Source organism: Bacillus sp. MD-5, assembly GCF_002201875.1.
Taxonomy (GTDB): domain Bacteria; phylum Bacillota; class Bacilli; order Bacillales; family Bacillaceae; genus Bacillus; species Bacillus stercoris.
Genome location: NZ_CP021911.1, coordinates 2,915,001 through 2,972,671 on the forward strand (window position 1 = coordinate 2,915,001; position 57,671 = coordinate 2,972,671).

The 57,671-nt window shown below is 43.8% G+C and carries 55 protein-coding genes, 1 tRNA gene, 2 rRNA genes, 1 pseudogene and 2 riboswitches (2 of these 61 cut by a window edge); of the genes and pseudogenes, 18 read left to right on the plus strand and 41 right to left on the minus strand.

Going from position 1 to position 57,671, the window contains the following annotated elements; translation table 11 throughout:
* Together CDO84_RS14805 and CDO84_RS14810 are read right to left on the minus strand one after the other, a co-directional pair.
* A 23S ribosomal RNA gene (locus CDO84_RS14805) occupies positions 1–464 on the minus strand; it reaches 2,464 nt to the left of the window's first position.
* 170 nt (positions 465–634) lie between these two features.
* Positions 635–2,184: ribosomal RNA gene (locus tag CDO84_RS14810) — 16S ribosomal RNA — on the minus strand.
* The 16S and 23S rRNA genes sit together here, the layout of an rRNA operon.
* A gap of 400 nt (positions 2,185–2,584) precedes the next feature.
* A riboswitch (TPP riboswitch) is annotated at positions 2,585–2,686 on the plus strand.
* 99 nt (positions 2,687–2,785) lie between these two features.
* Here CDO84_RS14810 and thiT point away from each other — a divergent pair.
* Positions 2,786–3,364: an energy-coupled thiamine transporter ThiT gene (gene thiT, locus CDO84_RS14815; protein ID WP_040082022.1), complete on the plus strand. Its 579-nt coding sequence runs from the start codon at positions 2,786–2,788 to the stop codon at positions 3,362–3,364.
* A 40-nt stretch (positions 3,365–3,404) separates the two neighbouring features.
* On the opposite strand, the gene CDO84_RS14820 is transcribed toward thiT, so the two are convergent.
* The 3 genes from CDO84_RS14820 to CDO84_RS14830 are packed head-to-tail and all read right to left on the minus strand — an operon-like array spanning position 3,405 to position 6,018.
* Positions 3,405–3,926, minus strand: a complete 522-nt coding sequence (locus tag CDO84_RS14820; RefSeq protein WP_040082020.1) for a GNAT family N-acetyltransferase — start codon at positions 3,924–3,926, stop codon at positions 3,405–3,407.
* Between the two features lie 17 nt (positions 3,927–3,943).
* Positions 3,944–5,473: a flotillin lipid rafts scaffold protein FloT gene (gene floT, locus CDO84_RS14825; RefSeq protein WP_014665126.1), complete on the minus strand. Its 1,530-nt coding sequence runs from the start codon at positions 5,471–5,473 to the stop codon at positions 3,944–3,946.
* Positions 5,474–5,493: 20 nt separating this feature from the next.
* Positions 5,494–6,018 (minus strand): NfeD family protein, encoded by a 525-nt coding sequence (locus CDO84_RS14830; protein WP_040082019.1) that lies wholly within the window; start codon positions 6,016–6,018, stop codon positions 5,494–5,496.
* A gap of 168 nt (positions 6,019–6,186) precedes the next feature.
* On the opposite strand from CDO84_RS14830, the gene CDO84_RS14835 reads away from it, so the two are divergent.
* Entirely contained in the window at positions 6,187–6,675 is a 489-nt protein-coding gene (locus CDO84_RS14835; protein ID WP_040082017.1) for a DinB family protein, read from the plus strand.
* A gap of 5 nt (positions 6,676–6,680) precedes the next feature.
* Here CDO84_RS14835 and CDO84_RS14840 read toward each other — a convergent pair whose 3' ends face one another.
* The 3 genes from CDO84_RS14840 to betB all read right to left on the minus strand — a co-directional run bounded on the left by CDO84_RS14840 (position 6,681) and on the right by betB (position 10,044).
* Complete coding sequence (locus tag CDO84_RS14840; RefSeq protein WP_040082016.1) at positions 6,681–7,259, minus strand: MOSC domain-containing protein; 579 nt, start codon at positions 7,257–7,259, stop codon at positions 6,681–6,683.
* Positions 7,260–7,346: 87 nt separating this feature from the next.
* Positions 7,347–8,555 (minus strand): choline dehydrogenase, encoded by a 1,209-nt coding sequence (gene gbsB, locus CDO84_RS14845; protein ID WP_040082527.1) that lies wholly within the window; start codon positions 8,553–8,555, stop codon positions 7,347–7,349.
* 16 nt (positions 8,556–8,571) lie between these two features.
* Positions 8,572–10,044, minus strand: a complete 1,473-nt coding sequence (betB, locus tag CDO84_RS14850; RefSeq protein WP_040082015.1) for a betaine-aldehyde dehydrogenase — start codon at positions 10,042–10,044, stop codon at positions 8,572–8,574.
* Between the two features lie 199 nt (positions 10,045–10,243).
* Between betB and gbsR the strand changes: the two genes are divergently transcribed.
* The 4 genes from gbsR (at position 10,244) to ktrB (ending at position 13,910) form a co-directional block, all read left to right on the plus strand.
* Positions 10,244–10,786, plus strand: a complete 543-nt coding sequence (gene gbsR / locus CDO84_RS14855; RefSeq protein WP_040082013.1) for a transcriptional regulator GbsR — start codon at positions 10,244–10,246, stop codon at positions 10,784–10,786.
* A gap of 197 nt (positions 10,787–10,983) precedes the next feature.
* The gene (bslA, locus tag CDO84_RS14860) at positions 10,984–11,529 is read left to right on the plus strand and encodes a biofilm surface layer hydrophobin BslA (RefSeq protein ID WP_014665133.1); all 546 of its coding nucleotides are present in this window, start codon (positions 10,984–10,986) and stop codon (positions 11,527–11,529) included.
* A 146-nt stretch (positions 11,530–11,675) separates the two neighbouring features.
* A riboswitch (cyclic di-AMP (ydaO/yuaA leader) is annotated at positions 11,676–11,824 on the plus strand.
* 73 nt (positions 11,825–11,897) lie between these two features.
* Entirely contained in the window at positions 11,898–12,566 is a 669-nt protein-coding gene (gene ktrA, locus CDO84_RS14865; protein ID WP_014665134.1) for a potassium uptake protein KtrA, read from the plus strand.
* Between the two features lie 6 nt (positions 12,567–12,572).
* Positions 12,573–13,910 carry a Ktr system potassium transporter KtrB gene (gene ktrB, locus CDO84_RS14870; protein ID WP_040082011.1) on the plus strand — a complete coding sequence of 446 codons (1,338 nt, stop codon included), beginning with the start codon at positions 12,573–12,575 and terminating at the stop codon, positions 13,908–13,910.
* A 35-nt stretch (positions 13,911–13,945) separates the two neighbouring features.
* Here ktrB and CDO84_RS14875 read toward each other — a convergent pair whose 3' ends face one another.
* The 3 genes from CDO84_RS14875 to CDO84_RS14885 all read right to left on the minus strand — a co-directional run bounded on the left by CDO84_RS14875 (position 13,946) and on the right by CDO84_RS14885 (position 16,859).
* The gene (locus tag CDO84_RS14875) at positions 13,946–14,209 is read right to left on the minus strand and encodes a YiaA/YiaB family inner membrane protein (RefSeq protein ID WP_003222348.1); all 264 of its coding nucleotides are present in this window, start codon (positions 14,207–14,209) and stop codon (positions 13,946–13,948) included.
* A 108-nt stretch (positions 14,210–14,317) separates the two neighbouring features.
* Positions 14,318–15,166: an exo-glucosaminidase LytG gene (gene lytG, locus CDO84_RS14880; RefSeq protein ID WP_040082009.1), complete on the minus strand. Its 849-nt coding sequence runs from the start codon at positions 15,164–15,166 to the stop codon at positions 14,318–14,320.
* A 160-nt stretch (positions 15,167–15,326) separates the two neighbouring features.
* Positions 15,327–16,859, minus strand: coding sequence for an MFS transporter (locus CDO84_RS14885; RefSeq protein WP_040082526.1), 1,533 nt, complete (start codon positions 16,857–16,859; stop codon positions 15,327–15,329).
* A 504-nt stretch (positions 16,860–17,363) separates the two neighbouring features.
* Here CDO84_RS14885 and cdoA point away from each other — a divergent pair.
* Positions 17,364–17,849 (plus strand): cysteine dioxygenase, encoded by a 486-nt coding sequence (cdoA, locus tag CDO84_RS14895; protein WP_040082007.1) that lies wholly within the window; start codon positions 17,364–17,366, stop codon positions 17,847–17,849.
* Positions 17,850–17,938: 89 nt separating this feature from the next.
* Here cdoA and CDO84_RS14900 read toward each other — a convergent pair.
* The 3 genes from CDO84_RS14900 to CDO84_RS14910 form a co-directional block, all read right to left on the minus strand.
* Positions 17,939–18,011 (minus strand) — tRNA-Ala (locus CDO84_RS14900).
* Positions 18,012–18,118: 107 nt separating this feature from the next.
* On the minus strand, positions 18,119–18,949 hold the full coding sequence (locus CDO84_RS14905) for an undecaprenyl-diphosphate phosphatase (RefSeq protein WP_040082006.1): 831 nt from the start codon (positions 18,947–18,949) through the stop codon (positions 18,119–18,121).
* Between the two features lie 92 nt (positions 18,950–19,041).
* Positions 19,042–20,208 (minus strand): AI-2E family transporter, encoded by a 1,167-nt coding sequence (locus CDO84_RS14910; RefSeq protein ID WP_040082005.1) that lies wholly within the window; start codon positions 20,206–20,208, stop codon positions 19,042–19,044.
* Between the two features lie 181 nt (positions 20,209–20,389).
* Between CDO84_RS14910 and iolU the strand changes: the two genes are divergently transcribed.
* Positions 20,390–21,376: a scyllo-inositol 2-dehydrogenase gene (gene iolU, locus CDO84_RS14915; RefSeq protein WP_040082004.1), complete on the plus strand. Its 987-nt coding sequence runs from the start codon at positions 20,390–20,392 to the stop codon at positions 21,374–21,376.
* Between the two features lie 40 nt (positions 21,377–21,416).
* On the opposite strand, the gene rhaA is transcribed toward iolU, so the two are convergent.
* The 9 genes from rhaA to mcpB form a co-directional block, all read right to left on the minus strand.
* On the minus strand, positions 21,417–22,691 hold the full coding sequence (gene rhaA / locus CDO84_RS14920) for an L-rhamnose isomerase (RefSeq protein WP_040082003.1): 1,275 nt from the start codon (positions 22,689–22,691) through the stop codon (positions 21,417–21,419).
* 26 nt (positions 22,692–22,717) lie between these two features.
* On the minus strand, positions 22,718–23,032 hold the full coding sequence (gene rhaM, locus CDO84_RS14925; RefSeq protein WP_040082002.1) for an L-rhamnose mutarotase: 315 nt from the start codon (positions 23,030–23,032) through the stop codon (positions 22,718–22,720).
* Positions 23,033–23,049: 17 nt separating this feature from the next.
* Entirely contained in the window at positions 23,050–24,507 is a 1,458-nt protein-coding gene (gene rhaB, locus CDO84_RS14930) for a rhamnulokinase (protein WP_040082001.1), read from the minus strand.
* Positions 24,508–24,511: 4 nt separating this feature from the next.
* Positions 24,512–25,288: a rhamnose catabolism operon transcriptional regulator RhaR gene (rhaR, locus tag CDO84_RS14935; RefSeq protein ID WP_040082000.1), complete on the minus strand. Its 777-nt coding sequence runs from the start codon at positions 25,286–25,288 to the stop codon at positions 24,512–24,514.
* Between the two features lie 57 nt (positions 25,289–25,345).
* Complete coding sequence (locus CDO84_RS14940; RefSeq protein ID WP_040081999.1) at positions 25,346–27,415, minus strand: bifunctional rhamnulose-1-phosphate aldolase/short-chain dehydrogenase; 2,070 nt, start codon at positions 27,413–27,415, stop codon at positions 25,346–25,348.
* Positions 27,416–27,551: 136 nt separating this feature from the next.
* On the minus strand, positions 27,552–29,540 hold the full coding sequence (tlpB, locus tag CDO84_RS14950; RefSeq protein ID WP_040081998.1) for a methyl-accepting chemotaxis protein: 1,989 nt from the start codon (positions 29,538–29,540) through the stop codon (positions 27,552–27,554).
* 112 nt (positions 29,541–29,652) lie between these two features.
* Positions 29,653–31,641 carry a methyl-accepting chemotaxis protein gene (gene mcpA / locus CDO84_RS14955; RefSeq protein WP_442857340.1) on the minus strand — a complete coding sequence of 663 codons (1,989 nt, stop codon included), beginning with the start codon at positions 31,639–31,641 and terminating at the stop codon, positions 29,653–29,655.
* A gap of 119 nt (positions 31,642–31,760) precedes the next feature.
* Entirely contained in the window at positions 31,761–33,758 is a 1,998-nt protein-coding gene (gene tlpA, locus CDO84_RS14960) for a methyl-accepting chemotaxis protein TlpA (RefSeq protein ID WP_040081995.1), read from the minus strand.
* A 177-nt stretch (positions 33,759–33,935) separates the two neighbouring features.
* Positions 33,936–35,924: a methyl-accepting chemotaxis protein McpB gene (mcpB, locus tag CDO84_RS14965; protein WP_014665151.1), complete on the minus strand. Its 1,989-nt coding sequence runs from the start codon at positions 35,922–35,924 to the stop codon at positions 33,936–33,938.
* A gap of 158 nt (positions 35,925–36,082) precedes the next feature.
* On the opposite strand from mcpB, the gene CDO84_RS14970 reads away from it, so the two are divergent.
* Entirely contained in the window at positions 36,083–36,820 is a 738-nt protein-coding gene (locus CDO84_RS14970; RefSeq protein WP_014665152.1) for a protein-glutamine gamma-glutamyltransferase, read from the plus strand.
* A 13-nt stretch (positions 36,821–36,833) separates the two neighbouring features.
* On the opposite strand, the gene CDO84_RS14975 is transcribed toward CDO84_RS14970, so the two are convergent.
* The 7 genes and pseudogenes from CDO84_RS14975 to CDO84_RS15000 form a co-directional block, all read right to left on the minus strand.
* On the minus strand, positions 36,834–37,088 hold the full coding sequence (locus CDO84_RS14975) for a hypothetical protein (protein ID WP_014665153.1): 255 nt from the start codon (positions 37,086–37,088) through the stop codon (positions 36,834–36,836).
* 236 nt (positions 37,089–37,324) lie between these two features.
* A complete protein-coding gene (locus CDO84_RS14980) occupies positions 37,325–37,723 on the minus strand; it encodes a secondary thiamine-phosphate synthase enzyme YjbQ (RefSeq protein WP_040081993.1) in 399 nt (132 codons plus the stop codon).
* Positions 37,683–37,816, minus strand: a pseudogene (locus CDO84_RS21465) (hypothetical protein). The gene CDO84_RS14980 and the pseudogene CDO84_RS21465 overlap by 41 nt, the downstream one beginning before the upstream one ends.
* A 25-nt stretch (positions 37,817–37,841) precedes the next feature.
* Positions 37,842–39,506, minus strand: a complete 1,665-nt coding sequence (locus CDO84_RS14985; RefSeq protein WP_040081992.1) for a glycoside hydrolase family 13 protein — start codon at positions 39,504–39,506, stop codon at positions 37,842–37,844.
* Positions 39,507–39,631: 125 nt separating this feature from the next.
* Positions 39,632–40,921 (minus strand): hemolysin family protein, encoded by a 1,290-nt coding sequence (locus CDO84_RS14990; RefSeq protein WP_014665156.1) that lies wholly within the window; start codon positions 40,919–40,921, stop codon positions 39,632–39,634.
* Between the two features lie 43 nt (positions 40,922–40,964).
* Positions 40,965–41,642 carry a zinc metallopeptidase gene (locus tag CDO84_RS14995; protein WP_014477803.1) on the minus strand — a complete coding sequence of 226 codons (678 nt, stop codon included), beginning with the start codon at positions 41,640–41,642 and terminating at the stop codon, positions 40,965–40,967.
* A 40-nt stretch (positions 41,643–41,682) separates the two neighbouring features.
* Positions 41,683–41,946 carry a YuzI family membrane protein gene (locus CDO84_RS15000; protein ID WP_014665157.1) on the minus strand — a complete coding sequence of 88 codons (264 nt, stop codon included), beginning with the start codon at positions 41,944–41,946 and terminating at the stop codon, positions 41,683–41,685.
* Between the two features lie 46 nt (positions 41,947–41,992).
* Between CDO84_RS15000 and mstX the strand changes: the two genes are divergently transcribed.
* The gene (gene mstX, locus CDO84_RS15005) at positions 41,993–42,325 is read left to right on the plus strand and encodes a biofilm formation protein MstX (protein ID WP_014665158.1); all 333 of its coding nucleotides are present in this window, start codon (positions 41,993–41,995) and stop codon (positions 42,323–42,325) included.
* Positions 42,322–43,308 carry a potassium channel protein KbfO gene (gene kbfO / locus CDO84_RS15010; RefSeq protein WP_040081990.1) on the plus strand — a complete coding sequence of 329 codons (987 nt, stop codon included), beginning with the start codon at positions 42,322–42,324 and terminating at the stop codon, positions 43,306–43,308. The genes mstX and kbfO overlap by 4 nt, the downstream gene beginning before the upstream one ends.
* On the opposite strand, the gene CDO84_RS15015 is transcribed toward kbfO, so the two are convergent.
* The 5 genes from CDO84_RS15015 to CDO84_RS15035 all read right to left on the minus strand — a co-directional run bounded on the left by CDO84_RS15015 (position 43,305) and on the right by CDO84_RS15035 (position 48,101).
* Positions 43,305–43,709 (minus strand): YugN-like family protein, encoded by a 405-nt coding sequence (locus CDO84_RS15015; RefSeq protein WP_040081988.1) that lies wholly within the window; start codon positions 43,707–43,709, stop codon positions 43,305–43,307. The two genes, kbfO and CDO84_RS15015, sit on opposite strands and share 4 nt — an antisense overlap.
* Positions 43,710–43,767: 58 nt before the next feature.
* Positions 43,768–44,139 (minus strand): hypothetical protein, encoded by a 372-nt coding sequence (locus CDO84_RS15020; protein ID WP_082032976.1) that lies wholly within the window; start codon positions 44,137–44,139, stop codon positions 43,768–43,770.
* A 58-nt stretch (positions 44,140–44,197) separates the two neighbouring features.
* Entirely contained in the window at positions 44,198–45,550 is a 1,353-nt protein-coding gene (locus CDO84_RS15025) for a glucose-6-phosphate isomerase (RefSeq protein ID WP_003243401.1), read from the minus strand.
* A 110-nt stretch (positions 45,551–45,660) separates the two neighbouring features.
* The gene (locus CDO84_RS15030) at positions 45,661–46,833 is read right to left on the minus strand and encodes an iron-containing alcohol dehydrogenase (protein ID WP_040081985.1); all 1,173 of its coding nucleotides are present in this window, start codon (positions 46,831–46,833) and stop codon (positions 45,661–45,663) included.
* 104 nt (positions 46,834–46,937) lie between these two features.
* Positions 46,938–48,101, minus strand: coding sequence for an iron-containing alcohol dehydrogenase (locus CDO84_RS15035; protein ID WP_040081983.1), 1,164 nt, complete (start codon positions 48,099–48,101; stop codon positions 46,938–46,940).
* 229 nt (positions 48,102–48,330) lie between these two features.
* On the opposite strand from CDO84_RS15035, the gene CDO84_RS15040 reads away from it, so the two are divergent.
* Complete coding sequence (locus tag CDO84_RS15040) at positions 48,331–48,567, plus strand: DUF378 domain-containing protein (RefSeq protein WP_003220771.1); 237 nt, start codon at positions 48,331–48,333, stop codon at positions 48,565–48,567.
* 76 nt (positions 48,568–48,643) lie between these two features.
* Here the strand turns inward: CDO84_RS15040 and yugI are convergent, their stop codons facing one another.
* From yugI to CDO84_RS15055, 3 genes are all read right to left on the minus strand, one after another.
* Positions 48,644–49,036, minus strand: coding sequence for a S1 domain-containing post-transcriptional regulator GSP13 (gene yugI, locus CDO84_RS15045; protein ID WP_003228864.1), 393 nt, complete (start codon positions 49,034–49,036; stop codon positions 48,644–48,646).
* Positions 49,037–49,237: 201 nt separating this feature from the next.
* Positions 49,238–50,398: an aminotransferase gene (locus tag CDO84_RS15050; RefSeq protein ID WP_014665165.1), complete on the minus strand. Its 1,161-nt coding sequence runs from the start codon at positions 50,396–50,398 to the stop codon at positions 49,238–49,240.
* Complete coding sequence (locus CDO84_RS15055; protein WP_009968070.1) at positions 50,399–50,899, minus strand: Lrp/AsnC family transcriptional regulator; 501 nt, start codon at positions 50,897–50,899, stop codon at positions 50,399–50,401.
* A gap of 147 nt (positions 50,900–51,046) precedes the next feature.
* Between CDO84_RS15055 and CDO84_RS15060 the strand changes: the two genes are divergently transcribed.
* Positions 51,047–51,868 carry an alpha/beta fold hydrolase gene (locus CDO84_RS15060; RefSeq protein ID WP_040081982.1) on the plus strand — a complete coding sequence of 274 codons (822 nt, stop codon included), beginning with the start codon at positions 51,047–51,049 and terminating at the stop codon, positions 51,866–51,868.
* 26 nt (positions 51,869–51,894) lie between these two features.
* On the opposite strand, the gene CDO84_RS15065 is transcribed toward CDO84_RS15060, so the two are convergent.
* Positions 51,895–52,155, minus strand: coding sequence for a YugE family protein (locus tag CDO84_RS15065; RefSeq protein WP_040081981.1), 261 nt, complete (start codon positions 52,153–52,155; stop codon positions 51,895–51,897).
* Positions 52,156–52,241: 86 nt separating this feature from the next.
* Between CDO84_RS15065 and patB the strand changes: the two genes are divergently transcribed.
* The 3 genes from patB (at position 52,242) to kapB (ending at position 55,250) form a co-directional block, all read left to right on the plus strand.
* A complete protein-coding gene (gene patB / locus CDO84_RS15070) occupies positions 52,242–53,405 on the plus strand; it encodes a cystathionine beta-lyase PatB (RefSeq protein WP_040081980.1) in 1,164 nt (387 codons plus the stop codon).
* A gap of 126 nt (positions 53,406–53,531) precedes the next feature.
* Positions 53,532–54,818: a sporulation sensor histidine kinase KinB gene (gene kinB, locus CDO84_RS15075; protein WP_040081978.1), complete on the plus strand. Its 1,287-nt coding sequence runs from the start codon at positions 53,532–53,534 to the stop codon at positions 54,816–54,818.
* Between the two features lie 45 nt (positions 54,819–54,863).
* Entirely contained in the window at positions 54,864–55,250 is a 387-nt protein-coding gene (gene kapB, locus CDO84_RS15080; protein ID WP_040081977.1) for a kinase-associated lipoprotein KapB, read from the plus strand.
* Between the two features lie 26 nt (positions 55,251–55,276).
* Here kapB and kapD read toward each other — a convergent pair whose 3' ends face one another.
* Positions 55,277–55,894, minus strand: a complete 618-nt coding sequence (gene kapD / locus CDO84_RS15085; RefSeq protein WP_014665171.1) for a 3'-5' exonuclease KapD — start codon at positions 55,892–55,894, stop codon at positions 55,277–55,279.
* A 75-nt stretch (positions 55,895–55,969) separates the two neighbouring features.
* Positions 55,970–56,173, minus strand: coding sequence for a hypothetical protein (locus CDO84_RS21750; protein ID WP_014665172.1), 204 nt, complete (start codon positions 56,171–56,173; stop codon positions 55,970–55,972).
* Here CDO84_RS21750 and CDO84_RS15095 point away from each other — a divergent pair.
* Both CDO84_RS15095 and CDO84_RS15100 read left to right on the plus strand, forming a co-directional pair.
* Positions 56,076–57,284, plus strand: coding sequence for a multidrug efflux MFS transporter (locus CDO84_RS15095; RefSeq protein ID WP_080488053.1), 1,209 nt, complete (start codon positions 56,076–56,078; stop codon positions 57,282–57,284). The two genes, CDO84_RS21750 and CDO84_RS15095, sit on opposite strands and share 98 nt — an antisense overlap.
* 92 nt (positions 57,285–57,376) lie before the next feature.
* A protein-coding gene (locus tag CDO84_RS15100) for a transglycosylase domain-containing protein (protein WP_080478269.1) crosses the window boundary here: on the plus strand, positions 57,377–57,671 show its 5' end (the start). 1,580 nt of this gene lie beyond the right edge of the window; the window shows 295 of its 1,875 coding nt (coding positions 1–295); it begins with the start codon at positions 57,377–57,379; its stop codon lies beyond the right edge, outside the window.

Consider the following 57,671-nt stretch of genomic DNA (forward strand, 5'->3'; position numbering starts at 1 on the left):
GATGGTCCTCCCGGATTCCGACGGAATTTCACGTGTTCCGCCGTACTCAGGATCCACTCAGGAGAGAACGAAGTTTTGACTACAGGGCTGTTACCTCCTATGGCGGGCCTTTCCAGACCTCTTCATCTACCTCGTTCCTTTGTAACTCCGTACAGAGTGTCCTACAACCCCAAGAGGCAAGCCTCTTGGTTTGGGCTAATCCCGTTTCGCTCGCCGCTACTCAGGGAATCGCATTTGCTTTCTCTTCCTCCGGGTACTTAGATGTTTCAGTTCCCCGGGTCTGCCTTCTCATATCCTATGAATTCAGATATGGATACCACTCCATTACGAGTGGTGGGTTTCCCCATTCGGAAATCTCCGGATCAAAGCTTGCTTACAGCTCCCCGAAGCATATCGGTGTTCGTCCCGTCCTTCATCGGCTCCTAGTGCCAAGGCATCCACCGTGCGCCCTTTCTAACTTAACCGTTAAAAAGAATCACTATGTGATATCTTGTATTACTAATTGAATGTGATGTCTACTGTTATCTAGTTTTCAAAGAACACGTTTCGAAGGAATGATCCTTCAAAACTAAACAAGACAGGGAACGTTCTGTTTATAAGACCCAAGGTCTTATATTCCGTATAATATCCTTAGAAAGGAGGTGATCCAGCCGCACCTTCCGATACGGCTACCTTGTTACGACTTCACCCCAATCATCTGTCCCACCTTCGGCGGCTGGCTCCTAAAAGGTTACCTCACCGACTTCGGGTGTTACAAACTCTCGTGGTGTGACGGGCGGTGTGTACAAGGCCCGGGAACGTATTCACCGCGGCATGCTGATCCGCGATTACTAGCGATTCCAGCTTCACGCAGTCGAGTTGCAGACTGCGATCCGAACTGAGAACAGATTTGTGGGATTGGCTTAACCTCGCGGTTTCGCTGCCCTTTGTTCTGTCCATTGTAGCACGTGTGTAGCCCAGGTCATAAGGGGCATGATGATTTGACGTCATCCCCACCTTCCTCCGGTTTGTCACCGGCAGTCACCTTAGAGTGCCCAACTGAATGCTGGCAACTAAGATCAAGGGTTGCGCTCGTTGCGGGACTTAACCCAACATCTCACGACACGAGCTGACGACAACCATGCACCACCTGTCACTCTGCCCCCGAAGGGGACGTCCTATCTCTAGGATTGTCAGAGGATGTCAAGACCTGGTAAGGTTCTTCGCGTTGCTTCGAATTAAACCACATGCTCCACCGCTTGTGCGGGCCCCCGTCAATTCCTTTGAGTTTCAGTCTTGCGACCGTACTCCCCAGGCGGAGTGCTTAATGCGTTAGCTGCAGCACTAAGGGGCGGAAACCCCCTAACACTTAGCACTCATCGTTTACGGCGTGGACTACCAGGGTATCTAATCCTGTTCGCTCCCCACGCTTTCGCTCCTCAGCGTCAGTTACAGACCAGAGAGTCGCCTTCGCCACTGGTGTTCCTCCACATCTCTACGCATTTCACCGCTACACGTGGAATTCCACTCTCCTCTTCTGCACTCAAGTTCCCCAGTTTCCAATGACCCTCCCCGGTTGAGCCGGGGGCTTTCACATCAGACTTAAGAAACCGCCTGCGAGCCCTTTACGCCCAATAATTCCGGACAACGCTTGCCACCTACGTATTACCGCGGCTGCTGGCACGTAGTTAGCCGTGGCTTTCTGGTTAGGTACCGTCAAGGTACCGCCCTATTCGAACGGTACTTGTTCTTCCCTAACAACAGAGCTTTACGATCCGAAAACCTTCATCACTCACGCGGCGTTGCTCCGTCAGACTTTCGTCCATTGCGGAAGATTCCCTACTGCTGCCTCCCGTAGGAGTCTGGGCCGTGTCTCAGTCCCAGTGTGGCCGATCACCCTCTCAGGTCGGCTACGCATCGTTGCCTTGGTGAGCCATTACCTCACCAACTAGCTAATGCGCCGCGGGTCCATCTGTAAGTGGTAGCCGAAGCCACCTTTTATGTTTGAACCATGCGGTTCAAACAAGCATCCGGTATTAGCCCCGGTTTCCCGGAGTTATCCCAGTCTTACAGGCAGGTTACCCACGTGTTACTCACCCGTCCGCCGCTAACATCAGGGAGCAAGCTCCCATCTGTCCGCTCGACTTGCATGTATTAGGCACGCCGCCAGCGTTCGTCCTGAGCCAGGATCAAACTCTCCGATAAAGTAGTTTGACTGACTACGCACATCGCTGTGCGATTTATAAAAATGAATTAACAGGTACGTTTTGTCTTGTTTAGTTTTCAAAGATCATTTCGTCACTTCTTAATGAAGCAGCTTTACTAATGTAACATTCAGCTTCTTTTTTGTCAACAACTTTTTTGCGTTATTATTGAAGCTTTTTGTTTGTGTCCGCTGTGCATCAGCGACGTTTAATAATATAACACCTGTGTTTATTTATTGCAATAGTTTTTTAAAAAAATCTATAAAACAAATAAACTATAATCCTCGCCATGATTTCTAAAGCGTGTGTATTATATAATTTTCTTAAAAGAACATATATATCAGTCATGTGATCTTGTTGTTTTTTTCGTTTTCTTGTATAGTAGAAACGAACTAAATACTGATGACCACAAGGGGAGCATTAAAGCTGAGAGTGAGCGGTTTCGTTCTGACCCTTTGAACCTGTTAGTTAACGCTGGCGTAGGGATGTGGCAAAGTCAAATGAATTGCAGATCGTAAAGCAGTGCGTGGAACTTTTCTCATCCTTCCGCGTGCTGCTTTTTTGTTGTCCTTTTGGTTGTCTGTCAATGGAAGGAGATATTTATGGATCAATCTAAGCAACTGGTTCGCCTTATTGAAATTGCCATTATGACAGCAGCAGCCGTTATTTTAGACATTGTCTCGGGAATGTTTCTTAGCATGCCTCAAGGAGGCTCGGTCTCCATCATGATGATTCCGATCTTTTTGATTTCGTTTCGCTGGGGTGTCAAAGCGGGCCTTACTACCGGTTTGTTGACAGGCCTCGTACAAATAGCGATCGGAAACCTGTTTGCACAACATCCTGTACAGCTATTATTGGATTACATTGTCGCGTTCGCAGCAATCGGCATAAGCGGCTGTTTCGCTTCTTCTGTCCGTAAAGCCGCTGTAGCAAAAACAAAAGGGAAATTGATTGTTACAGTGGTTAGCGCAGTTTTTATCGGCAGTTTCCTGCGCTATGCCGCGCATGTCATTTCAGGAGCTGTGTTTTTCGGCAGCTTCGCTCCAAAAGGAACGCCGGTATGGATTTATTCTTTAACTTATAATGCGACTTATATGGTTCCTTCATTCATTATTTGCGCCATTGTCCTATGTTTATTATTTATGACAGCACCGCGTTTACTCAAAGCTGACAAAGCTTAAAAGTGACAATCCCCCAGCGAATTCCGCTGGGGGATTTTTGTTATCTGTTAAGGAGTGTTTTTAAAGCAGAAAGATCCGGCCAGCCAAGGCCCGCTTCTTTCAGCCTTACTCCGGCAATTTCAAAGCTGTCCTCCGATACTCTTTCAGGAGAATAGGACTGATAAAATATAATCGAGGGGTTCTGCTCAATGACCCAAACAAACATGCTCGAAAAGCCATGTTGAAGCAAAAACTCTGCTCCTTTTGTTAAGAGCGCCCTCCCTGCACCTTGCCGCTGGTGCTCTTCCAGAAGGTAAATAGCATATAGCTCGCCGTCATAGCCTTCTTGTTCAGAGCGAATAGGTCCAAATGAAGCAAAGCCGAATACTGAACCCTTTTCATCCTGGGTAACAAATACTCCCTTTAACGAGCGGCTTTTCCATTTGTCTTCAAATTCCTTATAGTTCAGGCTGTTTAAATAATCAGCCGGGATAATTTCGTGGTATGTTGTCCTCCAGCTGTCTACATGCACCTTTGCAATGTCCTTTATATCATCTAACCTCGCTTCACGTACAGTTACCATCCGGTTCTGTCCTTTCCTTACTCTGATTTTTGGACCGTTTTGGCTTCTTTGATTTCATTTGTTAATTCATTAATGCTTTGTTTTACGTTTCCTTTTCCTGAAAAGTTTTCAATCATTTCTTTTACGTCAATTCCTGATGATGCTTTTAAGCTTTCTTGCAGGCTTGACATTAGGTTCGTCGCATAGCTGGTTACTTTGTTAGCGCCGCTTGATTCACCGCTTCCTCCTGTATCTACAACGGTGATTTTATCAATATTTGAAAGAGGAGCCGCTGCTTGTTTCGCGTATTCCGGAAGCATTTTGACGATCATATCGAAAATCGCCGCCTGCCCGTACTGTTCAAAGGCAGCCGCAATTTTCTCTTTTGCTTCCGCTTCTGCAAGACCTTTCAGGCGGATAACCTCAGCCTCTGTTTCTCCTTTTGCCTTTTCAGCTTCTGCTTTGGCTAGCCCGTCAATTCTTACTTTTTCCGCCTCAGCCTTTGCCATTGCTTCTATACTGTACTTCTTGGCATCGGCTTCCGCTAGCTGTTTGGCTTTCTCAGCTGCTGCGGACTGCTCAACAGAATAACGGTCTGCATCGGCTTTTTTCTTCACCTCTGAGTCGTATTGACGTTCACGGCGAAGAATTTCTTTTTCTTCTAGTTCTATTTGCTTTTGGCGTTCGATAATTTTAACCTGCATTTCCTGTTCTGTGACTTGCTGGCGCGCTCTGGCTGTCTCTAAATCATATGCTTGGTCAGCATTCGCTTTTGCCGTATCTTGGTCTCTGCGGAATTCAGCCATTTTGAGCTGATTGATTTTTTCAGCTTCAGCGATTTCCGTCGCCCGTTCAAGTTCAGATTTCTTTGCATCTTTATCGGCTTCTGCCCGCTTAATCCGGGTTTCTTTATCAGCCTCTGCTGTTGCGATATCAGCATCGCGTTTTACTTGGGCAATTCTCGGTTTCCCTAATGATTCAAGATAACCGTTTTTATCACGTACATCTTTAATGGTAAACGAGACGATTACAAGCCCCATTTTCGCGAGATCCTGTGAAGCGACACGCTGCACTTCTTGAGAGAATTTTTCTCTGTTTTTATAGATTTCTTCTACTGTCATTGAGCCGAGAATGGAACGAAGGTGGCCTTCTAAAACCTCCCGCGCTTCCTGCTCACGGTCGTCTTTTGATTTTCCTAAAAATTGTTCGGCTGCTGTAGCGATTTCTCCTATAGAACCGCCGATTTTAATAATCGCAGTTCCATCAGCCATAACAGGCACTCCTTGCTCTGTATAGACTTCAGGTGTCGAAACATCAAGTTTGCTTGACAATAAGCTTAGCGGCTCAGCCTGCTGGAAGACGGGAAGGACAAAGGTTCCTCCGCCGCGGACGATTTTGAGACGGTTGCCGCCTTCATCGACATGAACATTTTTATTGCCCAGATAACTCCCCGTTACGATTAACGCTTCATCAGGCCCTGCTGTACGATACTTTGTAATAAACACAGCTATTAGTGCAATTAATAAAAAGAATACAACTCCGATGATCATTATAATCGGCATCGTCATATCAAATTCCTCCTTGTGTTTTAAATGGATTCATGCGGAGTAACAGAAAGAACTCCATTGCTAATATCTACGACCAACACCGTTGTCCCGTAACTGATTTGCTGATTATCAAAACTGACCGCTGACTTTGAAATGGTGCCGCCTATTCCTTCAATGACCACTTCGCCAAACCCGTCAACTGGAACAGCTGTAATGACTTTACCGACTCTCCCTCTTAGATCATCTTCTCTATATGCCAATGATTCTTCCGCGGATGATAATGGAACCAGCACAAAGATGTGAAGCAATATCACCAGCATGATTGAAAGGATGCAAGATAAAAGCGCAATCAGCAAGCTTGACAGCGGCAATACGAGCTCGCCTATATATCCGCCTGCTGAAAAACATGTGAAAAATGAGAGCACTAATGTCGGATTTAGAAACGGAATACCTTCCGACAGTCCTGCAAATACATCTCCGAAAAACAGAAATAACAGCGTAAGACTGCCGGCAATCATAAGCGTATAAAGATAAATCGTTTGTATAGGTACACCAAATAACTCCAATTCCCTCATCCTTTCTTCATCAATGCATTGATGAACGGCTGCCGTTACCATTTATACGAGACAACGCAGGAAAGGTTTCAAAATTTTAAGACAAATAACCTATTTTGAAGTGCTTTATAAATGATAATTGCTTATATATATGGTAATGTCATTTTAGGAGGAGATATGATGAGTATCTTTAATGAAGCCAGATTAGAAACGTGGAACGAATTGAAAGGACTTTCTGACGAAAAGCTGAACCAAAAGCCTTCTGCTGATGAATGGAGTATACGGGAAGTTCTTGACCATTTGAAAAAAATCGATATGACAGCACAAAAAATGCTGAAGGAACGTGTAAAGGACGCTCCTATCAAAGAAATTGAAGAAAAACCGCTTGAGGTGGCACAGAACAGAAATAATAAACGGAAAGCTCCGAGTCATCTTGAACCTGCGCATGATTTTATTTCAGGCAGCCAAATGAAACGCGAGCTTGATGTTGTAAGAGAGCAGCTGACAGCCACGATTGCCTCTCTGAAAGAAGAAGATTTTGAAAGAGTGCTTCCGCATCCTGTGTTTCAAGAGCTGACTGTCAGACAGTGGATCGATTTTATCGGCCATCATGAAAAACGGCACCTCAGCCAAATGAAAGAAATTAAAGAAAAGATAGAAAGGGCCTGATTTGTTCAGACCCTTTCTGCTTTTCGTTTAACTTTTCGCTGATAGGAATGAACTTCTATTTCATCACCTGCGTAAACAGCTCCGGGTCTCTCAACAATGCACACAATCCCTCTTATGTCCAGTGCGTGACGTACAAAAGCCGGCGCCAGCTTCGGTTGCTCCGGATAATAAGACTGAATGACTTCTCCCGGCTGAATGCACGGATCATTTTCGCCCTCGCACAGCAGAGCGGCTCCGCTCGGAAAAATAATCCGGCTTCCTTCTTTTAATGTAGTAAGATCTGGTATACCGCTGACTGCCACATTCGCCCCGAGCCATTCCGGCAAAATCCTCGGCACTCCCATTTTTAAAGCGATTTCGTTGCATTCCTCTATAGAAACAATTGAAATTTGTCTTCGGTTGAAAATTTCAGTCCCTCTTGAAAACATTGGTTCTCTGGCTCCCGCTTTTTTGGTCAGGCCAAAATGCAAGTCTCCGGGGATGCCGCCATAATCAAAATCAAGCTTGTCCATTTGCTTTGTTACGAAGCTTTCTGTATCTGCGATATATAAGCCTTCCGCTTTTGCGGTCATACGCTTCCACATCAGCTGGCACCTTCCTTCTCATCTAAAATTTCCATCTATGCTTCATTATCCCAAAAAATCCCGCTCTGTAAAGGAGCGGGATTTTGATTATACCGTTTTAGGCGTAAGGTTAAAGCAGCGCTTGTAGATCCAGTTGTATGCTTTTTCATTTAAATCTCTAGGATTTCCGAAGGTTTGCGGGTCTTTCATTGCTTCTTTAGACAAGCGTTCGATCATGTCAGGTGACACTCCCTGCTCTTCTAAAGTCGGCACTTCTAATTCTTTGACCAGATCATACATCCAATTGACAGATGCTTTCGCAGCTTCTTCTGTTGTCATCTTGCTTGTATCAATACCGAAGGCTTTCGCAATCCGTGCAAACTTCTCAGGATAGCCCTTCCAGTTGTATTCCATGACAGGACCCATCATCGCCGCCACACATTGGCCGTGAGCGACTGGGATAATACCGCCAAGCGTTTGGCTCATCGCGTGAGCCGCGCCAGCTGATTCACTGCCGTAAGAAAGACCGGCAAGCATTGCAGCCTGCGCCATTCCGTATCTTGCTTCCAGATCCTCTCCGTCAGCAAATGCCCTTTTAATGTAATGAGCGGCATATTCAATTGCCATTAAGGCAACTGCATCCGTAATAGGCTGCGCAAACTTCATTGTATAGCACTCAATAGCATGAGCAAGCGCATCAATTCCCGTCATGGCAGTTACATGCGGAGGCATTGAAACATGAAGCTCAGGATCAATGATGGTCAAGTGCGCTGCAATCAGCGGACCGCCCGTGTTGAATTTGAATTCTCTTTCTTCATCTGTGATCACCGCCCATTGCGTTACTTCTGATCCTGTTCCAGCCGTAGTGGGAATTGTCGTCAGTGGAGGAATGCGGTTTTCCAGCGGTTTTTTCCCATCTGCCGCTTCATAATCAAGCACGCTTCCTTCGTGAGTTGCTTCTACTCCGATTGCTTTTGCTGTATCCATGGAGCTTCCGCCTCCAACTGCCACCAAGCCATTACAGTTCTCTTTTTTGTAAAGCTCAGATCCTTCATTCACCAGACGGACAGGCGGGTTTGGCTCCACTTTATTAAAGAGCACCACTTCAATGCCTGCTTCTTTAAGTGATTCGATAACAGGATCAGCTACGCCCGCTTTATAAATCCCTGGGTCTGTGACAAGGAGCGCTTTTGAAACGCCCAGTGCAGCTACTTCCTCACCCGTATGCTTGATGGCTCCGATTCCGTGCTTAATGACAGTCGGAATTTCAAATGTGTGGAATTTCTGCATACTTTCTACCTTCATATTTAATGTCATCATCAATCTCCCCCTCTTATGAATTGAACCAGTTAACCGCTGCCGGTTTCGTATTGCGATATACGTGCTTGACTTCTGTGTATTCTTCAAGGCCTATTTTTCCAAGCTCGCGTCCGAACCCGGATTGCTTATAGCCGCCCCATGGCGCCTGTGCAAAGTACGGATGAAAATCGTTGATCCAAACAGTTCCCATTCTCAAACGGGCTGCTACCCGTTCACATTTTTCAATATCTTTTGACCATACCGCTCCGGCCAAGCCGTAGATGGTATCATTCGCAAGCTCAATTACCTCTTCTTCAGAGCTAAAGGTTTCGACTGTCAAAACAGGACCGAAAACCTCTTCCTGTACGATTCTCATGTCAGATTTACAGTTTGAAAAAATAGTAGGTTCATAGAAAAAGCCATTTTGAAGCGCTGGGTCTTCCGGGCGTTTGCCTCCTGTCTCCAGCTTCGCGCCTTCTTCTATTCCGATTTCTACATATTTTTCTACCTTTGCCCTGTGCTCCGCCGAAATAAGCGGACCGCTTTCTGTCTCTGCGTGAAAACCGTTTCCGAGTTTTATGCGTTTTGCCCGTTTGACCAGCTCCGCCAAAAATTGATCATGAATGGCGTCCTCAACAAGCAAGCGGGAGCCTGCAGAGCATACTTGGCCAGCGTGGAAAAATACAGCGTTTAATGCCTGATCAACCGCAACTTCTAAATCCGCGTCCTTGAAAACGATATTTGGGTTTTTCCCGCCAAGTTCAAGGGCGATTTTTTTGACATTTCCGCTTGCCGCCCGCATGATTTTTTTGCCTGTTTCGATTCCGCCTGTAAACGAAATCAAATCGACGTCTTTGTTTGCAGCAAGCTCATCACCCACTGTAGCTCCCGGTCCAAGGACAAGATTGGCGACACCTTTTGGAACACCGGCTTCTTCCATCAGCTTAAAGACTTTGATTGTCGTCAGCGGCGTAATCTCACTCGGCTTCATGACGATTGTGTTTCCTGCAGCCAGTGCAGGTGCGATTTTCCAGCTCGCTTGAAGAAGCGGATAATTCCATGGAGTGATCTGGCCGCAAACCCCAATCGGCTCCCTAATGATTTTGCTTTCTGAATCAGGAATTGGAGATGAAATGATCTCTCCGCCATCTTTGTCAGCCAAGCCGGCGTAATATTGAAAAACATTGGCGATATCGTCCATATCGGCTTTGCTTTCTTCGAGTGTTTTTCCTGTATCAAGAGATTCAAGCTCTGCCAGTTCCTCAAGATCGCGTCTGATTAATCCCGCAATTTTCAGAACAATCTTCCCGCGTTCAAGCCCGGAGAGTGATGACCATTCTCCTTTGTCAAATGCTCTGCGCGCGGCTGCGATTGCCTTGATGGCGTCCTCTCGCCCTCCCTCGCTTACAGTTGCAATTTCTTCTTGATTAAATGGATTGATAATGCTCCGGATCTGTCCTTTTTCAGCACTGATCCATTCTCCGTCAATGTAAAATGTTTGACTCATATAAGCCTCCTTGACGTAAATAAAGTTTGTTAAATAAAAATTTAATGTTTTTAACAACCTTAATCTAACATACGGTTTTTAAACTGTCAAAGCCCCCTTTTCGATTTTTCTTTTTGACTTTTCCCTATGTTTCGTTAAGATAAAGAACATAAAGAAATAACTTAACGAATTTAACTTTCTAAAGGAAAAGAGGGTCAGTATGGATGAAAATCCAGAATTTGCAGCTATAGAACAGGCTCGGGATCTTGTTATTGACTCCATTGCTGAAACGATGGATCTTTACGGAATTACCCGCAGTGTCGGGATTTTATATGGGACGATGTATATGAGGGATGAGATGACGCTTGACGAAATGCGCGAGGAGTTGCAAATGAGCAAACCAAGCATGAGCACAGGCGTCAAAAAGCTTCAAGACTTAAACGTAGTGAAAAAAACATTTCACCGGGGCATCCGCAAGCATACATTTGTGGCTGAAAAAGATTTCTTTAAATTTTTCACAAATTTCTTTCCCCCTAAATGGGAGCGGGAGGTTCAAGTGAATGTAGCAGCGATCGAAGAAGCTCAGGCTGATTTACAAAAGGTTTTAAGCAAGGAAGATCTCGATGAGGATATCAAAAATGAAGCACTGCAGTTATATGATCAGCTGGAAAGCTCTAAAGCTTACTACGACTGGCTGAAGCGGCTTGCTGAAGCGGTGCAGAGCGGAGAAATTTTTAAATTTATACCGATCGAAACAAAGTAAAACAGCAAACGCCTGGGAAACCAGGCGTTTTTTTAGTGTAACTACTACAAATTTGAAAAATACGGGAAAAACACCCCATTTACTTCCAAAATATTTGATGGTAATTTTATGTAGGTAAAATTTGTATTTGGCCTTTCAGAGGAGGTGAAGAGCGGGCAGGCCTGTTTAATTTATTAATTTTTAGGGGGAATTTTATTATGAAACGCAAATTATTATCTTCTTTGGCAATTAGTGCTTTAAGTCTCGGGTTACTCGTTTCTGCACCAACAGCTTCTTTCGCGGCTGAATCTACATCAACTAAAGCTCATACTGAATCTACTATGAGAACACAGTCTACAGCGTCATTGTTCGCAACAATCACTGGCGCCAGCAAAACGGAATGGTCTTTCTCAGATATCGAATTGACTTACCGTCCAAACACGCTTCTCAGCCTTGGCGTGATGGAATTTACGTTACCAAGCGGATTTACTGCAAATACGAAGGACACAATGAACGGTAATGCCTTGCGTGAAACACAGATCCTCAATAATGGGAAAACAGTGAGAATTCCTCTGGCACTTGATTTGTTAGGAGCTGGCGAATTCAAATTAAAACTGAATAACAAAACACTTCCTGCCGCTGGTACATATACTTTCCGCGCGGAGAATAAATCATTGAGCATCGGAAATAAATTTTACGCAGAAGCCAGCATTGACGTGGCTAAGCGCAGTACTCCTCCGACTCAGCCATGCGGCTGCAACTAATGTAAAAGACCGGTTAACACCGGTCTTTTTTTGCGTTTTCCCCTCCCCTTTTTTCTCTCATTTCAGTTATCTTTTTTCTGGTTTAAAATTTAAATTGACAAACACTAGAAACAGGAGTAAATTCTTGAGTGTTCAATTTCATACAGTCTCTTTTACCGCTTAATCAAACACGAACGGGGGAACCAACGATTGGCTGTTTTATTAACAGCCTTGGGGTGAATCTTACTAAGTAAGAGGGGGTACTCTGAATCCCTAATCCGACAGCTAACCTCGTAGGCGTATACAGAGAGGAGGTCTATTGCGACCATTCTTCGAAATGGTCTTTTTTTCTTAAAAAAACGTTAATTTTACTAAGGGAGTTATGAACATTGGGAAGAATAAAAAATAAGCAATTTGCCGTGATCGGGCTGGGCCGGTTTGGCGGCAGCATTTGCAAAGAGCTGCACAGAATGGGACACGAAGTCCTTGCAGTTGATATCAACGAAGAAAAGGTCAATGCTTATGCTTCTTACGCCACTCATGCGGTAATTGCCAACGCCACCGAAGAAAACGAATTGCTTTCATTAGGAATACGCAATTTTGAATATGTGATTGTTGCCATCGGAGCGAATATTCAAGCGAGTACGCTGACCACCTTATTATTAAAGGAGTTTGATATTCCAAATATTTGGGTGAAGGCTCAAAACTATTATCATCATAAGGTGCTTGAAAAAATCGGCGCGGATCGTATTATCCACCCTGAAAAGGACATGGGTGTCAAGATCGCACAAAGCCTTTCTGACGAAAACGTTTTGAATTACATTGATTTATCTGATGATTACAGTATTGTCGAGCTGCTGGCAACGCGAAAGCTTGATTCAAAATCAATTATTGACCTGAATGTGAGAGCAAAGTACGGCTGCACGATCCTGGCCATTAAACATCATGGAGATATCCGTCTTTCTCCCGCACCTGAAGACATCATTCACGAGCAGGATTGCCTGGTGATCATGGGACACAAAAAGGATATTAAACGTTTTGAAAACGAAGGGATGTAGACAAAGGTGACACTTCAAAAGGATAAAGTGATCAAATGGGTTCGGTTTACACCGCCTCAAGTGCTTGCAATTGGTTTTTTCCTAACCATTATCATCGGGGCTGTGCTGTTGAAGCTTCCGTTTTCTACACTGAAGCCATTGTCATGGATCGATGCCCTTTTTACTGCAGCTTCCGCTACAACCGTTACAGGGCTTGCAGTTGTCGATACCGGTACAGAATTTACACTTTTCGGGCAAACTGTCATCATGGGGCTGATTCAGATCGGCGGGCTTGGATTTATGACGTTTGCTGTTTTGATCGTCATGATATTAGGGAAAAAAATCGGGTTGAAAGAACGAATGCTGGTTCAGGAAGCCTTAAACCAGCCGACAATCGGCGGCGTCATTGGCCTTGTCAAAGTCCTGTTTCTGTTCTCGATCAGTATTGAATTGATAGCAGCACTCATCCTATCCATCCGGCTTGTGCCTCAGTATGGCTGGTCATCTGGATTGTTTGCCAGTCTGTTTCACGCGATTTCTGCTTTTAACAATGCCGGGTTTTCGCTGTGGCCTGATAATTTGATGAGCTACGTTGGGGACCCTACAGTGAACCTTGTGATTACTTTTTTATTTATTACAGGGGGGATCGGATTTACGGTTCTGTTTGACATTATGAAAAATCGGCGTTTCAAAGCTTTTTCCTTACATACAAAGCTTATGCTTACAGGAACGCTGATGTTGAATGCGATTGCTATGCTTGTGATCTTTATTCTAGAGTACAGCAACCCTGGCACGCTTGGTCACCTGCATATAGGGGATAAACTATGGGCTTCCTATTTTCAGGCAGTGACGCCGAGAACCGCAGGCTTCAACTCCCTTGATTTTGGAAGTATGAGAGAAGGAACCATTGTATTTACTTTATTATTGATGTTTATCGGAGCAGGCAGCGCTTCTACGGCGAGCGGCATTAAGCTGACTACGTTCATCGTGATTTTAACATCTGTTATTGCTTACTTGAGAGGTAAAAAAGAAACGGTGATTTTCCGCCGCTCCATCAAATATCCGATAATCATTAAAGCTTTAGCTGTGAGCGTCACCAGTTTGTTCATCGTATTTTTAGGGATATTCGCCCTGACGATCACAGAACAAGCGCCATTTATTCACATTGTGTTTGAAACCTTTTCCGCTTTCGGAACTGTCGGTCTATCGATGGGGCTTACTCCTGAACTGACAACAGCTGGCAAGTGTATCATCATTGTCATCATGTTCATCGGAAGAATTGGTCCTTTAACGTTCGTGTTTTCATTCGCAAAAACAGAGCAATCAAATATTCGATACCCTGACGGCGAAGTGTTTACAGGGTGATATCAAAAAAATCCGGCGTGCAATCGCCGGATTTTTTATGATTCGATATGAGATTGATTTTGTCTTTTTTCTTGTTCCGCGATGATCTCGTTGTCCTCTGCGTTGTCACGGGTCACTTTTTGTGTAAGAATCGCGCCAACAGCTACGAGTATCATAACAGCGATGTAATAACCTTTTTCATTGAGTTCCAGGTTATCAGCATTATAGAGTCCGATACTAAACAAAAATACTCCCGCAAAAAAAGTGAAATAAGCTAATACGGTAAAGGCAACCGTATTTCTGCGTCTATATTTCTGCACCTTTGTTCCCTCCCAAAAGCATAGTTAATTAGTGTTAACTGTCGTGGAATATTATACCTCAAATTCCCCGGAATGGAACAAAGAATTAAAAATACCAGTAAAAAGGACTTAGGTTGCTTCCTTTATTTCAATAGCTGAATCATCAATCCAGCCGATGAGTTTATTATTGATTTGGAATTGGTACCATACAGACTGGCCTTTCTGTTTTTTAGACACAACCTTTATATCTTTGCCGACGTAAGATTTGGCAGAGGTAAGCCTTATAGACCGATCATCAGTAGAAGGCTTGGACCATACGTCTTGGACGGCACTATCTTTAATGGAAGCATGTAAATCCACTGATTTGAGGGATGGGTTTACCTTATCGTACTCATCCAAATCGTATTTTTCCACAATAGCGCTGATTTTATGAGCGTAGTCAGGGTCTGTAGCATATCCTGCTGTTTGCAGTGCAGTAGCAGCTTCCTTATAATCTCCAGCCTCAAGCACAGGTTTATACTTCTTTTTATTCCACGATGTGCCGCGGACGAACAATTGGGCATGGTCATCCATCGATTCAAAAAACGTGCTGTATTTTCGAAACTTCGCACGAATGGTTTTTCTTTTCCCTTTTTCAACTTCGTCCGTTTCCATCGTAACGTGATGGCCTTTATAATTTCCTTTCACGCCAAAAAGGTTGTTCGCCTTAGCAGCCAGCTCGCTGTTCCCCCAGTCGGATTCGAGAATGGCCTGAGCGATTGTGATGCTGGGGAGGACATGATATTTTTCATACAAAATTTGGGCATGCCCGGACAGGCTGTCTATAAATACTTGCTGTTCATCAAATTCTTCAGTTTCTTTAGATGTTTCAATCGGTTTTGATAAAGTTGTCGCTAAAACAAACAGAGCTAGCGGAATCGATACAATGAAAAATAGTGTAATGAAGAGTTTACGTTTTTTCAATTTTTTACGGGCCATGAAAACCTTCCTTCGAATTAAAAGATTACGAATGTAAAAGAATCTACCTTTTAGAATTTTACTTGCACTTCTAATATTTTTCAATTCTTTAGGGATAAAGTTGGGAAAAGATTGCATAATAAAAACCTTTTCGTGAAAGGAAAAGGTTTTTATCACGTTTCTACTTTTGCAAATTTCTGAGTGCATTCCGATATTCTGTATCATTGATTACTTGATGTGATTTGACAGTTGCATTCGACAATCCCTGTGCTGAAACGGCCGGTTCCGGAGCTGTTTTTGCTTGGTCATGTGGTTTATGTGCAAGCTTGTGCCCCATTCCTGTAGCATTCATACAAAATGACAGGCAGACGAGAAGAACGCTGAGGATAAAAGAAATGAAAAAGAGATCATGATAAGCAGTCATCATAGAATCCTGTACCGAACCGTTTTGTCTAGCAGCATCTTTTTTCGTGAAAAAACCGATGAGAATCGGAACCCCCATATAGACAAACAATCTTAAAAACTGGACAGCTGTCATTCTCTTGACCAAATCAGGCAGCGGGCCTCCCATGGCAGCTCCCATCAGCCCTGCGGCGACTGTCAGGCCTGTTCCCGCTGCCAGCATGATAAACAGTGCTGCGAACATATAGAGAGACGATTGATCCTGCATATGCAGCCATTGAAAATTTACAAAGACGAGAATAAGTCCGCCGATAATACCGAGCATCCCTGGTCCGACTTTATCATAAAACAGAGCGCTCAAAATGGCCGCGATCGCCACTCCGATTAAAAGAGTCAAGTTTAAAAGAATGAGATGCTCCTGAGAAATATCATACATTTGACGGAGCAAGCCTTGAAAAGCAGACAGGCTGACAGCTACCGTTATCGTCCCTGCAGCTATGATCAATAACCCGAGCACCGGTTTTGGCAGAAGCATTAGTTTAATTGAAATGAAGGGATTTTTCACTTTATATTCTACTATTAATAGAACAATGAACAAACATAACGTCACACCGAAACCTGTCCATACATAACCCGATGAAAGCCCCCATTTTTGCAGAAAAATGAATGAAACCGCTGAGGCTGCAGCAAGGAGAACAGATAAAAGAATTCCCGCACGATCAAGGGGCTGTTCTTGAGCCGCTGCTCCGTGATGTTCGTCATGGAGAAAGAAATAGCTCACCGCGACACCGATCAGTGACAATGTGCCAAAGGTGAAAAACAGCCATCTCCAATGCCCGCAGCTTGTAGCTATCGTTCCCAGGATCGTGCCGATGATAACAGAACCATAAAATCCCCCAATCAGCACAAGCAGGGCATAGTTCCTGCGTTCAATCGGGAATGACAGTACAAGCATTGGAATCATAATCATCAGCATGACACCTGTTGCCGCTCCCTGTAAAAAGCGTCCTGCCACCATCCATGCAATATCGTTTGAAAATGCGATGAGCAGTGAGCCTAGTATAAAAACAGGTAATGAAGCAAGGTAGACGGGACGAGCACCGAATTTTTTCCTCAGCAGCGGTCCTGTCGGAACTAACAAGGCAAAGGCCATATTTCCGATCAATATTGGATTTACTGATGTGAAGACACTTGTTCCAACCGCTTTCTGAACAAGGCTTTGAACTGACGACAATGCCGTGTTAGACATCAATCCCGGCCCGACCGCTAAAACGGCGAGCAAAGAAATCACCCAATAGTGTTTTGTCTTCATGTTGTCATTCCTTCCTATATGAATACATGCGAAATACACCATTTTTTGAAAATAAAAGAAGCTAATAGATTTTCGCATACCATTAGCTTTCATTCTAATATTCTCCCTTTCAGGGGAAATGATATTATTTTATTATAAATATGTGAACAAATGAGCATATAATCAAATATTATTTCAAACCGCTGTGTTTTGTCAATGGCGCAAATTTCAAGCTCCAACATAAACAGTTTTTGCCCCGATATTGTGTATAAGAGCCTAAAACTCCTCGCTTGTTCCTTCAAGTGAATCAAAGCAGGCAGCTTGAATCCTTTCATCCCCCTATTCCAACTAATAAGCTCGAATAGGTTGGTGATAAGCCAACGTGTTGACCACACATTTTTTTGTGTTCACTGGGCGTTTGCCGCCTCTAATTTGTATATAGGTAAATACCATGAATTAATCTGTGAAATACCAATGTTAGGAAAAATGTTAGGGAATTTTTATTTTTTCCGGGAGGCAAAACGAATGGAACTGTATGAGTGTATCCAAGATCTTTTTAGCGGCTTGAAAAATCCATCGGTTAAAGATTTAGCAACATCATTAAAACAAATTCCAAACGCAGCACAATTGAGTCAACCGTATATTAAGGAGCCAGACCAATACGCCTACGGCCGAAATGCCATCTATCGTAACAATGAGTTGGAGATTATCGTAATTCACATTCCGCCTAACGAGGAGACAACCGTCCACGATCATGGCCAATCTATTGGTTGTGCAATGGTGCTAGAAGGAAAACTCCTTAATTCTATCTATCGCTCAACCGGCGAACACGCAGAACTCTCCAATTCATACTTTGTCCACGAAGGAGAATGCCTTATTTCAACTAAAGGTTTAATTCACAAAATGTCCAATCCGACGTCCGAACGAATGGTGTCTCTTCATGTCTACTCACCCCCTTTGAAAGACATGACGGTCTTTGAAGAACAAAGGGGTGTCTTGGAAAATTCATGATTGACAGATGAACTGTTCAACTGGAGGATTCAGAGAATGAACCTTTTTCTCAAAACAAAAAACCCTTATAGAATAAGGGTTTACAGGTATGGAGCCAAGGGGGCTCGAACCCCTGACCTCTACGCTGCCAGCGTAGCGCTCTCCCAGCTGAGCTATGGCCCCGTATGTAACGTCATGTTTATTATAGATGATTTTTTTTTGAAAAACAAGCTGTTTCCTCTTGAATTGACAGAAAAAATAAGGCTCGGGATGAGCCTTATTTTTTCGACTTACATCATGATTAAAAGTAAAATCACACCGAGAATAATTCGATAGATTGCAAATGGGACGAGTTTGATTTTATTAATCAGTCTTAAGAAGAAACGGACGACAAACAAAGCGACAACAAAGGCACAGATAAAGCCGACGATGAAAAACGGCATCAAATCCGAGCTTAAGCTGTCCCAATGCTTCACAAGGCTCAGAAAACTTGCTCCCATCATGATCGGCATCGCCATAATAAACGTAAAATCGGCTGCCGCTCGGTGGTTTAACCCGAGAATAACACCTCCGGAAATGGTTGAACCTGAACGTGAGAAACCCGGCCAAAGGGCAAGACATTGGAATAAGCCGACTGCTATCGCCTGCTTATAGGAAATGCGGTCGAGGGTGTCTGTCGCTGTTTTTCGCTTATTCACCCAATCAGCAAAAAGCATCAGGATTGCCCCGGCGATTAAACCGAAGGCCACAGTTTTAACGGAAAATAAATATTCATCAATGTAATCTTCAAACAAAAAGCCAAGAACAGCAGCTGGAACGAGCCCGACAGCAATTTGGGCAATGCTTAATTTATGTCCCTGCTTCTGGTCGCTTGTAATATTTTTTTTCAAGCCGAGTAAATTTAAAATTCGGTCTTTAAACACGATAGCTACTGCTAAAATGGAGCCTAGCTGAATAACTACTTTGAATGAATTAGCAGCTTCTTCTGACATCAGATTACTTGATTTAAGCCAGATGTCGTCTACTATGATCATATGTCCTGTCGAAGAAACCGGCGCGTACTCTGTTAATCCTTCTACGATTCCTAAAATGGCGGCTACAAACAATTCCCATAGAGTCATGATTTTGATTCTCCCCATTAGACATTTATTTTTTTACATAACGGGAGCTTCCCATAAATGGAAAGCCCGTCTTATATAACTATAAACGAAAATCACACTTTATGACCCGGCATATTTTCATTTTTTTCTTCGTCGTATAAATGTGACCGCATTTTAAACCAGTCAAATAAATGTGTGGTAATGACTTTGGCGACTGCATAGCCCGGAATGGCAAGAATGATTCCAACAACACCAAACAGTTTGCCGGCTGTTAACAGCAGAAATATAATCGTGATCGGGTGGATGTGAAGGTTTTTCCCCATAATTTGCGGAGAGATCAGCTTCCCTTCAATCAGCTGAACAATGGTCCAAACAATCACCAGCTTAAGCAGCATGAGCGGCGATGTCACTATGGCGATGATAATTGCAGGCGTGATGGCAATCGTTGGCCCTAAATATGGAACAATGCTTGTACAAGCCGCAATGACTGCGAGCAATGAAGCATAATCCAAGCCGATAATCAAATAACCGATAAACAGCAAAAACCCGATACAGAAGCTGACAATGATCTGGCCTCTGATATAAGAGCTTAACCGATGATTCATTTCACTTAAGACTGTATATGTCTGTTCTTTCAATCGAGTCGGCACAAACTTCAGTATGTAGACCGGTAATTTTTTTCCGTCTTTTAGCAAATAGAAAAGAATAAACGGAACCGTGACGATTGAAATGATAATCTCAGTCAGGGCGCCGATAAAATTCCCAACACCGGTAAAGGTGCTGTTTACGATCGTCGCTGCCTGGTCCGAGACCTTTGTAGCAAGATCAGATATATTAATGTTCATCGTTTGCTGGGCCTGATTGACGAAGTTGCTGCCGATCAGCTGTTTCGTCTGGTCTTCTACGACGTCGACATATCTCGGGATATTGTCAATCAAACTCATAATTTGTTCTTTTAAAAAGGGGATGATGGACACGATTGTGATCGTGATCAGCCCGATAATCAATAGATATAACAGCAATATAGAATAGATTCTTCTTATTCTTCTTCTCTCCAGGAAATCGACGACTGGATTTAACAGATAAAAAACAATGCCTGTCAAAATAATCGGAAGTGAAATTGTTTTGAGCAGAACAATAATCGGGGTGAAAATAAATGATGTTTTTGTAAATACAAGAATATTTAAACCAATCAGCAGCAGCACAAGCAAAAATAAAACAAACTTATTGTCCAAGAAGAATCGCTTGAATCTGCCGCTCCATGTTTGCAACGTCTCCACTATCGTTCCTCCGTCATACATAGTTTAGTTAAATTGTACACTATCGTCCCTATAATGAAAAATAAAAACCGTTAATTGCTGGAAAAGCTTTCTCTGTTGTCACATTCTATTTATCTCTATCATGTGATTTTGTTCTTTTTAAGCTATAATTTAGCTATATCATGCAAAAGGAGCGATACGAGTGATACGTTTTGCGATAATAGGAACCAACTGGATTACAGACCGCTTTCTTGAGTCAGCAGCGGATATAGAAGATTTTCAGCTGACTGCCGTTTATTCAAGATCGGCTGAACGCGCTGCTGAGTTTGCTGCTAAACACAATGCTGCGCATACCTTCTCAGACCTTCAGGAAATGGCGGAGAGCAATTGTTTTGATGCCGTATACATAGCCAGCCCGAACGCTCTTCACAAGGAACAAGCCGTACTCTTTATGAACCACGGCAAGCATGTGCTTTGTGAGAAGCCGTTTGCTTCAAATACAAGAGAAACAGAAGAGATGATCTCAGCGGCTAAGGCAAACGGCGTTGTCCTCATGGAAGCGATGAAGACCACTTTCCTGCCGAATTTCAAAGAGCTGAAAAAACATCTGCATAAAATCGGCACTGTCCGCAGATTTACCGCAAGCTACTGTCAATACTCCTCACGGTATGACGCGTTCAGAAACGGAACTGTTTTGAATGCGTTTCAGCCTGAGCTTTCCAATGGGTCATTAATGGATATTGGCGTCTATTGTATTTATCCGGCTGTTGTGCTGTTTGGCGAGCCGAAGGATGTAAAAGCAAATGGATATGCTTTATCTTCCGGAGTAGATGGAGAGGGAACTGTCATTCTGTCTTACGATGGGTTCGAAGCTGTTCTGATGCATTCTAAAATCTCTACTTCATATGCCCCGGCGGAAATCCAAGGTGAAGACGGAACGATTGTAATTGATACGATTCACCGGCCTGAACGTGTTGAAATCCGCTACCGCGACGGCCGCCTTGAAAACATTGCGATCCCTGATCCTAAACCGGCGATGTTCTACGAAGCAGAAGAATTTGTCACGCTCATAAAAGAGAATAAGCAGGAATCTGAAGAAAATACATTTGAACGGTCTTTGATCACCGCAAAAATTATGGAAGAAGCAAGAAAGCAAATGGGGATTGTGTACCCTGCTGATCATGCTTAAAAAAATCCGCCCGCGTACAAATGACGCGGCGGATTTTTTATTAGGCAATCGGAGAAGACGCCTTCCTTTTTAAAAGCACCTCTTGTTCATACTCTTTGATGTCATGCAGCCATGCCTCTTTTACCGGCACGCCCATTTGTTCACAGTAGGAATCCCAGATGGCTCCGAAAGGATATGTTTTGAATTCCTCCATCAGGGCCAGCCTTTCTGTATAGCGGCCCTCTTCCTGCAATTGTTTTAAATAGCCGTTCGGGAGGAGCAAGGCATACAATAAAGCTTTGATCATATTTCTCGTTCCGATGGTCCAGGCCGCTACACGGTTAATGCTGGCATCGAAAAAATCCAGGCCGATGGCGACCTTCTCAAGAGCCTGATTACGTACAATTTCAAGAGCGATTTCTCTCAATTCATCATCCAAAACCACTACATGGTCGCTGTCCCAGCGAACTGGCCGAGATACGTGCAAAGCAAGCTTGTCTGTAAAAAGCAGCATGGACGAGATCTTGTTTGATACCGTCTCAGTCGGATGAAAATGGCCTGTATCAAGTAAACAAAGCTTATGATTCGTCAAAGCATAAGCGAAATAAAATTCATGAGATCCGACAACATATGATTCAGAACCAAGCCCGAACAGCTTGCTTTCAACTGAATCGAGATTGTGTTGTTCACTGATCTCTTCTGCGAAAATCTGATCCAGTGATTCTTTTAATCTTTTACGCGGTGTCAGCCTGTCACTCGGGACATCCTTATAGCCGTCGGGAATCCAAATATTCGTCAAGCAAGGGGTGCCTAATTCTTTCCCGAAGTATTCTCCGATACGGCGGCACGCGATGCAATGCCTGATCCAAAATTCTCTGATATCCGGATCGGGGTGTGAAAGGGTGAGTCCATCAGCCGCTTTCTCATGCGAAAACAAGGTCGGATTGAAATCTAAACCTAGCCCTAAATCTTTTGCCCATTTTACCCAGTTTTCAAAATGCTGCGGCTTCAACTCGTCACGTGCTGTCTCTTCCCCGTTAGTTTCTGCGTAAATCGCATGAAGGTTCACACGGTGTTTTCCAGGAATGAGAGAAAGAGCCTTCTCCAAATCTCTTCTTAATTCTTCAGGCGTTTGCGCTTTTCCGGGATAATTGCCGGTCACATCAATTCCGCCTGAAAGCTCGCTCTTATCAACTTCAAAGCCTTCAATGTCGTCACCCTGCCAGCAGTGGATTGAAATGGGCACTTGCTTTAATTGCCGAAGCGCCTCTTCAACATCAATCCCCCATTTTTCATATGCCTGTTTTGCACTGTCATAATTGGCTTTTATGGTCATGCAGCTCTCTCCCTTATTTCAGTTTTTTAATCCAAATAGAAAACTTCCTTTAGATCTATCGAAACAGGACTTAAATCCGAATTTGTTTTCATTAAGGGCGCCATCGTTTTCCACCATCTCCGGCAAACTTCCGTGTCCGCCATCTTTCTCCATTTCCCTTCATCCTCTATTTCTAAATATGCAAAAAGCCGGCCTGTTTCCTCGTCTAGAAAAATGGAATAATGGTGGGCTCCATGAGCTTTGAGTGCTTCTGCCATCTCAGGCCAAATGTCATCATGCCGCTGCTTGTATTCTTCGTACTTGTCTTGATGGACAAACATGATACTGGCTTTTCTTTTCAAACTTTGTCACCTCTTCCTTATTTAGATAGCGCTTTCAAAACAGTTTGCTGAAATGACTGAATGATCGTGCTTCTGTCAATGTCTTTGGGTGTAAACACTTTGATCGGAAAGGAATTTCTGACGACTTGCCGGGCTTCTTTTATGTCTTTGACTTCTTTTGCAGCAATCATTTGCATCAGCAGATTTCCTATGGCGGTTGCCTCTACTGGTCCTGCGTATACCGCTTTTTTGCTCATGTCTGCCGTTAATTGATTTAAGAAATCGTTCCGGGCTCCGCCGCCGATGATATGAAACTGCTCGATTGTTTTTTCTGTGATCGTTTCGAGTTCTTTGATGGCTATCGCATAGATGATGGCTAAATTGCTGTAGATGCAGCAGGCAAGTTCGCCTGCAGTGCGGGGAATCTTTTGGCGGGTTTCTCTGCAATAATGTTGTATTTCCATTATCATGTTTTCTGGATTGAGGAAGCGTTTATCATTTAAGTTTATAAATTGCTGGAATGGTTCTGTTTTTTCGGCTTCTTCTGCAAGCTGCTGGAAAGAGTAATCTGCTTGTAACTGCTGTCTTACTTCTTGTATCACCCACATGCCGATAATGTTTTTGAGAAAGCGAATGGTGTTGTTTGCGCCGCGTTCATTTGTATAGTTGTTTTTCAAAGCCAGATCAGTTATTATCGGTGTTTTGTTTTCAATCCCGATTAACGACCATGTTCCGCTGCTGATGTACGCCCAGCCATCACTTACACCAGGCGCCGCGATGACGGCCGAGGCCGTATCATGTGTTGCGACTGTCATCACCCTGCACGTCGGGAGATCATAATCCGGAAACCAGTCATTTCTTAGCTTCCCGAGCTCATACCCCGGTTCAGTCAACGGGGCAAATTGCTGTTCGTAAACAGACACGGCTTCAAGCAATTCAGGATCAAACTTTCCCGTTGAGACGTTTAAAAGCTGTGTTGTGGACGCATTCGTGATTTCTGTTACAGCTTTTCCGGTTAAGCAATAGCCTAAATAATCAGGAACCATCACAATTTTATCTGTCTTTTTCAGCAGCTCACGGTTTTCTTCATACAATTGATAGATCGTGTTGAAAGGCTGAAATTGTATTCCTGTTTTTTGATAAATTTTAGCCTTCGAGAGGGTATGCTCCAGTTTGTCTATTGTATGATCTGTTCTTCTATCACGATAGGATATTGCTTCCCGCAACCGATTTCCTTTTTCGTCCAGCAAGACATAATCAACTGCCCATGTATCGATGCCAATGGTGCAGTGTTCATATCCAAGCTTTTTTACTTTTTGCAGTCCTTGCAGGATTTGTTTTAGCAGATGATCAATATTCCAAAAGCAATGCCCGTCTCTTTGACTAAAACCGTTAGCAAATCTGTGAATCTCTTGTATGTCAAGCTTCCCTTCCTTCAGTTCACCTACCATGATTCTCCCGCTTGATGCGCCTATATCAATGGCAGTATAAATCATTCTTTCACCCTCTCTTCGGAAGAGGAACAGCTGTCACCTTCACCTTTTTGTCCTCAAGAGCTTTTACCGATGCCGGATCAAGTCCAGAATCTGTAATAACGCGGCTGATATCTTGCAGCGAAGCGATATGTGAAAACTCGCGGTTCCCCCATTTGCTTGAATCGGCCATCAAAATGGTCTGGTCCGACCTTTCGATCATCCGTTTTTTGAGCAGCGCCTGCCACTCATTTGAGTCACTCATCCCGTTGTTTACATCAAATCCCTTACATGACAGAAAGGTTTTATTGACATGATAGGTCTCAAGTGAACGTTCTGCTAACGGGCCGGCAAATGATAATGATTTTTCCAGCAAAATGCCGCCTGTTGAAATGACTGATATGTTTTTTTTATTGCTGAGTTCAATGGCTGCTTTCATTGAGTTTGTAATCACGGTGAGCTCAATGTCAGGGAGTATTTTCGCCATGTACCAGGCGGTTGTGCTTGCATCAAGAATAATTCGGTCTCCGCTTTTTACATATTTGGCCGCTTCGTGAGCAATGGCTTTTTTTTCGATGACATTTGTGATTTCCCGTTCAGAAAAATGAATTTCTGATTCCTTCTGCTGAATACTGACCGCTCCTCCATGACTCCGGCTCAGTTTATGTTCTTTTTCAAGCTTTTCAAGATCACGCCGAATGGTTTCCTCTGTGACTGAAAATATGTCACTTAATTCGGCAACGCGGATGCTTGAACGCGCATTCACTATTTCCACTATTTTTTGCTGCCGTTCTGCTACTAGCATCAGTAACGCCCTTCCTCATATCGTAATCCATCTTATAATTTTTATCATAGCATATTTCTAACGCGTAAAAGCAGCAGGGACGCCGCCGTCTACCGTGAGCATGCAGCCCGTTGTTTTTTCGGCTTTAGAAGAAGCGAAAAATGCAATGGCTTCGGCAATATCCTCCGGGTAAATATTGACGAGCAATGCAGTCCGTTTCCGGTAATGTTCTTCCAGCTGATCCGGTTCAATCCCGTACGCCGCGGCTCGTTCCTCGCGCCAGCTTGAACCCCAGATTGCCGATCCTTGAAGAACCGCGTCCGGTAAAACGGAGTTGACCCTAATGCCGAATTCTCCGCCTTCTGCAGCAATGCATCTTGCTAAATGGGTTTCAAGCGCCTTAACCGAGCTGTAGGCAGAGGCGTTTTTCCCCGCATAAACCGAATTTTTCGATCCGACAAATACCATGCTTCCGCCTCTATTTTGCTGTTTCAGCTGTTTAAACGCTTCACGGGCTACAAGGAAATAGCCTGTTCCTAAAACATTCATATTAAGATTCCATTCTTTTAGACTTGTTTCGTCAAATGGGCTTGATGTGGCCAGCCCGGCATTATTGATGACGATATCAATGCCGCCGTAAGCAAGTGCCGCTTGTTCAAAAGCTGACTGTACGTCTTTTTCCTTTGTCACATCCATTTTGACAGCCATTGCACGCCCTTCTCCGTACGCATCGTTTATTTCCCCGGCAATTTTCTGTGCACCTTCTATATTCAGATCAGCTGCGATTACGTGCCCTCCCTCAGCTGCAAATCGGCGGCATGCTTCACTGCCGATTCCGCCAGCCCCTCCAGTTATCAGCGCTACTTTTCGGGAAAATTCTGCTTCCGGCGGGGCAAGCGTAAGTTTATATAGTTCAAGCGGCCAATATTCGACATGGTAGGATTCATTTTCATTTAAAGAAACAAATTGCCCCAGAGCTGTTGCTCCTTTCATAACGGCGATGGCCCTCCGATATAAGGCCCCGCTTACTTTAGACATGGTATAGCTTTTTCCTGTATTCACCATTCCGATTCCAGGAATCAATATCACCCGCGGAGCGGATTCAAAGATTTGATCCCCATCCTGCTGATTGCGTGTAAAGTAAGCCTGATACTCTGACGTAAAGCGCTCGACTCCTGACTTGATCAGATCCGCAAGCTTGTGAACATCTTGAGTTTCCGGATTCCAGTCAATGTACAGCGGAACCCTTTTTGTGTGAACAAGGTGATCCGGGCATGCCGCACCGATTTGCGAAAGTGCTGGCGCTTGAACACTGTTTACAAATTCCAATACGTCGCCATGATCATCATAGGAAAGGATCTGTTTCTTTTCTTCACTTACAGTTCCTCTGATCACAGGCATGATCTCAGCCAATATTTGTTTTCTGCGATCTTCCGGCAGCGGCTGATATCTTTTGCCTCCGAATACCTCATGCTGATTGATACGGTCGTTAATATACTGCTCGGCTTCTTGAATGATAGATATCGTTTTTTGATAACATGTTTCAGACGTCTCTCCCCAAGTGACTAAGCCATGTTTCTCCATTAACACAAGCTCGGCGTGAGGGTTGTTCGCTACGCCTTCAGCGATTATTTTAGACAAAGCAAATCCAGGGCGGACGTATGGCACCCATACAAACCGGTTTCCGTAAATGTCTTCAGCGATCTGTTTTCCATTATCTGCGCAGCATATGCTGATAATCGCATCTGGATGGGTATGGTCAACATGCTTGTATGGCAGAAAAGCGTGTAATAGTGTTTCAATTGAAGGGCGGGGATGTTTGCTGTCAATCATACAATGAGACAAGTAATCTACCATTTCTTCATCTGACATTTTGTCCCTTTCAATCAGCGGGCGGATATCATCTAATTTCAAACCGGTAAAGTTATGCGCTTTCATTGTTGCCAAATCCGAACCGCTTCCTTTTACCCACATGACTTCTATTTCACGGCCTCTAAAATCCTTTTCCGTTGTTTTCATAGATGTATTCCCCCCGCCCCAGTTGCAAACAGTGCGGTCTGATCCGATCAGATTGGACCTGTACACCAATTCCTCTACACCTTTAGGCAGCTTTGCAGCTCGGTCTGAATCCCATATATGCTTCACCATATTTGATATTCCTCCATACCCTTTTATTTGTATCCGTTTTCATTATATATGATCTTCGTTTGTTTTTGAATTATTTTTGTTTATTTTTGTTTTCAATAAAAAAAGAAAGCAGCAGAATATGCCGCTTTCTCGTTCATTATGATTCAATTTTAAATTTTTTCGTAATGTCCTGAAGTTCTTCCGCCATGTTTGCCAACGTTTCCGCTGAAGAACTGATTTCTTCCATGGACGCAAGCTGTTCTTCCGCCGAAGCTGCGATATCCTGAATGCCTGCTGAGCTTTCTTTCGCCACTGCAGAAATGTCTTCAACAGCACTTGACACTTCCTGTGATCCGGCTGATAGTTGTTCAACCGTCGCGTTCAAGTTTTGCAATTCGCCGGAAATTTGGGTTGTCATTTCATAGATCTGTTTAAAACTTTCCGCTGTTTTGTCAGTAATCTGCAAGCCTTCCTTCACTTCATGATTCACAGATTGGAACATCGAAAGGGAAGTGCTGATTTCTCTGACAATCTCTTGGATTAATCCTTCAATTTCCTTGGCGGAGTCTGCTGATTGCACGGCAAGTTTTCTAACCTCTTCCGCAACTACTGAGAAGCCTCTTCCGTATTCTCCCGCTCTTGCCGCCTCAATCGCAGCATTTAATGCCAGCAGGTTGGTTTGGTCAGCGATGCCATTAATCACATTCAAGATGCTGTTGATGTCTTGCGATTTTGTTTCAAGGCCCTTCACAACCGCTTCCGCTTGTTGAACGGATTGGTCGATTGTTTTCATTTGGCCGACTGTGTGTTCCACCAGTTTCTCGCCGCTGCCCGCAGCCTCAGAGGACTGAATCGATGATTTCGTAATGGTTGAAGAGGCTTGTGCCACTTTTGAAATCCCGTGATTCATTTGAGAAAGGTGGTTTGAGCTTGTTTCCAGTTTCTCGCTTTGCGCCTCGTTGCCATCTGAGAACTGTTCGATGGCGAGTGTAATATGTTCAGTTGCCTTACTCGTTTGAGCTGCGCTTGCCGTCAGCTCCTCAGAAGATGAGGCGACGTTTTCTACAGACGCTTGAATAACGCCGATTACAGAACGCAATGATGCAGACATTTCATTAAAGCTCTCGCCAAGCTGGCCAAACTCGTTTTTCGAGTGAATATCAATGACTTCTGTGAGATCACCGCTGCTGATTTTTGCAGACGTTATGACAAGTTTTCTTAATGGCTTGGTGATGGCACGAATAATATAGAGTATGAGTATGCCGCCGATTACAATAGACACGCATAGAATGATAACCGCAGTGTTCAGTACCGGGCTTGAAGCATCTTGCAATTCACTGACAAAATAAGTGCCCGCGATTTTCCAGCCAGTTAATTTATTTGTCGTAAAGGCCATTTTCTTTTCTTTGCCTTCGAATGTATATTCAAAGGAGCCGTCATTTTTGGAATATACTTGGTTTGTCCAATCGCCGGAGCCGGTTGTCCCAGGCTTAATCGTCGGATGGGCGATATATTTTTTGTTGCCTGTCGTAATAAATGCATAGCCTTCTTTACCGATTTTGATTCTCTGTGATGCAGTAAGCACCTCATCCAGGTTTAAATCAAGCGCTATAACCCCTGACCCGTCTTTTAATTGTTTTGAAATTGTGACAACGGTATTCCCTGTTGCTTCATCAGTATACGGTTCTGAGAAAACAGCCTGTCCTTTTTCCGCAACGGCCTGTTTGTACCAGTCACGTCCTGTCGGATCGAAGCCTTTCGGAATACCGCTGTCCGGATATTTGTAAAGCTTCTTATCTTCTGAAGCAGCATAGATCGCGCCTACATCGTCGTTAAGTGTCGTGTACTGCTTAAATTTCTCTTTCAGTAAGGTTTTGTTTTTGCCTAGCAATAGGTCTTTATCGATTGTCTCACTATAATAATCTACTGCTTTCACTTTATTATTCAATTTGTTTTGCAGGGTGCTATTGAGTTCCTCAACGTTGCCCGCTGCACTATTGGTTAGTTCCCTGTCCAGTGCGTTCCAAGCTGATTGATAACTGAAATATGCTAAAACCCCAACCGGCAAAATAAGCACTGCCAGAAACGCAGCGATTAGCGGTTTGCTGATCGATGGCTGTTTGATCCATTGTATGAATTTTCCCATTCCTGTTGACTCCTCCTTTAAGCTAAATCTAATATCGTCAACTAGGATAAAAGGTTTAATAAAAAAACTAAAAAAAACACCCAAGCGCAACATGCTTGGGTGTTAAGGCTTATTATTCGATTTTGAATCGGTTAGTCATATCGCGAAGCTCTTCCGCCATAGACGAAAGGGTTTCTGCAGACGAGCTGATTTCTTCCATGGAAGCAAGCTGCTCTTCAGCTGACGCAGCGATATCTTGAATATGTGCTGAGCTTTCTTTGGAAATCGATGCAATATGCTCAGACGCTCCCGATACTTCCTCGGAGCTGGCAGAAAGCTGCTGAACCGTCGCACTCATATTTTGCAGTTCGCCGGCGATTTGGTTCGTCATTTCAGAAATGCGTTTGAAGCTCATTTCTGTTTTATCTGTGATATCAAGTCCTGTCTGCACCTCTTGATTGACAGACTGGAACATGCCGAGAGATGTATTAATTTCCTTCACAATTTCGATGATTAATCCTTCAATCTCTTTTGCTGAATCTGCTGACTGTACTGCCAGTTTTCTTACTTCTTCCGCTACAACAGAGAAGCCTCGGCCGTACTCGCCTGCACGGGCTGCTTCAATTGCCGCGTTTAAGGCAAGCAGGTTTGTCTGGTCTGCGATGCCGTTAATCACACGCAAAATGTTTGTAATGTCTTTCGATTTCGTTTCCAATCCGCGTACAACTTGCTCCGCTTCTTTAACGGACTTGTCAATGACATTCATTTGGCCGACGGTTTGGTGAACAAGCTTGCCGCCTTCACTTGCAATTTCCGTCGATTGAACAGATGAATCTGTGATGACTTCAGAAGCTTGAGCCATATTCGTCAACCCGTCATTCATTTGATAAATATGCTCTGCTGCCGTTTCAATATTTTCGTTTTGTTTTTCATTGCCGTTAGAAAATTGTTCAATCGCCAATGTAATATGCTCTGTTGCCTTGCTCGTTTGCGCAGCTGATGCGGTCAGCTCCTCAGAGGAAGCAGCAACATTGTCTACCGAATCCTGGATGGCGTGTATGAGAGAACGAAGTGACGACGCCATATTGTTAAAGCTTTTGCCGAGCTCGCCCAATTCATCTTTTGAACGAATATCAATGGTTTCCGTCAAATCTCCCTCGCTGATCCGCTTAGAGGAACCGACAAGCTGTTTCAGCGGTGTTGTAATCGACCGAATGATCAAAGTCATGACGATAATCCCTATGATAATAGCTGCGGCCAAGACAATTAAAGCAAGGTGAAGAACAGGCTGGGCTGCCTCGTGAATTTCGTCTAAATACATGGTGCCGCCGATCTTCCATCCCGTTAACTTGTTTGTGTCAAAGGCCATTTTTTTCTTATCGCCGTCCATGGTGTATTGAAAATCGCCTTTATCAGCATTCAGCATCTTATCGAGCCAGTCGCCTTTTAATTCAGTTCCTGATTTTTCATTAGGATGTGCGACAACTTTTTTGTCCTTCGTCATGATAAATGCGTAGCCTTGTGTGCCGATGTTGACTTTTTTGGTTGTTTTCAACAGATTTTCAATGGTCATGTTGATTGCGATAACGCCTGAACCATCTTTTGTCTGCTGGGCGATTGTCACAACCATCGTATTTGTAGACGCGGTTTTATAAGGATCTGTCACAACGACTTTTCCTTTATTCGCAACCGCTTTTTTGAACCAGTCGCGTTCAACCGGATTGTAGCCGCTCGGCATCGGGAGATCCGGGTAACGGGTAAATCGCCCGTTTTCGTCACTAGTATAAATGGACTCTACATCTTTATTAATGCTGATATATTGTGAGAATTTCTCTTCAATGCTTGCATTGCTTTTTGCTTTATATCTATCTTTTGTCAGCCATTCGCTGAAGTAAGCAGCGCTGTTTTCTTTTTCGCCGATGCTGGTGTTAATGATTTCGTTTAATTGCTGTACATTTTCTAATGCGCTCCCCATCATCTGTCTGTCGAGCGAGCTGCTAGCCGATTGATACGCAAAGATCGCCAATATGACAACCGGTATGATGAGGATCGACAGAAAGGAAACGAGAAGCTTCCGTGTAATTGATCTTTGTTTTATGAGTTGGAGTATTTTTTTCATCATTCATTTCTCCTTTTTTATGCTACCCTTCATATCGGCTGGAAATGGGTAAATATATACAGCAAAAAAGAAGAAATTTAACAAAAGTAACTAATTTCCCATAAATAGATAGTCTTTTAGACCTATTCTTTATCTGTATCTACCTTAAATCGTTTTGTCAGATCACGGAGTTCTTCAGACATTCTTTCAAGCGTCAGTGCTGATGAACTGATCTCCTCCATGGATGCCAGCTGTTCCTCAGCTGAAGCGGCGATATCTTGGATACCGTCCGAGCTTGCCTTAGAAATGGCTGTGATATCATTTGAAGCTGCGGAAATTTCTTGTGCTCCCGCCGACAGCTCCTCAACCGTCGCATTCATGTTTTGCAGCTCAGAAGCAATCTGATTGGTCATTTGCGAGATATGTTTGAAGCTCTGCTTTGTTTCGTCCGTCATGACAAGCCCTGTTTCAACTTCTTTGTTTACGGACTGAAGCACGTTCAATGATGTGTGGATTTCTTTTACTATTTCACTGATCAGCGATTCAATTTCTTTTGCCGAGTCAGCCGACTGTACCGCGAGCTTTCTCACTTCCTCAGCGACGACTGAGAAGCCCCGGCCATATTCACCCGCTCTGGCAGCTTCAATAGCGGCATTTAAGGCCAAAAGATTGGTTTGATCCGCAATACCGTTGATAACACGCAAAATATTTGTGATATCCTTTGATTTGATCTCCAGCCCTTTCACCACTTGTTCCGCTGCTTTTACAGAATGGTCAATTGTGTTCATTTGGCCGGCTGTTTTCTGGACGAGTGTCTCCCCTTTACTTGACACTTCGGTTGAATCTGCTGATGTCTCTGTAATCACTGCGGCCGCCCGCGCCAGCTCTGCCAATCCGTCATTCATTTCATTAATTTGTTCAGTTGTCGTTTCTATTTTTTCGCTTTGGCTTTCGCTCCCGTTTGAAAATTGCTCGATAGCCATCGTAATGTGCTCAGTGGCTTTGCTTGTCTGGTCTGCCGATGCAGTCAGCTCTTCGGACGATGAGGCAACGTGTTCTACTGAGTCTTTGATTCCGTGAATGAGCGAGCGAAGCGAGTGTGCCATATGATTGAAGCTCTCGCTCAGAACGCCAAGTTCATCTTTTGAATTGATTTCAATCGTTTCGGTCAGATCGCCTTCACTGATTTTTTCAGCTGATGCGACAATGCGTCCCAATGGCTTTGTGATGGATCGAATCACAAAATAAATCGCCGTCATTCCGGCTGCGATGGCAATCGCCAGAACGACTGAAGCCATGATCAGAACCCTGCTTGCAGCATCGTGAATCTCGTTTGCATACATCGTGCCGCTGATTTTCCAGCCTGTTGTTTCGCTAGTGGCAAACGCCATTTTTTTCTTTTTGCCTTTGTACGAATATTCAAAGTCCCCGCTTTTATCCTTGTAAAGCTTATCAACCCAGTCCCCTTTTAGCTCTGTTCCTGCTTTTTCTCCAGAGTAGGCGATGACTTTCTTGTTTTGGCTCAAGATAAAAGCATAGCCTTCTTTTCCAATATTGATTCCTTTCGCGGTAGTGACTAAGTCGTCAATTTTCATATCAATGGCGACAACGCCTGATCCATCCACTGTTTGACGGGCGATGGTGACGACCATTTTTCCTGATGAAATCGATTCATAAGGCTCAGTGACAATTGTTTTTCCTTTATTATCCATTGCTTCTTTGTACCAATCTCTTTCCAAAGCATTAAAGTCACTAGGCATGTCAGCGTACGGATAACGTGTGAATTCCCCGTCTTTGCTGCTGGAAAATACCGCAGCGACATTATCATTCATTTGGATAAATTGTTTAAATTCCTGTTTCAGCTCTGTTTTCTTTTTATCCTGAAACTTATCTGCTGTCGCCCAATCGCTAAAATACGCGAGGCTTTTTTCAGTCGTTCTGATTTTATCATCAATAATGTGATCTAATATTTGAATGTTTTCCTTGGCGCTTTGCGTCATCTGTACATCAAGTGAGGAAACTGCTGATTGATAAGCGCTTACCGAAAGGGCGGTTATCGGGACAATTAAGATCAGCAGGAAAGAAATGATAAGTCTCCTTGCAATTGATGATCTGCGAATAGTGGTAAGTGTTTTTTTCATTTCCTTTTGAACCTTCTTTCAATAATTTACAAATTATATCGACAGAACTTCCTTTAAATTACATTGAAAATAGAGGTAAAAATGAAAAATAGTTCAAAACTCACCGTATAGACTAGGACTTTGTTAATGTTTACCACATGAAAAAACAGCGCCTTGATCAGCGCTGTTTTTCGGCTTTTACTCGATTTTAAATTGTTTCGTCAGATCGCGAAGCTCTTCTGCCATCTGCGCAAGAGTGGTCGCTGATGAACTGATTTCTTCCATGGAAGCAAGCTGTTCCTCAGCTGATGCGGCAATGTCCTGGATGCTTGCCGAGCTTTCTTTCGACACGTCTGCAATGCCGCTGACTGCTGCTGAAACATGCTGTGAACGGCCTGACAGCTGCTCGACGGTGGAATTCATCGTCTGCAGCTTGCCCGCGATTTCGTTTGTCATGCTGAAAATGCTCTGGAAGCTTTCTTTTGTATTGTCTGTGACAACAAGTCCAGATTGCACTTCCTGATTAACCTCTTTAAACATGTGAAGGGAGGTTTCAATCTCTGCGACAATTTCTTGGATCAGCTTTTCGATTTCTTTTGCTGAATCGGCTGATTGAACAGCCAGCTTGCGCACTTCCTCCGCTACGACAGAGAAACCGCGGCCTGACTCTCCGGCACGCGCCGCTTCAATAGCCGCGTTTAGTGCAAGTAAATTTGTTTGGTCAGCGATGCCGTTGATGACTCTCAAAATGCTTGTAATGTCTTTTGATTTTCCTTCTAAGCCTTTGACTACAGCTTCAGCCTGCTGAACAGATTGATTAATCGAGTTCATTTGGCCGACTGTCTGCTGCACAAACTTTTCACCTGTTCCGGCGATTTCCGTTGATTGGATAGACGCCTTTGTAATATCTGACGATGTTTGTGAGACTTGCTGGAGTCCTTCATTCATTAAGTTCAACTGATGAGAGCTGGATTCAACCTTTTCGCTTTGCTCTTCGTTTCCGTTTGAGAACTGCTCAATCGCCATCGTAATATGCTCGGTGGCTTTACTTGTCTGTCCGGCAGATGCGGTAAGCTGTTCGGAAGATGCGGCCACATTGTTCACCGAGTCTTGAATTGCGCTGATTAGAGAGCGGAGGGATTGTCCCATTTCGTTGAAGCTTTCTCCTAGCTCCCCTAGCTCATCCTTTGAATGAATTTCGATCGTTTCGGTCAAATCCCCTCTGCTGATCGTTTTCGATGATTGAACAAGACGTTTTAACGGTTTTGTAATCGAACGAACAATAAACAGAATTAAAATCCCGCCTGCCACAATGGAGGCAATCAGCACGATCATGCCCGTTACCAGCACAGACTTTGAGGCATCCTTAATTTCATCCATATACATAGTGCCGGCTATTTTCCAACCAGTCAGTTCATTTGTAGTATAGGTCAGCTTTTTATCTTCGTTATTCAGAGTGTACTTGAGCTCACCGCTGTCATTCGCATACATTTTGGCTACCCAGTCGCCTGACAGCTTTTCTCCAGCCTTATGGTTCTTATGTGCGACGTAGGTTTTGTTTTTTGTTGCAATGAAAGCATAGCCTTCTTTTCCGACCTTGATTTGTTTCATCTGTTCTAACAATTTATCAATGGTAATATCCATGGCGACAACGCCTGAGCCGTCCTTCAGCTCTTGTGCAATGGTAATGACCATGCTTCCGTCACTCGCAGCCACGTAAGGATCTGTCACGACAATTTCACCGCCGGCCTTCATCGCATCCTGGTACCAAGGGCGTTGTCTAGGGTCGTATCCGTCCGGCAATGTCTCTTTTGGCGCTTGTACGTAAGTGCCGTTATCTGCGCCTCCATAAATTCTGGCTACGCCCTGATTAATAGATACGTATTGTGAAAATTTAGCTTTGATCTCTTCTTGATTCGATTTTCCTTTGAATGCGGATCTTTTAAGAGATTCACTGAAAAAGGTAACTGCTTTCGCTTTTTCTCCCAGATCATTTGTAACGGTTGTATTAAATGTATCGACACTGTTTTTCGCATTCCCCATCATTTCCTCATCCAGCTTTCCGCTGGCGCTTCGGTAAGAACTAAATTCTAATATCAGAATAGGGATAATGAGAATCGCAATAAATGAGACGATTAATTTCTTTGAAATAGACGGTTTCTTCAGCCAATTGATAAAAGTCTTCATGTCTACTTGCTCCTTCAGGTTTGATACAGTATATATCGGCTGCTTAAAAAAGTTTTAAAATAAAAAATGGAAGGAGTTCTTTTTGGCAGTCTTCAGTCTTTTTAGCTTTCATTGCCCAAGCCCTTTGCATATCTTATAAAAAACAAGGGGGGCTAATCATGATTATAGTATCAGGACAATTGCTCCGTCCCCAGGATATTGAAAATTGGCAGATTGATCAAAATCTGAATCCGCTCTTAAAAGAGATGATTGAGACGCCTGTTCAGTTTGATTATCATTCAATTGCTGAACTGATGTTTGAGCTGAAACTGCGAATGAATATTGTCGCAGCGGCAAAGACACTGCACAAAAGCGGGGCGAAGTTTGCCACTTTTTTGAAAACATACGGGAATACAGCGTATTGGAGGGTTTCACCAGAGGGCGCCTTGGAGCTGAAATACAGAATGCCGCCTTCAAAAGCGATTCGGGACATTGCAGAGAACGGCCCTTTTTACGCATTTGAATGCGCAACCGCAATCGTTGTTATTTATTACTTGGCCTTAATCGATACAATCGGGGAAGACAAATTCGATGCCAGCTTTGACAGAATTATTTTATATGATTGGCATTATGAGAAACTGCCGATATATACAGAAACAGGACATCATTTTTTCCTTGGCGATTGTTTGTATTTTAAGAATCCTGAATTTGATCCGCAAAAAGCCCAATGGAGAGGCGAAAATGTGATTTTACTGGGGGAGGATAAATATTTTGCCCATGGTCTTGGAATCTTAAACGGACAGCAAATTATTGATAAGCTGAATTCATTTAGGAGAAGAGGAGCCTTACAGTCAGCCTATCTTCTGTCTCAGGCGACCAGACTGGATGTTCCGTCTCTTTTCCGCATCGTCCGCTAAAAAGCCCCATCGCCTATTTTCGGGACGATGGGGTTTCAAATGCCTTCCGTTTTCGATAGAAAGGGGCTGTGCCTAAATATTGGTTCGCAGCCCACTCCATTTTTTCAAGGTCATTTCTTGTCACGATTGGATCTAGGCTGCTCCATTTGATAAAGCGGACAAAATAGTAGCCTTTGATTGGAGCCATTGTAACTTTTGAGTGAGGCCAGCCTTCAAATACAAACTCAATTTTCCCTCTTTTTTTATAAGAGTATTGAAGAATGTTCATATCTGTCACCTCAGTTTTATCAAGTTACATTCGCAAAACAGTGTCTTCACGTCAGCAGGCCCGTAAAGCATTCGTGTCTGCTCCCTTCAATTTTTTAAATCTACATCTGGATTTGCTTTTTGAGATGTCGGGACTGAGATATTCGAATGTCAAGCGCGCCTTCATTACGTGAGACGAGCCCTCCGGCTTTCGGCGCTTATGTCAGCGAAAAATGTTTCGTCATAAAAAACAACCTGCTACCCCATGATTTTGATATAACATGTCCGGGTGCGAGGGCCGTCAAATTCGCAGAAATAAATGCCCTGCCACGTTCCAAGAATAAGCCGGCCGTTTTCCACAATGACATACTGTGAAGCGCCGACCGTACTCGACTTCATGTGTGCAGCTGTATTGCCCTCCATGTGGCGGTCCAGCTCATGTTCCCACGGATATACCTCATCAAACCTTCTGAGCATATCTTTTTTGACGTCCGGGTCGGCATTTTCATTAATTGTAATGCCCGCCGTCGTATGTGGACAGTAAATCAACGCTGCGCCGCTCGTTACACCTGTTTCTTGAAGAAACGCATCCACCTCACGGGTGATATCAATCATTTCATCTCGTTTGGAAGTCTTGATTTGCAGTTTTTTCAGCATTTGTTTCTCCTTTCGTTTGCCCGCTCTATTTGCTTAATTCGTTCTGTGTTCTTTTTTTCCTGTTAAACCGCTCTCATAAACCTGATAAAACAAAAAAACTCCAGTCTAAGGCTGGAGTTTAGCCCCATAGATATATTCTTGTCTCATACGGCTTTAAGAGTATTGATGTCATATGCTTGTGCGGCTCTGTTTCAATATTTGACAAGGCAAGGGCATCTGATGACAATGGCCATCCAGAGTGCTTGAATAACGCCGGTGTTCTTGTCAGATTGGCTGCAATCAGTGCAGTGTGGCTCTCGTTTTTTCGAAGATATGCAAAGATTTGCTGATCTTCCGGTAAAATGAGCTCGTATGTGCCGTTGATAAAAACATCATATGTTTGGCGCAGCTTGATCAAGCTTTTGTAAAAATGGTAAACGGATGTATTATCGTTTTTTTGCGCCTCAGCATTCAGCCATTTGTAATTCTCATTGACTCCGATCCACGGCTTGGCCTCAGAAAATCCGGCGTGTGGATCAGCATTCCATTGCATAGGCGTTCGTGAATTGTCTCTTCCCTTTTTCCAGATAACCTTCATCGCGTCCTCGTGTGATGCGCCTTTCGCTGTTTTTGTTTCATACAGGCGTTTCAGCGGGACATCATCATAGTCCTCAATAGACGGAAATGCCACGTTCGTCATTCCGAGTTCCTGTCCTTGATAAATAAACGGCGTGCCTTTCATAAGAAAGTAAACAGCAGCCAGCGCTTTTGCACTTTCTTTCAGGTACACTCCGTCGTCTCCCCAGACAGAAACTGAACGGGGCTGGTCGTGATTCTCCATAAACAAAGCATTCCAGCCAATTCCTTCAAGACTGTCCTGCCAGTCAGTTAAAATTCGTTTAAATGAGGCAATATCAATGCTTTCATCGATCTCTACATCCCACAGGCCAAGATGCTCAAATTGAAAAATCATGTTGAATATGCCGTTTTTTTCTCCAGCCCAATCAGCAGCTTCCTTTGCAGAGACGCCGTTTGCCTCGCCGACCGTCATAATCGGATAGCGGGAAAATGTGTTTTCCTTCAGCTCTGTTAACAAATCCATAATGCCGTCAGCATTCATATGATAAGGAAAGGAAGGAACATAATCCAGTCCCTTTGGATTCGGCATGTCGGGAAGCCCTTCTTTTTTCTTAATATGCGTAATGGCATCCACCCGAAATCCGTCAATTCCTTTATCAAGCCACCAATTGATCATGTCATAAACGGCATTCCTCACCTTTTCATTTTCCCAATTCAAATCAGGCTGTTTTTTATCAAAAAGGTGAAGATAGTACTGGCCTGTCTTTTGATCATATTCCCAAGCCGGCCCGCCGAAAATGCTTTCCCAATTGTTCGGTGCTTTTCCGTTTTTGCCGTCTTTCCAAATATACCAGTCGCGCTTTTCCGAGTGTATAGATGAACGGGATTCTATGAACCATGGATGTTCGTCGCTTGTATGGTTCACAACGAGATCCATAATCAGCTTCATGCCCAGAGCATGAATGTCACCAAGAAGCTCGTCAAAATCTGCCATGGTGCCAAAATCGTTTAATATGTTTTGATAATCCCTAATATCATAGCCATTATCGGCATTCGGTGAATCATACAGGGGGCAAATCCAAAGGACGTCAGCGCCCAGCTCTTTTATGTAAGAAAGTTTAGATCTGATTCCTTGAATATCCCCAATTCCGTCGCCATTTGAATCTTTAAAACTGCGGGGGTAAATTTGGTAAACAACCGCTTCCTTCCACCAAGCCTTTTTCATACAGCCACTCCTTCCCAGTGTACCGGTCTTATATATCCTATGTAGAAAAAAGGCTTCACAGCATTGCTTTTTAAGAAATGACTTGATCACACAAAAAACAGCCGTTCGTTCCCGGCTGTTTTTTATCAAAAATCGGTTTTTTTTATTTCTACAAAACGGATGTGATGATCTTCGGCGTCGAGGATTTTAAATTCACAGCCTTCCGCGTGTATGACGTCTCCTGCTTTCAGCTCCATTTTTTGCGTTAGAAGCCAGCCTGCAATCGTATCAATCTCTTCATTTTCAATCGCAATGTCGAGCAGGTCATTTACTTCGTCTATTAACGCTTTTCCATCCATCACATAATGGTGCTCGCCCTTTTTCAGGATGTGCGGTGTTTCATCCTGATCATACTCATCGCGAATTTCCCCGACGATTTCCTCGATAATATCCTCGACAGTGACAAGCCCCGCCGTTCCCCCATATTCATCTACGAGAATCGCCATGTGAATCCGCTCCTTCTGCATGCGGATTAACAGCTGCTGAACAGGAATGCTTTCAATGACCCTGATAACGGGCCTCATGATTTGCTCCAGCTTTATCGGCTGGCCGAGAAAATAAGCTTTAAACATATCTTTGCTGTTGATGATCCCTAAAATATGATCCTTGTCATCTTTGATGACAGGGTAGCGTGTATATCGTTCATTAATGATGTGATGAATCGCCTCTTCAAGCGACTGCTCAAGAGAGATGACGGCAATTTCCGTCCGCGGAATCATAATCTCTCTCGCTACCCGGTTGTCGAATTCAAAAATTTTATTTACATAGCGGAATTCAGACTGATTGATTTCTCCCTTTTCATAGCTTTCTGAAAGAATCAGCCTTAGTTCCTCTTCGCTGATGACAACCTCATGCTCCTTTACTGAATGAAAGCCAAACAATTTCACAAGAAAGCTTGCAGAGCCGTTTAATGCCTTAATAAACGGGTACGTGATTTTATAAAACCAGATGAGCGGCTTTGCAATCCATAAGCTTACAGCTTCAGCTTTTTGAATAGAAACCGTTTTCGGGGCAAGCTCCCCCATCACCACATGCAAAAAAGTGACGATAATAAATGCAACTACAAATGTGACAATGTGATTAAACGGTTCCGGCATGCCTGTCATTGTAAATAAGGGATGAAGAAAACGTTCAAATGTAGGTTCACCAAGCCATCCAAGGCCGAGTGCTGTAATCGTAATCCCGAGTTGGCAGGCTGATAAATACTCGTCAAGATTGGAGATGATTTTATGTGCGGCCAGCGCCCGGCTGTCACCGCTTTCGATGAGCTGATTGATTTTCGAACCTCTGATTTTGACGATCGCAAATTCCGCTGCAACGAAAACAGCCGTAATGCCAATCAAAACAAAAATGGCGATCAATTGTAAAATAAGCAAAAAAAGCCCTTACCATAAATGGTAAGGGGCCACCTCCTTAACGTTAATTCTCATCACGACCGTTTAAGAAGATCATCACAAAACGAAGAAGTTCAAACAGGGAAACCAGGGCGGCGGCCACATACGTTAAGGCAGCAGCGCTCAGCACTTTATTTACCCCATTTTCTTCATTGTTTCGGATGAATCCTTCTGACACAATAATCTGCTTCGCGCGTGAGCTTGCATTGAATTCGACAGGCAATGTAATCAGCTGGAAAAAGACAGCGGCTGAAAATAATATGATGCCAAGCCCGATCAAATTCAGGCTTCCGAGAAGCATGCCTCCTAAGAAAAGCAAAGGGGCTACACCGGATGCAAAATTCACGACTGGGAAGATTTTATGTCTTATCACAAGCGCACCATATGACTCCTGATGCTGCAAGGCATGTCCGACTTCATGGGAAGCTACGGATATGGCGGAAATTGAGCGGCCGTAATAGACCGGCTCAGATAAACGCACCACCCGTCTTGTCGGGTCGTAATGGTCTGTTAAAGTGCCTCTTACCGGTTCGACCGGCACGTCGTAAAGACCGTTTATATCTAAAATCCGTCTTGCTGTTTCTGCCCCTGTACGTCCGCTTGAGGCTTCCACTTTTGAATATTTTTCAAAGTTGCTCTTCACTTTAAATTGTGCCCAAAACGACAATCCCAATGCGGCTATTGTTAAAAATATAAACAGCATTTTTCATCATCCTTTTTCCATGATCATTTCTCTATTACGATTATTTTAATGAGTTTTCTTTCCCGTGTACAGAAATGCGCTTTTTCTTCCGGCTCGGAGCACACAATCCAATCAGCAAAAAGAACAGACCTGCTGAAAACAAATACAAGGCGAAACTGCCGGCCAGTTCTTTCAGAAAATGAAGCCAGGAGAAGCTGCCGGAAAAGTGATTATATGAGTTTAAATCGAAAATAAACAAAATCACCGCGGATGCCGCCAGCTGCGTACCGATCAAAACCACGATCGTTCTTTGAAAGATCGTCATCTTTTTCATCCTTTTTGTTTTAGTTTATGGAGAAATCCGTTTTTATATGTTTTGTTCATTTTTTGAAAAACATCATCGGAAGTGGGACATACTGTTAGAAAAAAGCACGGGTGTGATGGAAGCTATGAAAGTGACGAGTGAGGAAAAAGAACAGCTGAGCACAGCAATCGACCGGATGAATGAAGGATTGGACGCGTTTATTCAGCTTTATAATGAATCAGAAATTGATGAGCCGCTTATTCAGCTTGATGATGATACAGCCGAGTTAATGAAGCAGGCCCGAGATATGTACGGCCAGGAAAAGCTAAATGAGAAATTAAATACAATCATTAAACAAATTTTATCCATTTCAGTATCTGAAGAAGGAGAAAAAGAATGAAATCAAATCGGATATTTATTTCATGGCTTAGATGGCCGTTATTTATCCGAATCGGGGTTATTATTTTATGTCTGATTCTTTTGTTCGGCCAAATCATTTATATACTTGAGCCGAAGCAGTTTACTTCGGTATTTGAAGGCATTTGGTGGGCTGTCGTTACGGTTTCGACAGTCGGTTATGGAGACTATGTGCCGCACACGCCGCTGGGTCAGGCAGCTGGAATTCTGCTGATTTTGAGCGGCGCAAGCTTTGTCACTGCATATTTCGCAACGTTATCAGCGGCCGCATTCAGCAGACAGCACCGCTATATCGAAGGAAAAGTTGCTTACAAAGGCCGGGACCATATCATTCTGATCGGGTGGAATGAAAAAACAAACCGGCTTTTGAAGGACCTTCAGCTTGCGGCCCCTTCCAAAACAGTCGTGCTAATCGATGAATCTTTAACAGAAGGCCCGCTGATCGAAAACGTCCACTTCATACGCGGGCACGCTGCCGATGATGAGACACTGAAACGGGCCAATATTACCGAAGCGGAATCAGTGATGATTACAGCCGATCAGTATAAAAGTGAAACTGAAGCAGATATGCTGTCAGTGCTGACTCTTTTATCTGTGAAAGGACTTAATCCCCTTGCTTACTGCATCGTCGAGATTTTGACTGACCGTTTTGTCACCAATGCGGAGCGGGCAGGCGCAAACCAAATCATCGGAACGTCAGAATTTATCAGCCGGGCGATGCTGCAGCATTACCAAGTCAAATTACGGCCGTCGAAACAGCAGAACGGAATTAAGCTGCCACTTGACCAGCATGTAGAGCTTCTTGCTGTTCCTGACGAACTAAAGGGAGCGGCTTACAAAACCTGCGTTCTCTATTTCCTGGATCATAACAAAACAATTATAGGTGTACAAAAAGAGGAGGGGCCGATGATTTCCCCTCCTCTTACATACACGGTACTCGAAACAGACCAATTCCTTGCCATCTAATGCAGCAGAACATCCTCCAATTCTTTTACGAGAGAGGCGCCGATATCCAAAAATGCCGGATCAATTTCCGCGTCCCGCCTTTCCGGTTCGGAAAATTGATTAAACAGTGATTGGAAAGGCCCTCCCTCGGCTTGATCATCAACATCCGTCTGAAACACCTGTCTCAGCATAAACGGCGTTCCGATCCGGACGGCCGCCCCGCGTTCATCGAGACTGCCCTGTATCGCATTGACAGGAATTCTCAAAAATAAATAGCCGTCTCTATCATCAATTTTATAATCAAAGTAGCCATGATCGTATTCCCAGCCGCCGTTTATCACATAACCGAGCGGCTTCATCACTTGTTCCAGTTCTTGAAGCAGAAAAGACTGCCCATCTATCGCTGAAGGTATTGGTATCATCAAAATGCCCCTTTTTCACTTATCCTGTCCTGCCGAACAAGACTTCATTCAGAGGCGCCTACATGGAAATCGTTGTTTCTTTCGCGCGTCCAACAAAAAAGAAAGCGCATTCAATCAAGAAGTAAACAGCCATTGCCGCAGCAAGCCCTGCAGCTGAATCCCAAGACACATAAACAACCGTTGCATAGAGTCCTAATTTAGTGAAAAGAGTATGGGTTCGTTTCAAATGCAAAATCCGATGTACCGCATCGGTAAAAAGCGCGAGCGGCAAACCAGTGAGAAGAAAGGCGTGGATGAAAAAATGTGACAGCGTGCCGCCAAAGCTTGAAGAAACATCTGTATACACGGCATCAAAGGAGATAAGGATACTTAAAAGAGCTGCAGAAAAGCCGGCAATGATGAGATGTTTAACCACTTGTTTCATGAACATCAGCACCTTTCTGATTTTATAAAAAGCCGACCGGCAATTGCCAGTCAGCTTTCTCACATTAATCTTCCAGACGTTTTTCAAGCTCTGCTTTTTTCTCTTCAAAGCCAGGTTTGCCAAGCAATGCAAACATATTGACTTTGTACGCTTCTACACCAGGCTGGTCAAACGGATTGACGCCAAGGAGGTAACCGCTCATCGCGCAGGCTTTTTCGAAGAAATATACAAGGTATCCAAAAGTATATGCATTCAGTTCAGGAATGTTAACGATTAAGTTCGGAACATTTCCGTCAGTATGGGCAAGCATTGTGCCTTGGAATGCTTTCTTGTTAACGAAATCAACCGTTTTACCGGCTAAATAGTTCAAGCCGTCAAGATCGTTATCCGCTTCCTCGATTGTCAGTTCATGTTTAGGTTTCTCTACGTTCAGCACCGTTTCGAATAAATCTCTGCGGCCTTCTTGTACATACTGGCCTAAAGAATGAAGGTCTGTTGAATAGTTGGCTGAAGAAGGATAAATGCCCTTCTCATCTTTCCCTTCACTTTCTCCGAACAGCTGCTTCCACCATTCCGCAAAATATTGAAGCGCTGGTTCGTAGTTGATGAGCATTTCGATCGTTTTGCCCTTGTTATAAAGGACATTGCGAACAACCGCATATTGGTATGCAGGGTTATCTTCCAGTTCAGATGTTGCAAAATCTTTGCTCGCATCCAAGGCGCCTTTCATCATGTCGTCAATGTTGACGCCGCTGACAGCAATCGGCAAGAGACCTACAGCTGTTAAGACTGAATAACGGCCGCCGACATCGTCAGGGATAACGAATGATTCGAAGCCTTCTTCGTTAGAAAGCGTTTTTAATGCGCCGCGCTCTTTATCTGTTGTTGCATAAATCCGCGCTTTCGCTTCTTCTTTACCGTATTTCTCTTCAAGAAGCTTGCGGAAAATACGGAAAGCGATTGCAGGTTCAGTTGTCGTACCTGATTTAGAAATGACATTAATAGAGAAGTCAACATCTTCAAGAAGATCCATGACGTCTCTCATATAAGATGAACTAATGTTGTTTCCGATAAAAATGACTTGCGGATTGCCGCGTTTTGCTTTTGGCAAAGTGTTATAAAACGCGTGATTCAGCGCTTCAATCGCTGCCCGCGCCCCAAGGTAAGAGCCGCCGATGCCGACAACAAGCAATACATCAGAGTCAGATTTGATTTTTTCCGCGCTTTTTTTGATGCGCGCGAATTCTTCTTTATCATAATGTTCAGGGAGGTCCACCCAGCCTAGAAAATCGCTGCCCGCGCCTGTTTTTTCATGGATATTATGGTGTGCAGTTTTTACAAAGTCCCGCAGGTATGTAAGTTCATGTTCGTTGAAGAAAGTCAACGCTTTTGAGTAGTCAAAGCGTACATGCGTCATTGCTTGTCCCTCCATAACGGTATAATGTTTTCATCTTTCACTTTATATGAACTTATCTGTGAAATCAAGTCAAGAAGAAAGGCGGAATGACTGGATTCCGCCCTTTGGGGTTATAGAGACGCGCGAAGGATGGCAAGCACGTCATCTTTGTTCAGTTTTTGGAAGTTGCCGAAGCCGCCGTGTTCCATTTCCTTGGCTGCGATATCAGCAATCAGCTCAAGCTTTTCTTCTCCGATATTGTAATCAGCAAGACGGGAAGGCGCGCCAAGGCTTGTCCAGAAAGCAGACAGTTTATCGATTCCTTCAAGCGCAATTTCTTTATCTGTTTTGCCTTCCGTATCAATGTCAAACATGTTGAGCATGAGGTTTTTGAAGCGGCCTACGTTTGTATCAAGCGTATATCTCATCCAGTTCGGGAACAGTATTGCCAAACCGCCCGCATGCGGAATATCATACACAGCTGAAACGGCGTGTTCCATTGTATGAGAAGCCCAGTCACCAAAGTAGCCCATTTGGAGCGTGCCGTTTAAAGCGATTGTACCAGCATACAAAATCGTTTCACGAAGCTCGTAGTTTTCCAGATCTTCAAGAAGCTTAGGAGCTGTTTCGATGACCGTCTGCAAAACAGCAAAACACATTCTATCCTGAAGCGGCGTGTTTTCAACATTGTGGAAGTATTGTTCGAATACATGGCTCATCATGTCAACCATGCCGTATACTGTTTGATTTTCAGGAACCGTGAACGTATTTTCAGGATCTAAAATTGAGAAACGCGGATGAGTCACATTGCTGCCCCACACATATTTCTCGTTTGTTTCCCAGTTTGTAATCACGGAATCAGGGTTCATTTCAGAGCCTGTTGCAGCAAGCGTTAAAACAGTGCCAAATGGCAGCGCATCCTCCGCTGTTACTTTTTTGCTGAAAATATCCCAAGCATCACCGTCATATTTGACGCCAGCTGCAATCGCTTTTGTACAGTCAATGACACTGCCTCCGCCGACAGCAAGCAGAAAATCAATGCCATGTTCTCTGCAAAGGCCTATGCCTTTTTCCACTGTCGCAAGTCGCGGGTTCGGCTCAACACCTGACAGCTCATGAACAACAGCTCCCTCTTCTTTTAAAATGCCTGTGACTTGATCATAAAGGCCGTTGCGTTTAATGCTGCCGCCCCCGTAAACAAGCAGTACATTCTTGCCGTATCGTTTTAATTCTTTTCTTAACTGTTCAAGCTGACCTTTTCCAAAAATCAGCTTTGTCGGATTATAATAAGTGAAATTTTCCATAGTAAAACCTCCAATAATGCTGGCTTAAAAAACAGATTTCCCATTGTAACATAAGTTTGACAAAAAGAAAAAGGGAAGCAGCCAAACGGCTATTTCCCCTTTTTTTATAGAGATGCCTTCAGAATTGACAGCACATCTTCTTTGTTGAGTGATTTAAATTGGCCGAATGTACCGTTAGCCATTGCCTTGTCAGCGATTGTGTCAAGCTGCTCATCATTAATATCATAATCAGCAAGACGGTTCGGAGCGCCAAGGCTTGTCCAGAACGCAGACAGTTTATCGATACCTTCACGTGCGATTTCTTCATCTGTTTTACCTGCTTCTTCAACATCAAACACACGAACTGCAAGCTGTTTCATGCGGGCAGGGTTTTCAGACAATGTGTGTCTCATCCAGTTCGGGAACAGAATTGCCAGTCCCCCGGCATGCGGAATATCATAAACGGCTGATACTGCATGTTCAATATTATGAGTAGCCCAATCCCCTCTTGCACCCATAGAAAGCATGCCGTTTAATGCGATTGTTCCTGTGTACAGAATCGTCTCACGCAATTCGTAATTTTCGAGGTCATTGATCAGCTTAGGCGCTGTTTCAATCACTGTACGAAGAAGTGATTCACACATGCGGTCTTGATACGGTGTGTTTGATACATGATGGAAGTATTGTTCGAATACATGGCTCATCATGTCAACCATCCCGTAGATCGTGTGGTTTTTAGGTACAGTGAATGTATTCACTGGATCAAGAATTGAGAATTTAGGGAATACGAGCGGGCTTCCCCAGCCGTATTTTTCTTTTGTTTCCCAGTTTGTAATAACAGAGCCTGAGTTCATTTCAGAACCAGTCGCAGCGAGAGTCAATACCGTTCCGAATGGCAAAGCATCTTTTGGCTGATGTTTTTTCGTGACGATATCCCACGCATCACCATCATACTTTGCTCCTGCGGCAATCGCTTTTGTACAGTCGATGACGCTTCCGCCTCCGACAGCCAGTAAGAAATCAATGTTGTGTTCTTTACAGATGGCAACACCCTTATTAACAGTCGACACACGCGGATTCGGTTCCACACCTGCTAGTTCATGCACGGTCGCTCCGGCTTTATTCAGCTGTTCGATCACTTGATCATACAGGCCGCTGCGTTTAATGCTGCCGCCTCCGTACACAAGCAATACGTTTTTCCCGTAAGGTTTGAGTTCCTCCGGAAGTCTTTCCACTTCGCCGCGCCCGAAAATTAATTTGGTCGGATTCCAGTATGTAAAGTTTTGCATGACATCTCCTCCTTAGATTTTTTATTATGCAGAATGTCCTCACCACATGTAAAGCAATCAGCTCTCGCCTCTCAGCATATCTGATGGTTTTATCTTGCAAGACGCTGGGAAAGAAGCTGATATAAGCGAGGGCAGGCCAGTTTCCCTCATATGGAGAAAGCATGTATAGATTCTCCAATATGTCACAATCTATAACTGTTTTAATAATTCATGGAGGAGGTTGCAAAACATGAGTACCATTCAGAGAATTTGTCTTGTATTAACCATCATTGGCGCTATTAACTGGGGACTGATCGGATTTTTCCAATTTGACTTAGTAGCGGCTATTTTCGGTGGCCAAGGGTCAGCCCTTTCCCGAATCATTTACGGACTTGTCGGAATCGCCGGCTTAATCAACCTCGGTCTGCTATTTAAGCCAAACGAGGAAAGATCACGTGAAGAAGCAGCAAATCCTGAAATGCGATAGGATATCAATACGCTGAAATAGGATTTTGCATGAAAGCAAAAGCACCGAACATTCCTGTCCGGTGCTTTTTTCATACTTATTTTTTGATAAGGTCTTTGCGGTTGGACATTTCGATCCACTCTTCAAGCTTATCTTTTAATGTGTTGAAACCTTGTGGTGTAGAAGCTTCTTCGCTTACTTGCGCAGCTTTAGGTTTTCTTGGTTTGCTTTCTTTTTTCTCAGGCGCAGCTTGTGTCGCACGAATTGAAAGGCTGATTTTTCCTTTTTCTTCATCAACAGCAAGTACTTTTACTTGTACTTCGTCGCCAACTGAAAGGTGCTCGTTGATATCTTTTACGAAACCGTGAGTCACTTCAGAAATGTGTACTAAACCTTGAGTTTCTTCATCTAATGCAACAAACGCACCATACGCTTGTAATCCTGTAACTTTACCAGTGTAAACACTGCCCACTTCAAATTTTGCTGCCATTCATAACAACTCCTAAGTTAAATTAAATATCTGTTTATACGCAATTTAAAATTATATCACACATGTCTTATTTTCGCAAAGAAATCTTTTTTATAAAAAATCAGGTTTGTGCACGGCAAAAAGGGGGTAAACTGAAAATACCAAAGGCTTTCTAGTATTCCCCCCTTTTATTGGATGCGAACAAAAGGTTCGTATCTTTTTTTATGTTGTTTTGTGGAGGAAGCGTTTCATTCTGACTAATGCTTCTTGAAGCTGTTCAATCGAGGTTGCGTATGAACAGCGGATATATCCTTCACCGCTCGGTCCAAACACGCTTCCCGGAACAACTGCCACTTTTTCCTGCGTCAGAAGCTCTTCTGCAAACTGTTCTGAGCTCATTCCCGTGCTTTTAATGGATGGAAAAGCATAGAAAGCGCCGCCCGGGTGATGGCAGCTGAGACCGATTTCATTGAGAGATTCTACAAACAGATTCCGTCTTCTTCGATAGCTTTTTTTCATTTTTTCTACGTCTTCCATGCCGTTCTTCAGGCCTTCAAGGGCGGCAAACTGCGCCATTGCGGGCGCGCACATCATCGCATATTGATGGATTTTAAGCATTGCATCCCGAAGCATGGATGGTGCTGCAGCAAAACCAAGCCTCCAGCCCGTCATCGCAAATGCTTTTGAAAAGCCTGAAATGACGACCGTCCGTTCCTTCATTCCCGGTAATGCCGCTATACTTGTAAATTCCTCATCATATGTCAGCTCCGCGTAGATCTCGTCGGCTAAGACGATGACATCATGTTTTTTGGCAAACTCAGCAATCGCATTCAGCTCTTCCTTCGAATAAACCGAACCTGTCGGATTCGATGGTGAGCAGATGAGAATGGCCTTTGTTTTTTCAGTGACTGCCGCTTCAAAATCAGCGGCCGTTGCTTTAAACCCCTTGTCTGCTGTTGTATGAACATGAACCGGGATACCGCCTGCCAAAGAAACAAGCGCATCGTACGCCACAAAACATGGCTCAGGTATGATGACTTCCTCACCCGGATTCACAAGGGCACGGATCGCAATATCCAAAGCCTGACTTGCCCCTACTGTCACAATCAGCTCATTATCTGGCGAGTAGCTAAGATCAAACCTGTTGCTCAAATAACGGCTGATTTCCTCTCGCAATGAGTATAAACCAGCATTGGCCGTGTATGACGTATATCCTTGTTCAAGCGAGAGAATGCTTGCTTCACGGACATTCCACGCGGTAACAAAATCAGGCTCTCCGACACCTAAAGAAATGACGCCTTCCATCGTTGCCGCCAAATCAAAGAATTTGCGGATGCCTGATGGTTTTATTTGTTGTACATAGTCTGATAAATACGAAGTCATTTACGGGGACACCACGATTCTTTTGTCGTCGTCTCCTGTTTCAAACACTTTGCCGTCATGCTTGTATTTTTTCAGGATAAAATGGGTAGTCGTAGATACAACTGAATCAAGCGTTGACAGTTTATCTGAAACAAAACGCGCTACGTCAGACATCGAATTGCCGCGAATTACGACAGACAAATCGTACACGCCTGACATCAGGTAAACTGATTCAACCTCTTGGAATCGGTAAATTCGTTCCGCCACTTCATCAAAACCGACTCCCCGCTTCGGCGTTACTTTGACGTCAATCATGGCCGTTACGCCCTCATGTCCGTCAACTTTTCGCCAGTCAATCATAGCGGAATAATCGATAATAACCTTTTCTTTCTCCAGTTTGTCAATAATCGTTTTTACTTCATTTACTGGGATGCCCGCCATCTTTGCAATGGTTTCTAAATCGGCGCGGCTGTTTTCGTCTAAAATTTCTAATATTTCTGTTTCTTTTTCTGTCAACTTCATTTGATTCACACCTTTGCAATGTCAAGAAATCTCATGACATTATATCACGTTTTTTGACGAATGCTAAGAAAAAACGAGGAGAAACTTCCGCTAGAATTGACAATTTCAGGGCACAATACAAACATCAAAAAAAGGGAGTGACACAGAATGGAGGCGGTTTCACCAATAAGGCGGTTTACGGTCGATGGAGTCAATGTGTACTACGAACATTATCAAAATCCTGGCAGGCAAACGCTGGTCTGCGTACACGGTTTTTTATCGTCTGCTTTCAGCTTCAGAAAAGTAATCCCTCTCCTTCGGGACAAGTACGATATCATCGCGCTTGATTTGCCTCCTTTCGGCCAATCTGAAAAATCAAGAACGTTTATCTATACCTATCAAAACCTCGCAAAGCTTGTCATTGGGATTTTGGAGCACTTGCAAGTGAAGCAAGCTGTGCTTATCGGACATTCTATGGGCGGACAAATATCATTGTCTGCTGCTCTCCAAAAGCCAGAGCTTTTTTCAAAGGTTGTGCTGCTTTGCAGTTCAGGATATTTAAAACGCTCACATCCAACGATCATTTTCGGGACCCATATTCCGTATTTTCATCTATATATCAAGCGCTGGCTCTCGAAAGAAGGCGTGATGAAAAATTTATTAAATGTTGTGCATGACAAATCGCTGATTGATGAGGAGATGATTGACGGCTATGGCAGACCGTTTCAGGACGAGCAGATTTTCAAAGCCATGACAAGGTTTATCCGCCACAGAGAAGGAGATTTAGAACCCGAACAATTGAAGAGAATGAACAAGCCTGCATTATTGATTTGGGGCGAGGAGGATCGAATTGTCCCAATGGAGATCGGTAAACGGCTGCACGCGGATTTGCCTAATTCCGTGCTATACTCATTTAGCCAAACCGGACATCTGGTGCCTGAAGAACGGCCTGAGCTTGTTTCCGAACACATTGCTGATTTTATCAAATAGAAAAAAACCGGTGCTGAACCGGTTTTTTAAAGTGTGCAGGAGCTGCTGTTTTTAATGTATAAAAGCTGGCCAGCCACTTCCCGGCAGCTGTCGATCGGCAGCGTTTGTTCAAAAGAAGTTTCAAATATATGCTGAATGCGTTTCGCCAGCACGGCGGGATCGTCTTCATCATAGACTGCCTGCACGACATCAACAGCCTCCGTTTCGTAAAACTCTTCACCATATTTAAACGGGTCCCATTTGGCAATGATCTTGACCATTTCCCCGACCGCTTGACTTTCTTCCATATTCATCACCGCTTATAATAAAATTTGCAGTTCTATCTTATCATAGTGAAGCTTAGAAAAATAAACATACATGAGGAGGTAACAGAATGAACTTTGATAAACGAGAAGAACGCCTTGGCACCCAATCGGTCAAATGGGACAAAACAGGCGAATTATTCGGCGTGACAGACGCACTCCCGATGTGGGTGGCGGATATGGATTTTCGCGCGCCGGAAGCGATAACTGAAGCATTAAAAGAGCGCCTTGAACACGGAATTTTCGGTTATACGGCTCCGGATCAAAAAACGAAGGATGCGGTGTGCGCATGGATGCAAAACAGGCACGGCTGGAAGGTGAATCCGGAAAGCATCACATTCAGCCCGGGCATTGTAACGGCTTTGAGCATGGCGGTACAAGCTTTCACGGAGCCTGGCGATCAAGTCGTTGTACAACCTCCTGTTTATACGCCTTTTTACCATATGGTTGAGAAAAACGGCCGGCACATTTTACATAATCCTTTGCTAGAAAAAGACGGCTCATATGCAATGGATTTTGAAGATTTGGAAACGAAGCTTAGTGACCCAAGCGTTACATTGTTTATTTTATGCAATCCTCATAACCCTTCTGGTCGTTCATGGAGCCGTGAAGATTTGCTGAAGCTGGGCGAATTGTGTCTTAAGCATGGCGTCACAGTTGTATCCGATGAAATCCATTCCGATTTAATGCTGTACGGACACAAACACACGCCGTTTGCTTCGCTCTCTGACGATTTCGCTGATCTTTCCGTGACATGTGTTGCGCCAAGCAAAACATTCAATATCGCCGGATTGCAGGCTTCGGCAATCATGATTCCCGATCGCCTGAAGCGCGCCAAGTTTTCTGCAAGCCTGCAGCGCAATGGTTTAGGCGGATTAAACGCGTTTGCCGTCACTGCAATCGAAGCCGCATACTCAAAAGGCGGGCCGTGGCTTGATGAATTGATCTCTTACCTTGAGAAAAACATGACCGAAGCGGAAGCCTTTTTGAGCTCCGAGATGCCGAAGGTCAAAATGATGAAACCGGATGCATCATACCTGATCTGGCTCGACTTTAGCGCTTACGGCTTGTCCGACACAGACCTTCAGCAAAGAATGCTAAAAAAGGGAAAGGTTATTCTAGAGCCCGGGACGAAATACGGGCCTGGCGGAGAAGGATTTATGCGCCTAAACGCGGGATGTTCTCTCGCAACCCTGCAGGACGGCCTGCGCCGCATCAAAACCGCATTATCATAAATATAGCTCTGAAACGCCTTTACGTCTTCATTCGTAAAGGCGTTCTTAATAAAGGAATTTTATATTTTACTTCTAATATTTAGTGTTATAATAGATTCATATTTTATACGAAAGGATTTCACACGAATGGAAATTCTAAAAGACTATCTCCTGCATATCTGCTTTATTTTGTTTCCTATTCTTCTTTACCAAGTGTTTTGGCTTGGAAAACCTGCGATTCTTGTGCCAAAAATAAACAGCGGTTTGGTCACGCTCTTCGCCTGCGGCGCCTCCGTTTTATGCATTCTTTTCCCGATTCATGAAATGGACTACATACAATACGGCCTTCAGATGATTCCCGTTATCATTTGTTTATTTTACATTAGCACCGCTTCCGGACTCACAGTCGCTGCATCTGTCCTATGTTTTGAACTGCTTTTTTACGAACCTTCCGCAATATTTGTTTTTACTTTGCTGCCTTTTCTTATCATTATCCCAATCCTATTTCAGAAAAAATGGCCATTTATGTCCAAAGCGAAAAAACTGCTGCTGTCATTATTGATCAGCTGCTTGGAGATTTTCCTATTTTTCGCCTCCAGCTGGATTCTTTCCGCCTTAAATATTTTAAATTTTCAAAAATCAGGAATTTTCGTTTACGAGGCGGTAGTCTCAGGGCTTTTCCGCTCCAGTGTTCTTCTATTAAGCATCTATATTATCGAAAGCATCGCCGAAAATATCGCCTTGCGCTCACAGCTTATCCATTCTGAAAAAATGACGATTGTGAGCGAACTGGCAGCGAGCGTCGCTCATGAGGTCAGGAATCCTTTGACAGTTGTCCGCGGGTTTGTCCAGCTGCTTTTTAATGACGAAACCCTGCAAAACAAGTCGAGTGCGGATTACAAACAGCTTGTACTGTCAGAGCTTGACCGGGCACAAGGCATTATTACAAACTATCTCGATATGGCGAAACAGCAATTATATGAAAAAGAGGTTTTTGATTTATCTGCCCTTATTAAAGAGACAAGCAACCTTATGGTGTCGTATGCCAATTACAAGTCAGTAACCGTCGAGGCTGAAACAGAACCGGACCTTTTGATATACGGGGACGCAACAAAGCTGAAGCAAGCTGTCATCAACCTGATGAAAAACAGTATTGAAGCGGTTCCTCACGGGAAGGGGATGATCCGCATATCGGCCAAAAGAAACGGCCATACGATCATGATTAACATCACAGATAATGGGGTCGGGATGACAGACCATCAAATGCAAAAACTCGGCGAACCTTATTATTCCTTAAAAACGAACGGAACGGGACTCGGCCTTACCGTAACCTTTTCCATTATTGAACATCATCACGGGACCATTTCATTTAACAGCAGCTTTCAAAAAGGCACTACGGTGACAATTAGGCTTCCCGCTGATCTTCCTCACTAGCAAATCGCTTGGAACTTTAATAGAATAAATGCGAGGTGATGACAGATGAGCACGTTTGAGACAGGCTCTATTGTTAAAGGATTTTACAAAACAGGTGTATACATAGGAGAAATTACGGCTTGCAGGCCGCAGCATTATTTAGTGAAAGTAAAAGCGGTTCTTACCCATCCCGCCCAAGGAGACCTTCATCATCCAAAACAGGCGGATGTGCCGTTTTTTCATGAGAGAAAAGCGCTCGCATACGGTGAACAGACCAATATCCCCCACCATATGGTGAAGCCATATGATGGTGAAGTGCCGGATTATACAAAATCTCTGCGGGAGGCGACAGCACAGCTGAGAGCCAAATTGAATGAGGATGGTTCGGAGTGGGCAAAGCGCTCCCTACATAATCTGGACACTTTAGAAAAAGAATATTTCAATCGGCCATAACCCAGTCTGACAAAAGATTGGGTTTTTTACGTCGCGCGCTTGAACAGTTCGGTTAAATCGATTCTTTCGCCAATTGTGGGCGGTTTTGGCTTTTCGAGATACTGCTTATCCTGCTCAACAAGCTTAAAAAGTTTATATGCTGTGAGAGCATCATCAAGCGCTTTATGATGGGTGCCGGTTCCGGAATCTCCATACTCTTCAGCAGCTTTCCATAAACCCGTCAATGTCCGGTCTCCAAAAAAGTTTTTGTATTCAAGCGATAAATCTCTCATTTCTCCCTTAAACGGGAATGGGATATGGTTAAACATACAGTTTTGCTTCAGCACTTTCATATCCATGTTTCCCCACGTAATAATTGTGCTGTTTTTCTCAGGATCAAGCTCGTTTAGTTTACGGATGAGATCCTCGAATCTTATTCCTTCGTCTACCTGTTTTTGGGTGATTTTTAAAAATGTCTTGCAGCGTTTCGTAAGCTTCGGGAACTTTTTCGGTCTCACATAGCTAGAAAACGTCTCAACTACTTCATCATCAATCGACTTTACAATTCCGGCTTCAATGATTTCCGGGAAGAAGTTTTGCGGACTGTACTTTCCGTCGGGCATTGTAAATTCGAAGTCAATAATGAGTAAGCTGTTTGTCGTCACCTTTTTACACCTGCCTTTCCTCCGATCAGAAAATGCTATCTTTATAGTATATCAATTCCCCTTCTCGACATTTCTTCATTTTCTAAAAATAATGAATTTTCCCAGCCGCTTTGTTTCTTTTAAATTGTGAATCGTTTCTTTATAATTAGTAAGGAACCCGAAATAATAAGAAGGTGATGTTATTTCTACCCGCAAGAAAAACTTTGTCATTGTATGGCTGGCGAACTTTTTTGTTTCCGCTAGCACTACGATGATCGTTCCTTTTCTCTCCTTATACATTGAGTCGCTCAGCTCTTTTTCAAACGGCTTTGTGCAAAGATGGAGCGGCTATGTGTTCGGCATTACATTTCTCATGGCGTTTTTGGTATCCCCGTTTTGGGGACGGTTCGGAGACAAACGCGGATACAAGAAAATCCTTATGGCAACCGGAACAGGCATTGCCCTCAGCATTTTCTTAATGGGCTTTGTTACATCGGTGTACCAATTGTTTTTTCTGCGTATGGCAATGGGTCTTGTAACCGGATTCATCCCGACATCTCTTGCGATGATTTCGGCACAGACTCCGAAGAGCTCAGCCGGCAAAACACTTGGCACGCTGCAAATGGGGCAAGTGTCCGGAAGCTTGTTCGGCCCGCTTTTGGGAGGCATGCTTGCTGATCGTTTCGGCTTTACGTATACCTTTTTTATCACATCCTTTGTGATTTTCTCATCTGTTCTTCTCGTATTATTTGGCGTCAAAGAAAAACCTCTTGCAGAGAAAACAGCCAAACGTACGTCTTACTCGAGAAAAGAAGTGCTCTCCTATATTTTTCACCAGCCGGCGCTGTGGGTCATGATGCTGTTAACCATGCTGATCCAAACAGGCAATTTCAGTATCCAGCCGCTGCTCGCTTTATATGTAAATGAGCTGCACGGGCCTGTCAATCTTGCCTTCTTCTCCGGCATGGCATTTTCAGCAACGGGACTCGGAAGTTTGCTTCTGGCTAGAAAATGGGGTGATCTTGGCGACCGCTACGGCCACCGCCGCATTTTAATCGGACTTTTGCTCGCCGCTTCTTTCTTTTTTATTCCGCAGGCGCTCGCGTCCTCACTCAGCGTTCTCCTTGTTTTCAGATTTTTGTTTGGAATGGCGATGGGCGGTTTGCTGCCATGCATCACGGCAGCGATCCGCGTTCAGGCCCCCGGCAGCATTCAAGGAGAAGTTCTCGGCTACAATGTCAGCTTTCGCTTTTTAGGAAACGTGCTCGGGCCTCTTCTCGGCGGAATCATATCGAGCCATTTTACGATATCAGCCACCTTTTATGTCACAGCGTTTCTCTTTTTCGCCGGCGCCTGTATGCTTTGGATCATGCCGAAACTCCAGAAGGATTCCTATGCCAAAGCAAGCTGATTCCGATAAAAAACTGAGGAATCTTCTAAATTTAACCTTCTCGTAATCTCAAAAGAATGGTACGATATGGCTAGAATTTAGGAGAAAAGAGAGTGACCATGTTACGAAAAATAATCGGATGGATTTTGCTCCTTTGCATAATCCCATTGTTTGCATTTACAGTTATCGCTTCCGGAAAAGAAGTCAAACAAATGAAGTCCCTGGATCAGGTGCTTGATAAAAATATTAATCTGAAAGATATCAGCCTTGTTCAGAACAGCTACATGTATGACAGGGACGGCTCCCTTGTCTCGGAAATCGTCAGCGACCACGAAAACCGCGTGCTCGTTCCATTTGACAAGATTCCCGAGGAAGTCAAACAGATTTTCTTAACGTCTGAGGACAAAC

Bases quoted from the DNA above. Each gene is read 5' to 3' on its own strand.
- thiT (WP_040082022.1), top strand. From the start codon at position 2,786: ATGGATCAATCTAAGCAACTGGTTCGCCTTATTGAAATTGCCATTATG.
- CDO84_RS14820 (WP_040082020.1), bottom strand. From the start codon at position 3,926: ATGGTAACTGTACGTGAAGCGAGGTTAGATGATATAAAGGACATTGCA.
- floT (WP_014665126.1), bottom strand. From the start codon at position 5,473: ATGACGATGCCGATTATAATGATCATCGGAGTTGTATTCTTTTTATTA.
- CDO84_RS14835 (WP_040082017.1), top strand. From the start codon at position 6,187: ATGAGTATCTTTAATGAAGCCAGATTAGAAACGTGGAACGAATTGAAA.
- CDO84_RS14840 (WP_040082016.1), bottom strand. From the start codon at position 7,259: ATGTGGAAGCGTATGACCGCAAAAGCGGAAGGCTTATATATCGCAGAT.
- gbsB (WP_040082527.1), bottom strand. From the start codon at position 8,555: ATGACATTAAATATGAAGGTAGAAAGTATGCAGAAATTCCACACATTT.
- betB (WP_040082015.1), bottom strand. From the start codon at position 10,044: ATGAGTCAAACATTTTACATTGACGGAGAATGGATCAGTGCTGAAAAA.
- gbsR (WP_040082013.1), top strand. From the start codon at position 10,244: ATGGATGAAAATCCAGAATTTGCAGCTATAGAACAGGCTCGGGATCTT.
- bslA (WP_014665133.1), top strand. From the start codon at position 10,984: ATGAAACGCAAATTATTATCTTCTTTGGCAATTAGTGCTTTAAGTCTC.
- lytG (WP_040082009.1), bottom strand. From the start codon at position 15,166: ATGGCCCGTAAAAAATTGAAAAAACGTAAACTCTTCATTACACTATTT.
- CDO84_RS14885 (WP_040082526.1), bottom strand. From the start codon at position 16,859: ATGAAGACAAAACACTATTGGGTGATTTCTTTGCTCGCCGTTTTAGCG.
- cdoA (WP_040082007.1), top strand. From the start codon at position 17,364: ATGGAACTGTATGAGTGTATCCAAGATCTTTTTAGCGGCTTGAAAAAT.
- CDO84_RS14905 (WP_040082006.1), bottom strand. From the start codon at position 18,949: ATGACTCTATGGGAATTGTTTGTAGCCGCCATTTTAGGAATCGTAGAA.
- rhaA (WP_040082003.1), bottom strand. From the start codon at position 22,691: ATGACCATAAAAGCCAATTATGACAGTGCAAAACAGGCATATGAAAAA.
- rhaB (WP_040082001.1), bottom strand. From the start codon at position 24,507: ATGATTTATACTGCCATTGATATAGGCGCATCAAGCGGGAGAATCATG.
- rhaR (WP_040082000.1), bottom strand. From the start codon at position 25,288: ATGCTAGTAGCAGAACGGCAGCAAAAAATAGTGGAAATAGTGAATGCG.
- CDO84_RS14940 (WP_040081999.1), bottom strand. From the start codon at position 27,415: ATGGTGAAGCATATATGGGATTCAGACCGAGCTGCAAAGCTGCCTAAA.
- tlpB (WP_040081998.1), bottom strand. From the start codon at position 29,540: ATGGGAAAATTCATACAATGGATCAAACAGCCATCGATCAGCAAACCG.
- mcpA (WP_442857340.1), bottom strand. From the start codon at position 31,641: ATGATGAAAAAAATACTCCAACTCATAAAACAAAGATCAATTACACGG.
- tlpA (WP_040081995.1), bottom strand. From the start codon at position 33,758: ATGAAAAAAACACTTACCACTATTCGCAGATCATCAATTGCAAGGAGA.
- mcpB (WP_014665151.1), bottom strand. From the start codon at position 35,924: ATGAAGACTTTTATCAATTGGCTGAAGAAACCGTCTATTTCAAAGAAA.
- CDO84_RS14970 (WP_014665152.1), top strand. From the start codon at position 36,083: ATGATTATAGTATCAGGACAATTGCTCCGTCCCCAGGATATTGAAAAT.
- CDO84_RS14975 (WP_014665153.1), bottom strand. From the start codon at position 37,088: ATGAACATTCTTCAATACTCTTATAAAAAAAGAGGGAAAATTGAGTTT.
- CDO84_RS14980 (WP_040081993.1), bottom strand. From the start codon at position 37,723: ATGCTGAAAAAACTGCAAATCAAGACTTCCAAACGAGATGAAATGATT.
- CDO84_RS14985 (WP_040081992.1), bottom strand. From the start codon at position 39,506: ATGAAAAAGGCTTGGTGGAAGGAAGCGGTTGTTTACCAAATTTACCCC.
- CDO84_RS14995 (WP_014477803.1), bottom strand. From the start codon at position 41,642: ATGCTGTTTATATTTTTAACAATAGCCGCATTGGGATTGTCGTTTTGG.
- CDO84_RS15000 (WP_014665157.1), bottom strand. From the start codon at position 41,946: ATGACGATCTTTCAAAGAACGATCGTGGTTTTGATCGGTACGCAGCTG.
- mstX (WP_014665158.1), top strand. From the start codon at position 41,993: ATGTTTTGTTCATTTTTTGAAAAACATCATCGGAAGTGGGACATACTG.
- kbfO (WP_040081990.1), top strand. From the start codon at position 42,322: ATGAAATCAAATCGGATATTTATTTCATGGCTTAGATGGCCGTTATTT.
- CDO84_RS15015 (WP_040081988.1), bottom strand. From the start codon at position 43,709: ATGATACCAATACCTTCAGCGATAGATGGGCAGTCTTTTCTGCTTCAA.
- CDO84_RS15020 (WP_082032976.1), bottom strand. From the start codon at position 44,139: ATGTTCATGAAACAAGTGGTTAAACATCTCATCATTGCCGGCTTTTCT.
- CDO84_RS15025 (WP_003243401.1), bottom strand. From the start codon at position 45,550: ATGACGCATGTACGCTTTGACTACTCAAAAGCGTTGACTTTCTTCAAC.
- CDO84_RS15030 (WP_040081985.1), bottom strand. From the start codon at position 46,833: ATGGAAAATTTCACTTATTATAATCCGACAAAGCTGATTTTTGGAAAA.
- CDO84_RS15035 (WP_040081983.1), bottom strand. From the start codon at position 48,101: ATGCAAAACTTTACATACTGGAATCCGACCAAATTAATTTTCGGGCGC.
- CDO84_RS15040 (WP_003220771.1), top strand. From the start codon at position 48,331: ATGAGTACCATTCAGAGAATTTGTCTTGTATTAACCATCATTGGCGCT.
- yugI (WP_003228864.1), bottom strand. From the start codon at position 49,036: ATGGCAGCAAAATTTGAAGTGGGCAGTGTTTACACTGGTAAAGTTACA.
- CDO84_RS15050 (WP_014665165.1), bottom strand. From the start codon at position 50,398: ATGACTTCGTATTTATCAGACTATGTACAACAAATAAAACCATCAGGC.
- CDO84_RS15055 (WP_009968070.1), bottom strand. From the start codon at position 50,899: ATGAAGTTGACAGAAAAAGAAACAGAAATATTAGAAATTTTAGACGAA.
- CDO84_RS15060 (WP_040081982.1), top strand. From the start codon at position 51,047: ATGGAGGCGGTTTCACCAATAAGGCGGTTTACGGTCGATGGAGTCAAT.
- CDO84_RS15065 (WP_040081981.1), bottom strand. From the start codon at position 52,155: ATGGAAGAAAGTCAAGCGGTCGGGGAAATGGTCAAGATCATTGCCAAA.
- patB (WP_040081980.1), top strand. From the start codon at position 52,242: ATGAACTTTGATAAACGAGAAGAACGCCTTGGCACCCAATCGGTCAAA.
- kinB (WP_040081978.1), top strand. From the start codon at position 53,532: ATGGAAATTCTAAAAGACTATCTCCTGCATATCTGCTTTATTTTGTTT.
- kapB (WP_040081977.1), top strand. From the start codon at position 54,864: ATGAGCACGTTTGAGACAGGCTCTATTGTTAAAGGATTTTACAAAACA.
- CDO84_RS21750 (WP_014665172.1), bottom strand. From the start codon at position 56,173: ATGTATAAGGAGAGAAAAGGAACGATCATCGTAGTGCTAGCGGAAACA.